This is a genomic window from Phaeodactylibacter sp., assembly GCF_040219495.1.
GTDB lineage: Bacteria > Bacteroidota > Bacteroidia > Chitinophagales > Saprospiraceae > Phaeodactylibacter.
This window is the reverse complement of sequence record NZ_JAVJSK010000071.1, coordinates 1-53,915: the sequence shown is the minus strand read 5'-3', so window position 1 is coordinate 53,915 and position 53,915 is coordinate 1. Positions and strand designations below refer to the sequence as shown.

The 53,915-nt window shown below is 51.5% G+C and carries 44 protein-coding genes; 19 read left to right on the top strand and 25 right to left on the bottom strand.

What is annotated here, in order from left to right:
* The first annotated feature begins 292 nt into the window (after positions 1 to 292).
* The gene (locus RIC19_RS10620; protein WP_350178294.1) at positions 293 to 2,455 is read left to right on the top strand and encodes a sigma 54-interacting transcriptional regulator; all 2,163 of its coding nucleotides are present in this window, start codon (positions 293 to 295) and stop codon (positions 2,453 to 2,455) included.
* Between the two features lie 270 nt (positions 2,456 to 2,725).
* Here the strand turns inward: RIC19_RS10620 and RIC19_RS10615 are convergent, their stop codons facing one another.
* The 3 genes from RIC19_RS10615 to RIC19_RS10605 all read right to left on the bottom strand — a co-directional run bounded on the left by RIC19_RS10615 (position 2,726) and on the right by RIC19_RS10605 (position 7,248).
* Entirely contained in the window at positions 2,726 to 5,584 is a 2,859-nt protein-coding gene (locus RIC19_RS10615; RefSeq protein WP_350178293.1) for a chemotaxis protein CheB, read from the bottom strand.
* Between the two features lie 117 nt (positions 5,585 to 5,701).
* Positions 5,702 to 6,079: a hypothetical protein gene (locus RIC19_RS10610; protein WP_350178292.1), complete on the bottom strand. Its 378-nt coding sequence runs from the start codon at positions 6,077 to 6,079 to the stop codon at positions 5,702 to 5,704.
* A gap of 653 nt (positions 6,080 to 6,732) precedes the next feature.
* Positions 6,733 to 7,248 (bottom strand): DUF2141 domain-containing protein, encoded by a 516-nt coding sequence (locus RIC19_RS10605; protein ID WP_350178291.1) that lies wholly within the window; start codon positions 7,246 to 7,248, stop codon positions 6,733 to 6,735.
* Positions 7,249 to 7,341: 93 nt separating this feature from the next.
* Here RIC19_RS10605 and RIC19_RS10600 point away from each other — a divergent pair, with 93 nt between their 5' ends.
* Positions 7,342 to 7,644 (top strand): TIGR03643 family protein, encoded by a 303-nt coding sequence (locus tag RIC19_RS10600; RefSeq protein WP_350178290.1) that lies wholly within the window; start codon positions 7,342 to 7,344, stop codon positions 7,642 to 7,644.
* Between the two features lie 22 nt (positions 7,645 to 7,666).
* Here RIC19_RS10600 and RIC19_RS10595 read toward each other — a convergent pair whose 3' ends face one another.
* Positions 7,667 to 8,902: a Pycsar system effector family protein gene (locus RIC19_RS10595; RefSeq protein WP_350178289.1), complete on the bottom strand. Its 1,236-nt coding sequence runs from the start codon at positions 8,900 to 8,902 to the stop codon at positions 7,667 to 7,669.
* A gap of 195 nt (positions 8,903 to 9,097) precedes the next feature.
* Here RIC19_RS10595 and RIC19_RS10590 point away from each other — a divergent pair, with 195 nt between their 5' ends.
* The gene (locus RIC19_RS10590; protein ID WP_350178288.1) at positions 9,098 to 9,907 is read left to right on the top strand and encodes a glucosaminidase domain-containing protein; all 810 of its coding nucleotides are present in this window, start codon (positions 9,098 to 9,100) and stop codon (positions 9,905 to 9,907) included.
* A 165-nt stretch (positions 9,908 to 10,072) separates the two neighbouring features.
* Complete coding sequence (locus tag RIC19_RS10585; RefSeq protein WP_350178287.1) at positions 10,073 to 10,453, top strand: DUF4783 domain-containing protein; 381 nt, start codon at positions 10,073 to 10,075, stop codon at positions 10,451 to 10,453.
* 14 nt (positions 10,454 to 10,467) lie between these two features.
* Here the strand turns inward: RIC19_RS10585 and RIC19_RS10580 are convergent, their stop codons facing one another.
* Both RIC19_RS10580 and RIC19_RS10575 read right to left on the bottom strand, forming a co-directional pair.
* Positions 10,468 to 11,241: a TIGR02757 family protein gene (locus RIC19_RS10580; RefSeq protein WP_350178286.1), complete on the bottom strand. Its 774-nt coding sequence runs from the start codon at positions 11,239 to 11,241 to the stop codon at positions 10,468 to 10,470.
* On the bottom strand, positions 11,222 to 11,992 hold the full coding sequence (locus RIC19_RS10575; protein WP_350178285.1) for a glycosyltransferase family 2 protein: 771 nt from the start codon (positions 11,990 to 11,992) through the stop codon (positions 11,222 to 11,224). The genes RIC19_RS10580 and RIC19_RS10575 overlap by 20 nt, the downstream gene beginning before the upstream one ends.
* A 178-nt stretch (positions 11,993 to 12,170) precedes the next feature.
* On the opposite strand from RIC19_RS10575, the gene RIC19_RS10570 reads away from it, so the two are divergent.
* Positions 12,171 to 13,502 (top strand): DASH family cryptochrome, encoded by a 1,332-nt coding sequence (locus RIC19_RS10570; RefSeq protein WP_350178284.1) that lies wholly within the window; start codon positions 12,171 to 12,173, stop codon positions 13,500 to 13,502.
* Between the two features lie 85 nt (positions 13,503 to 13,587).
* Positions 13,588 to 14,097 (top strand): Dps family protein, encoded by a 510-nt coding sequence (locus RIC19_RS10565; RefSeq protein ID WP_350178283.1) that lies wholly within the window; start codon positions 13,588 to 13,590, stop codon positions 14,095 to 14,097.
* A gap of 200 nt (positions 14,098 to 14,297) precedes the next feature.
* Here RIC19_RS10565 and RIC19_RS10560 read toward each other — a convergent pair whose 3' ends face one another.
* On the bottom strand, positions 14,298 to 15,236 hold the full coding sequence (locus RIC19_RS10560) for an energy transducer TonB (RefSeq protein WP_350178282.1): 939 nt from the start codon (positions 15,234 to 15,236) through the stop codon (positions 14,298 to 14,300).
* A gap of 371 nt (positions 15,237 to 15,607) precedes the next feature.
* Positions 15,608 to 18,451, bottom strand: coding sequence for a DEAD/DEAH box helicase family protein (locus RIC19_RS10555; protein WP_350178281.1), 2,844 nt, complete (start codon positions 18,449 to 18,451; stop codon positions 15,608 to 15,610).
* An 82-nt stretch (positions 18,452 to 18,533) separates the two neighbouring features.
* Here RIC19_RS10555 and RIC19_RS10550 point away from each other — a divergent pair, with 82 nt between their 5' ends.
* Entirely contained in the window at positions 18,534 to 20,186 is a 1,653-nt protein-coding gene (locus RIC19_RS10550; protein WP_350178280.1) for a glycosyltransferase family protein, read from the top strand.
* A gap of 182 nt (positions 20,187 to 20,368) precedes the next feature.
* Here the strand turns inward: RIC19_RS10550 and RIC19_RS10545 are convergent, their stop codons facing one another.
* Positions 20,369 to 22,231 carry a PQQ-dependent sugar dehydrogenase gene (locus tag RIC19_RS10545; protein WP_350178279.1) on the bottom strand — a complete coding sequence of 621 codons (1,863 nt, stop codon included), beginning with the start codon at positions 22,229 to 22,231 and terminating at the stop codon, positions 20,369 to 20,371.
* Positions 22,232 to 22,403: 172 nt separating this feature from the next.
* On the opposite strand from RIC19_RS10545, the gene RIC19_RS10540 reads away from it, so the two are divergent.
* From RIC19_RS10540 to RIC19_RS10525, 4 genes are read left to right on the top strand one after another with little or no spacing between them, the layout of a single operon-like run.
* The gene (locus RIC19_RS10540) at positions 22,404 to 23,303 is read left to right on the top strand and encodes a hypothetical protein (RefSeq protein WP_350178278.1); all 900 of its coding nucleotides are present in this window, start codon (positions 22,404 to 22,406) and stop codon (positions 23,301 to 23,303) included.
* Positions 23,304 to 23,311: 8 nt separating this feature from the next.
* Positions 23,312 to 24,226 (top strand): glutaminase, encoded by a 915-nt coding sequence (locus RIC19_RS10535; protein WP_350178277.1) that lies wholly within the window; start codon positions 23,312 to 23,314, stop codon positions 24,224 to 24,226.
* 12 nt (positions 24,227 to 24,238) lie between these two features.
* Positions 24,239 to 25,075: an SDR family oxidoreductase gene (locus RIC19_RS10530; RefSeq protein ID WP_350178276.1), complete on the top strand. Its 837-nt coding sequence runs from the start codon at positions 24,239 to 24,241 to the stop codon at positions 25,073 to 25,075.
* Entirely contained in the window at positions 25,068 to 26,057 is a 990-nt protein-coding gene (locus tag RIC19_RS10525) for a Gfo/Idh/MocA family protein (protein ID WP_350178275.1), read from the top strand. The genes RIC19_RS10530 and RIC19_RS10525 overlap by 8 nt, the downstream gene beginning before the upstream one ends.
* 325 nt (positions 26,058 to 26,382) lie before the next feature.
* On the opposite strand, the gene RIC19_RS10520 is transcribed toward RIC19_RS10525, so the two are convergent.
* The 3 genes from RIC19_RS10520 to RIC19_RS10510 form a co-directional block, all read right to left on the bottom strand.
* Complete coding sequence (locus RIC19_RS10520; protein ID WP_350178274.1) at positions 26,383 to 27,690, bottom strand: DUF2268 domain-containing putative Zn-dependent protease; 1,308 nt, start codon at positions 27,688 to 27,690, stop codon at positions 26,383 to 26,385.
* 16 nt (positions 27,691 to 27,706) lie between these two features.
* The gene (locus tag RIC19_RS10515; protein ID WP_350178273.1) at positions 27,707 to 28,111 is read right to left on the bottom strand and encodes a hypothetical protein; all 405 of its coding nucleotides are present in this window, start codon (positions 28,109 to 28,111) and stop codon (positions 27,707 to 27,709) included.
* A gap of 75 nt (positions 28,112 to 28,186) precedes the next feature.
* Positions 28,187 to 28,708, bottom strand: a complete 522-nt coding sequence (locus RIC19_RS10510) for a HEAT-like fold family protein (RefSeq protein WP_350178272.1) — start codon at positions 28,706 to 28,708, stop codon at positions 28,187 to 28,189.
* Between the two features lie 137 nt (positions 28,709 to 28,845).
* Between RIC19_RS10510 and RIC19_RS10505 the strand changes: the two genes are divergently transcribed.
* Both RIC19_RS10505 and RIC19_RS10500 read left to right on the top strand, forming a co-directional pair.
* Entirely contained in the window at positions 28,846 to 29,433 is a 588-nt protein-coding gene (locus tag RIC19_RS10505; protein ID WP_350178271.1) for a hypothetical protein, read from the top strand.
* Positions 29,430 to 29,789: a hypothetical protein gene (locus RIC19_RS10500; RefSeq protein ID WP_350178270.1), complete on the top strand. Its 360-nt coding sequence runs from the start codon at positions 29,430 to 29,432 to the stop codon at positions 29,787 to 29,789. The genes RIC19_RS10505 and RIC19_RS10500 overlap by 4 nt, the downstream gene beginning before the upstream one ends.
* A gap of 3 nt (positions 29,790 to 29,792) precedes the next feature.
* On the opposite strand, the gene RIC19_RS10495 is transcribed toward RIC19_RS10500, so the two are convergent.
* Positions 29,793 to 30,248: a hypothetical protein gene (locus RIC19_RS10495; protein ID WP_350178269.1), complete on the bottom strand. Its 456-nt coding sequence runs from the start codon at positions 30,246 to 30,248 to the stop codon at positions 29,793 to 29,795.
* A 186-nt stretch (positions 30,249 to 30,434) separates the two neighbouring features.
* Between RIC19_RS10495 and RIC19_RS10490 the strand changes: the two genes are divergently transcribed.
* Together RIC19_RS10490 and RIC19_RS10485 are read left to right on the top strand one after the other, a co-directional pair.
* Positions 30,435 to 31,604, top strand: a complete 1,170-nt coding sequence (locus RIC19_RS10490) for a transglutaminase domain-containing protein (RefSeq protein ID WP_350178268.1) — start codon at positions 30,435 to 30,437, stop codon at positions 31,602 to 31,604.
* Between the two features lie 44 nt (positions 31,605 to 31,648).
* The gene (locus tag RIC19_RS10485) at positions 31,649 to 32,404 is read left to right on the top strand and encodes an SDR family NAD(P)-dependent oxidoreductase (RefSeq protein ID WP_350178267.1); all 756 of its coding nucleotides are present in this window, start codon (positions 31,649 to 31,651) and stop codon (positions 32,402 to 32,404) included.
* Here the strand turns inward: RIC19_RS10485 and RIC19_RS10480 are convergent.
* The 6 genes from RIC19_RS10480 to RIC19_RS10455 all read right to left on the bottom strand — a co-directional run bounded on the left by RIC19_RS10480 (position 32,401) and on the right by RIC19_RS10455 (position 38,767).
* A complete protein-coding gene (locus RIC19_RS10480; protein WP_350178266.1) occupies positions 32,401 to 33,477 on the bottom strand; it encodes a DUF6563 family protein in 1,077 nt (358 codons plus the stop codon). The genes RIC19_RS10485 and RIC19_RS10480 overlap by 4 nt on opposite strands.
* 134 nt (positions 33,478 to 33,611) lie before the next feature.
* Positions 33,612 to 35,267 (bottom strand): DNA polymerase/3'-5' exonuclease PolX, encoded by a 1,656-nt coding sequence (locus RIC19_RS10475; RefSeq protein ID WP_350178265.1) that lies wholly within the window; start codon positions 35,265 to 35,267, stop codon positions 33,612 to 33,614.
* Positions 35,268 to 35,278: 11 nt separating this feature from the next.
* Entirely contained in the window at positions 35,279 to 36,523 is a 1,245-nt protein-coding gene (locus tag RIC19_RS10470; RefSeq protein WP_350178264.1) for a M28 family peptidase, read from the bottom strand.
* 50 nt (positions 36,524 to 36,573) lie between these two features.
* On the bottom strand, positions 36,574 to 37,455 hold the full coding sequence (locus tag RIC19_RS10465; RefSeq protein WP_350178263.1) for an MBL fold metallo-hydrolase: 882 nt from the start codon (positions 37,453 to 37,455) through the stop codon (positions 36,574 to 36,576).
* Between the two features lie 18 nt (positions 37,456 to 37,473).
* On the bottom strand, positions 37,474 to 37,992 hold the full coding sequence (gene ribH, locus RIC19_RS10460; RefSeq protein WP_350178262.1) for a 6,7-dimethyl-8-ribityllumazine synthase: 519 nt from the start codon (positions 37,990 to 37,992) through the stop codon (positions 37,474 to 37,476).
* A gap of 82 nt (positions 37,993 to 38,074) precedes the next feature.
* Positions 38,075 to 38,767, bottom strand: a complete 693-nt coding sequence (locus RIC19_RS10455) for a tetratricopeptide repeat protein (protein WP_350178261.1) — start codon at positions 38,765 to 38,767, stop codon at positions 38,075 to 38,077.
* Between the two features lie 101 nt (positions 38,768 to 38,868).
* Between RIC19_RS10455 and RIC19_RS10450 the strand changes: the two genes are divergently transcribed.
* From RIC19_RS10450 to RIC19_RS10435, 4 genes are all read left to right on the top strand, one after another.
* The gene (locus RIC19_RS10450) at positions 38,869 to 39,585 is read left to right on the top strand and encodes an NUDIX hydrolase (RefSeq protein WP_350178260.1); all 717 of its coding nucleotides are present in this window, start codon (positions 38,869 to 38,871) and stop codon (positions 39,583 to 39,585) included.
* Between the two features lie 24 nt (positions 39,586 to 39,609).
* Positions 39,610 to 40,794, top strand: coding sequence for a WG repeat-containing protein (locus tag RIC19_RS10445; RefSeq protein WP_350178259.1), 1,185 nt, complete (start codon positions 39,610 to 39,612; stop codon positions 40,792 to 40,794).
* Between the two features lie 29 nt (positions 40,795 to 40,823).
* Positions 40,824 to 41,327: a 5-(carboxyamino)imidazole ribonucleotide mutase gene (purE, locus tag RIC19_RS10440; RefSeq protein WP_350178258.1), complete on the top strand. Its 504-nt coding sequence runs from the start codon at positions 40,824 to 40,826 to the stop codon at positions 41,325 to 41,327.
* A gap of 290 nt (positions 41,328 to 41,617) precedes the next feature.
* The gene (locus tag RIC19_RS10435) at positions 41,618 to 44,734 is read left to right on the top strand and encodes an efflux RND transporter permease subunit (protein ID WP_350178257.1); all 3,117 of its coding nucleotides are present in this window, start codon (positions 41,618 to 41,620) and stop codon (positions 44,732 to 44,734) included.
* Between the two features lie 79 nt (positions 44,735 to 44,813).
* Here RIC19_RS10435 and RIC19_RS10430 read toward each other — a convergent pair whose 3' ends face one another.
* The 6 genes from RIC19_RS10430 to RIC19_RS10405 form a co-directional block, all read right to left on the bottom strand.
* Positions 44,814 to 47,840, bottom strand: coding sequence for an efflux RND transporter permease subunit (locus RIC19_RS10430; protein WP_350178256.1), 3,027 nt, complete (start codon positions 47,838 to 47,840; stop codon positions 44,814 to 44,816).
* Between the two features lie 33 nt (positions 47,841 to 47,873).
* A complete protein-coding gene (locus RIC19_RS10425; protein ID WP_350178255.1) occupies positions 47,874 to 48,980 on the bottom strand; it encodes an efflux RND transporter periplasmic adaptor subunit in 1,107 nt (368 codons plus the stop codon).
* A gap of 99 nt (positions 48,981 to 49,079) precedes the next feature.
* Positions 49,080 to 50,222, bottom strand: a complete 1,143-nt coding sequence (locus RIC19_RS10420; RefSeq protein WP_350178254.1) for a DUF4221 family protein — start codon at positions 50,220 to 50,222, stop codon at positions 49,080 to 49,082.
* Between the two features lie 77 nt (positions 50,223 to 50,299).
* Positions 50,300 to 51,448 (bottom strand): DUF4221 family protein, encoded by a 1,149-nt coding sequence (locus tag RIC19_RS10415; RefSeq protein WP_350178253.1) that lies wholly within the window; start codon positions 51,446 to 51,448, stop codon positions 50,300 to 50,302.
* Between the two features lie 1,007 nt (positions 51,449 to 52,455).
* Positions 52,456 to 53,394, bottom strand: coding sequence for a T9SS type A sorting domain-containing protein (locus tag RIC19_RS10410; protein ID WP_350178252.1), 939 nt, complete (start codon positions 53,392 to 53,394; stop codon positions 52,456 to 52,458).
* A 268-nt stretch (positions 53,395 to 53,662) separates the two neighbouring features.
* Positions 53,663 to 53,915: T9SS type A sorting domain-containing protein (locus RIC19_RS10405; RefSeq protein ID WP_350178251.1), on the bottom strand; the 253-nt coding region annotated here is incomplete at its 5' end.

Here is a 53,915-nt window from a genome sequence, read left to right as displayed (position 1 = left end):
TCTAGTCGAAAACTAACAATTTTTTGGTTAGACGAGGCACGAAAACCGGAGTTTAGCCTTAGCTAAATGAGGATTTTCGGGACGAAGTATAAGCGAAAAAGTGTAGTTTGCAGGCCGATTACTAAAGTCCCAACACGCTCTTAGAGCGGGAAGAGCGGTGTCAGCACAGCCCGGCTTCCATTTTTTATCGTTGCCCGCAAGGGCTCATAAACGAGAACACTCCTGCCAACTGCAGGCTGTCCCCATAAAAAAGATTGATCCTTTCCAATTGCAGACTTGTTAGGTTGCCGATATGAAAGAGAAACCGGCTTTTGACGCTGTGGATTTTTCTGCACTGTTCCAGCTGATCATGGACAGGGGAGATGATGCTATATTGTTGTTGGACAAGCAAGGGCATGTTCGTTACGCCAACCGGCCGGCAAGCCAGGTACTGGGCTACAAAGCACACGAGCTGCAGTCCTTACAGATTTTCGATTTGGAAGAAGATCTGAATTTGGCCAGTTACCTGCAGCGTTGGGAATCTGCCAACGGAACAAAGGAGACCCACTGGCGGGTCAAGTGGAAGCTAAGGTCCGGTGAGCAGCAATACTTCCGGGTCCATGCCTTATTATTCAAGTCCTCCACCCCACCGCTATTCTGCTGTTTCATTCCGCCCGCCGGCTCCATTCAGAACCTTAAGGAGCCCACTTACCGCTATTTAAAACGCTTCGAGGTTGCGATTTGGGAGTGGAATATCATCAATGGAGATTTTCAGACTACCGATAACTTCCCGGATATCCTTCAACTTAAAAAAGATGGCCTTCCTCCAGCCCGACAGTTGAATATTGTTTCTGCATTGAAAGAACGGCTATCCGCGAAGCAGTTCTCGGAGCTCATCCAAAAGGTCAAAGCTGCGCAAAAGAACAGAGCTGCTTTTGAGCTACAGCTTCAATTAATCGATGACCGGAAAGAGCCGGCACAGGAGGTCCGCCTTTTTGGCTACCCGGTGGAGAAAGATAATATAGCAGGCAAGCTGCAAGGCAGCCTTACCGTGATTTCCTCCTCGCCCAAAGAAAAAAGCATGGCCAGCGCAGTGCTGGAAAGGTCTGAAGCGATGGTCTGCTGGATCAACCCCGACTGTACCCTCAGGTATGTCAATCAGGCTATGGGAAAAAGGCTTGGTTATGAAAAATCAGAGATGACCGGGGGGCAACTGGAAATCACGGATATTGATGCGGAGAATACAGCGACGCAATGGCAGGAAATCTGGGATCAGGCTTCTGCCGGAGGCACCATGAAGATCGAGAGCACCCTTAAGACCAAAAGCGAGCGGGTCTTTCCGGCTGAGTTCCACCTCGACTTTCTGGACATCGGTGGCGTCAAACTGATCAGCCTTAGTGCGCATGATATCACTGATCGCCGGCAAAAGGAAGCTGAACTCCGAAAAGCGCTGCTGGAAGTCCAAACCCTTTCCGGTCAACTGGAGGAGGAAAACATCTATTTGAAAGAGGAAATTTCGGAAGGCAATAAGTTCGAAAACATCCTTACGCAAAGCCCGAACTACCAAAAAGTACTGCAGCAAGTGGAGCAGGTAGCCCCAACTGAGGCTACCGTTTTAATTGAAGGCGAAACCGGCACGGGGAAGGAGCTACTGGCGAGGGCTGTTCATAGTCTGAGCAAGCGCAGTGAGCGTTCACTGGTCCGGGTCAATTGTGCCGCACTCTCTGAGGAGTTGATTTTGTCAGAGCTCTTCGGGCATGAAAAAGGAGCCTTTACCGGCGCCTCTTCTGCCAAAACTGGCCGGTTTGAACTGGCAGACAAGGGTACTATTTTTCTGGACGAGATCGGGGAGGTTTCACTCCGGATACAGTCCCAGTTGCTTCGGATTTTGCAGGAAGGCGAATTTGAACGGGTGGGCGGCGTTGAAACCCTGAGTGTGGATGTCAGGATTATTGCCGCAACTAACCGCGATTTGCGGAAGATGGTTACTGAAAAGAAATTCCGGGAAGATTTGTACTACCGGCTGAGCGTATTCCCGCTGTACAACCCTCCACTCCGGGAACGGCGCGAAGATATACCATTGCTTGTCCGCCACTTCATGAAGCAGTTTGCCCGTAAGAACGGTAAGCACATTGACAACATCAGGGCTAAAGACCTAAAGCGTTTGAAGCAGTACGACTTCCCTGGGAACATCCGCGAGCTTATGAATATTGTAGAACAAGCGGTAGTCCTCAGCAGCAACAACACCCTTGACTTATCTTACTGGAGCCCCGTTGCTACTGCACAACAAGCTATACCGTACAGTGCAGAGGAAGGCTTTCCGACTCTTGAAGAAGTGCAGCGGCAGCACATTTTGCATGCCTTAGAGAAAACCAACTGGCGGGTTACCGGCCCTCAGGGTGCCGCCAAACTACTGGGTATGAAAGGGCAGACACTGTTCTCTAAAATGAAAAAGCTGGGCATTCAGCGGGACTAAGCCACTAGTGCGATTAGGGATTGCGCAACAATAACTTACCCGTTTCTGAGCAACTTAGAGTGTGTTGGGACTTTTGTCTTCTAGTCGAAAACTAACAATTTTTTGGTTAGACGAGGCACGAAAACCGGAGTTTAGCCTTAGCTAAATGAGGATTTTCGGGACGAAGTATAAACAAAAAGTGTAGTTTGCAGACCGATTACTAAAGTCCCAACACGCTCTTATTATTGCGCGACCCCTTAGTGTATGTTTAGTCCCTTCCGAAACAATCCACTAGCTCAAATCCTCAATTAAAGCTGCGTATTTAATATGCCCTTCCAGCACGATAGGCACAATGATCAAGGATGCACCGCCCTTGCCGCCTTCCTCATAATCGTAATTAAACTGCAGGCGCTCGAAAGGTTTGCCTTCAAATACTTTTTCCAGCAAAGCTTTGGCTTCGGTACGCAATGCTTCAGGCAAAAAGGGATAAATGGAATGCCCAATCAGCTCCCGGGGAGCCTTGCCCGTAAACCGTGCCCGGTTGATAAAGCGGATTTCCCCCTTCCGATCGGTGATCGCCACCTGCTGTTCGGCATTGCTGACAAACTGCTTGAAGATACGCTCTGCATTTTGAGACTGGCTCCGGGAGAGCGCCAATTCATTGATATTCACAAAGGTAAGCACCAAGCCATCAATATAGTCCTCTTCGGTACGGTAGGGCAGGACACGCAGCAGATAATGGTCTCCCTCCTTATCCACAATTTCTTTCTCAAATGGTGACAGGGAGTCAAAGACCTCATGGCACACTGCTTCTATATTCAATCCTTTAAAGGTACTCGAGAAATTGGTGATGGACCGCCCGGCGTCTGAGTCGATCAAGTTAAACTGCCGGCGAACAGCCGGGGTAAAACGTCGGATTTTCAGCTCCTTGTCCAGAAATATCGTACCAATATCGGTACTCTTCAGCAAGTTGGAGATATCGTTGTTGGCCATTGTCAGCTCCTCATTTTTCATTTGGAGCTCACTATTGACTGTGTACAACTCTTCATTCACGGACTGCAACTCCTCGTTGGTACTTTGCAACTCCTCGTTGGAAGCCATTAGCTCCCGGTTAGAAGTCTGCAGTTCTTCATTAGTTGCTTCCAACTCATTGACAAGCTCCCGGGAACGCCGTTCGGAAGCTTTCAGCTGTTTTTGCAAAGTCGAGACTTTACCCTCGGTAAGGTTTTGGGGTGCTGGCTGAGCGCTATCGGCTTCTCTTTCCCTTTGCAGGTAGACCTCAACAAGGACGATTTTCTGAGGTGCGTCCTGATCTTCGGCTTCCACCAACTCCGGTAAATGAGGGATATCAAAACGCAGCTCTGCCAACAATTGCTTTTCTTTTGTATTCAGCGCTACTTCCTTAAAGGAGATAAGACCGCCTTCGGACAAAACCTGCCGCACCCCTGATTTGAAGGTTAGTACATCTTCTTTGCTGAGCATCTTATTCAGGTTCATACGAGCCAAAGCCCGGGGCATATTCAGAATTTGCTCAGTTTCCCCACTGAGGTAAAGAATATCCAAATCAGCCGTTACAAATAAGGCAATTGGAGCAAACCGCTCCACCAGTAACCGGGTGAAAGGATCTGTATCTGTAAACTGTTGATTGACCTCTGGCTGGGCACTACTCATATTCGGCGTAGATTTTGCAGGATTAGCAGGTTGAGAATGCAGAGAGAAAGAAGACTGAAGGCGCGGGGCTTTATCTGAACGTTTGGTGAAAATATTCCAGGTACGGGTATGTTTTTCAAAAGCATATTTCAGGCTGCCCAATGACTCACTGGGCCCGAGGAATAAAAAGCCTCCCGGGCGGAGCGCGAAGTGCAGGGTGGACAGGGCTTTTTGCTGTACTTTGGGCTGAAGGTAAATCAATAAATTCCGGCAGGAAATGAGGTCCATATTTATGAACGGAGGGTCGCCGAGGAGGTTCTGAACGGCAAACATGATCCGTTTTTTCAGGTAAGGTTTAATTACGGCATGATCACCTTCGCGGATAAAATATTTGGACTTGTAATCCTCCGGGGCGTCCGTGATCATATTCAACGTATACGTAGCCTTAATCGCAAACTGTATAGCGTGCTCATCAATGTCTGAGGCAAAAACTTTATAGGTTACATCTGTCCGGCCTTGTTCCTGAAGATAGTCATCAATCAGCATAGCCAGCGAGTAGGCTTCTTCGCCAGTGGAACAAGCCGACACCCAGAAGCGGTAGGTGCCCTCTCGTTCTTTTTCGGGAGCGAAGATTTTGGGCAGCACCTCTGTTTTGAGGATGTCATAAGCCTCGGGATCCCGGAAAAAATTGGTGACTCCGATAAGGAAATTGCTAAAAAGTGCTGCCACTTCGGTTGCATCCTCTTTAATCAATTCCCAGTAGGCTTGCAGGTTATCGCATTTACGGATCAGCATCCGGTTTTCTAACCGGCGGATGAGCGTGGGCTCCCGGTACTCACTGAAGTCAACGTTGGTGCGCTGAGAAACGAGTTGTATGATTTTACCAAAGAAGGTCTCATGCTGGTTTTTATGCAGCAATTTCACCTCCCCGGTTTTAAAATTCCGGTTGGTCAGGATGTACTCGATATCGTGGGCCAGTTCTTCGGGTGGGCTTACGCGGTCAGCGATTTGCAAATCAATAGCAGCCCTTGGCATCCCGTCGAATTTTGCAGTTTCGGGCGACTGTACCAATACAAAACCTCCTTTTTCCTTAATTGTCCGTAGCCCTCTTGTGCCATCTGTACCTGTGCCTGACAACAACACCCCAACAGCATAGCTGCCGAGTGCAGTGCCCAACGAATGAAAAAACTGGTCGATCGGCAGATTGATTTCTGATTCAGGAGGGCGGTCTTTGGTCAGGAGCATACCATTGGCGAAGACGATGTTTTTGTTTTCTGCCATGATATAAATGTGATTAGCCTGCACGGGCTGATCTTCATACACCATTTCAATCGGCATGCGGGTATGCTTCTGCAAAAGCTCCCCAATCATCGATTTGTTTTTGGGAGACAAATGCTGCACAAAAACATAGGCAGCACCGTTGCCATCGGAAAGTTTCGATAAAAGCTTTGTAATGGCTTCCAATCCACCCGCTGATGCGCCAATACCAATTACTTTCATGTGGTCCTTTTTTCCTTTTTAGGACAGCGGGCAGGCTACAGATGTTCTTTGATCTCGCAAAAACCTGTTGCATGCACGATCAAAAACCTGTTTCGACGGTCCTATCCAAATGACAAGCTACCATATTCTAGGCTTCACGGGGTGCTGATAAAGTATATCAAAAACTTCGTACTTGAGCGCCATGATTTGGGAGCGGACAGTATGAAGCTGATCCAGAAAGTAACTCATATGACTCTGCCCGTTATCCGCAGTCGTCACATTGGCATTTTGCCCCTCGTAAAAACGCAGCGCCTTTTGTAATTGGGGTAGTGTTTCTTTAGAGGTCTGACGAAGATGAACTTGCAGTGTTTCCACACGCTGTGGGGGTACCTCAATGACACGGAGCAGTTGCTGATACAACTTGCATTCCTGCTGATACAGCTGCAGTTCCTTTTGGATATTCCTGAGCGGCATAGCGTTACCACTTGTTTTTGAAATTTTCCTGACAGGCATCATAATCTACGGTTTTGATTAGGAGTAGAGGCAACATCAATAAGGGTTCGTTTTACAGGAGTACTTCCCTGTTCCTGATCAGGCACCTAACTGACGTACCGCTTAGACAAGCTCTAAGGACAAGCTAAAAGCTACCTGCAATGCCCGAAACCAGGGATATGAGACCATAACTATTGACCTACCCCTAGAAGAAAGCCCGGCTGAGCATATTTGAAGGCTAAGAAACACAGCCTTTACTATAGCTATCGGGAAGCACTTCTAATCAAGTTCTGTGAAAATACTCAAGACTTAAATGTGGTCGCCTAATTACCTGTATTTACTACAAAATGCGTTTTTGTCAGTCCGATATCAATGATAAATATCAATACCCCACCTAGTCAGAGCAATAATCTTCAAAATCCAGAACACGTTGGGGCTTTGGTCTTCTAGTCGAAAACTAGTGGCTCAAGTCAAAAATCACTTAGAGCTTGTTGTGCCCGAGGGGAGTATACAAGCAAACCTGCCTGCGTGTCGAACACTTCGGTCTCCGGTGGCCAAAGCCCACAGGCGACGAGACACAGGCAGGAAAGTATCCCGTTTCAGGGTAAAAAAAAGGCATAATGTGGGCAGGGGCAGCACCATTTTAACCCTGCAATATCCCCGACGTATCAAGTCGATTATTGATCTCTCCAATATCTGAGTTGCACCCTGATCGTCTGTTCTTCCGCTCTAATATCCACAGCGGCCTCCTCAAAAGTGGGCGGGCTCCACTTCACTTTGGGGTTATTGGCAAAAGCGTAGGGCTCGGTCGGTATACCCAGCGTATTTTTATCCAGGCGGCTATTCCCGTTCATATCCTGGTAAACGGCCACGGCGTAGGTATCGTAAGGGAGTGCCTGCAGGCGCCCGTTGAGGACTTTTTTTCCAAGGGGAGGCAGAATAAGCCCCGTCACCGCCCGGTTATTTTGCATAAAATCGGATGCTTTGTGCACCGCGATATGGACGTTGCCACCACCGGGTGCAACTTGCTCCACCACTACCCGGAGCCGGCCTGAGTTATTAAGAGCTTGTTGGGCTTTCACACTTCTGGCTACGCTCGCTCCAAAAGCAAAATCCCAACAAGGTCTGACCGCCTCCTTCTCTGTGAAGGTGATAAGATTAACAACAAACAGTATTCCAAGCATTGTATTCATTCCTAACCGTTTTAGAGCTTGTTTGATGCCAAAGCATTTTTGCAGAACCTCAGCGCTCACTCCTTGTTTAAACTTAGAATCTTAAAAATCATTATGAGCAGCGTTAAAAAAATTTACCAAAAGCACGAACTCACCGACCGGGATATAGATCGGATTATCGAAATGGCCTGGGAAGACCGCACGCCCTTTGATGCGATTGAGGACCAATTTGGCGTAAAGGAATCCGAGGTCATTCAAATCATGAAGAAAGAAATGAAACTGAGCAGTTGGAAAATGTGGCGGAAGCGGGTACAGGGCAGAGCCACCAAGCACAGGAGGCTGCGTGCCAATAAAACCGGGCGCTTCAAAGCAACGCGGCAAAAGCACATTTCGCACAACAACATCTCAAAACGATAAATTTCTCACCGGCAACAGGTGCTTAGGACGCGGTGACAAACGCGATCGCAAATACAAGGACCGATAAGATCAGGCCATACATAAAGACGCCGTAGCAAATACGCAGGTATTTGTACTTTTTAGCCAGCACTACGCCCAGGTAGTACAAATCGCGGGTCATAGAGCTGTACAAAAAGTCGCTGTCCCGGATCATCTCCATCATGCCCCAGTGGAAGTCCTCCATTTCCATGTTATAAAAATTGCCAAAGAATAACAGGTTGGAGTTTTTCTGTTCGATGTTTTCGCGGGTCACCCGTCCCTCTGTTACCTTTGGCCGGGTGGATAGGATGGCAAAAACCAGTGCCGTCAGGCAAACCGCAAGCAGCAGGATTGTCGGTAGGATCAGCCTCGGGTTATCCGAAAAACGGGGCACCAGGCTGGAAACTACGATAGAAATAATAATGGCATTGATCGACAACATGATGTTGGCCTTGTTGTCAGCAATAGAGCTCAGGTTGACGTGTGTGCGATAGGTAGTGCGGTACATGGTCTCCACCCCTCTACCAAGATTGAGCTCTTTGAGTTGATCTCCATCCTTGCCTTTTTTCTTCTTCTTTTTCTTCTTTTTCTTTTTGGACTGCTCTTCTTCCTGTATAGCCTTCAGGGTATCCGGATTGAGGCGCAACTGTTGCTTATTCAGCTGCTTGATGTGCTTGAGCTTTTGCTCACTGAAGAGATCGCGGGCCACATCCGTATGGTAACGGTGGCGCATCAAAAAGTCGATTTCGAATTCCACCCACTCCGGGTCAGACATGACGATGCCCCTCGCGATAGCCATTTCCTGCCGGAGCCGCCCGCAGCGGTCCCAGTAATGGGCATTGCCCAGGTGGCTCAAGTCCGCATCACAAAGAATTTTTTCCAGCAGAGTATTAGGCGATTGAGGCAGTTGGGTAGCTAAAATGCAGGACTTCACCTTTTCCCGTTGTGCTTCCGGATAGCCACGCTCTTCCAGGTAGGCCTCCGCCAAAACCGCACTCCGCCCCTCGTGGCCTTCGGGAGATTCAAAGTACCCTAAATCATGGAACCAGGCGGCGAGCTTGAGTACCTCCAGTTCGCCAGCGTCCAGTTCGTAAGCTTCACCAATAAGTTGTACGGCGTTTGCGACATTTACGAAGTGCTCGTAATCGTGGAAAGGTAAATTATTCTGAAAATGCTCCTCATAAAAACGCTTCACATATTGCTCGGCTTCAGCAATAATAGGGGTTTCCGTTTTTGTCATAGTATTATCCAAGTTGGCGATGGCGGTTTGAGGGGGTTAAAGATAGTAAACTCCGTGGTCCGTGAGTGTATGTTTGGAGGTGATTCCCAACGTAAAGGTGGATCCGAACCTACGCTGAGGCCATTTGGCTCCTGATAACGATGCCCCTATCCTAAATAGTATAAAAACGACAGGTTCCTTACCTTTACAAAAAAAATGCGCCCCTACTCCTATTTTGTATTAACCACAGCCTTACTGATGCAGGTTGGCCTTTGGGCTGCACCGTACCCACAGCCGGTGGAGGAGGACCATGTACAGCAGGCACTGGCAGCACTCGAAACCGCCGCGCCAAATCTGGTCGGCTATATTCCGGAAACCCAACGCCGCTACATCAAGGTGCCCCGCAGCAGCGCACTGCCGGACCAATGGCAGGAACGCCTCCAAAACGCTTTCTATCAGGATGCCGCGGCGGCCTGCCAGCTGTATGGCCATCTTTACCTGGCCGATTGGCGGGCCTTGCTGGCCAAAGCCGCGCGGGAGTCCTTCTGGGGCACTTCCTTTCTGGCCAACCGGACCTTCAACTACTTTGGCATCCGCCACCACGGCAAGCCCTGGATCTGCCAGCAGCTCGGGTTTTGCGCTCATCATGTCCGTGATGACCCCACCCCTGCTGCGTTTGTGGTCTTCCCCAACTTTGAGGCTTCAGCCTGGGCGTTTATGCACACCATCTATAGCGGCCACTTCCTGGTACGCCTGCCAGACGGTGGCATACAGGTGGCAGATGCGATTCAGTTTGAGCGTGAACACGGTATCCATTATTGGGACTATACCGCCAGAGGGCAAACCTACGCAGCGATTCTCAACGGCGTGCCTTACAGCGCCCAGTCATTGATTTACAGCTGGAGCGGGCACCCCATCAATAACCTGTGCATCAACTGTGACAGAGCCAGCGATTGGGAGTGGGTCCAAAAAATAATTCGGATAGAGGAACGAACGCTTACTACCCCTGCGGCCTTCAACAATTAATACGGTTGCATACAATTTCTCAAACCCGGGCATCGTTTACTATCCGTTTTGGGTGCCGCCGGTATTGTGCAATGTGTGTGACTTTAACATGAAGTCGTGTCTAAATACAGACAAAAGTTGTAACTTACGTATTGGAGGCAACCCATGAACAAAAAACAAAGCGATATGAAAAGCTTACTCTTATTTGCCTTTTTGCTACCTACTGCAATCCAGTCCTCTGCTAATCTGTCTGCGATCACGCAGGCGATAAGTCAGGGCGATGCGGCAACGCTGGGCACCTACTTCGACGAGTCCGTTGAGATCTCCATTCTCGACAAAGATGACATCTACGCCAAAGCGGATGCAATTGGGGTGGTGAAGCAATTCTTCAGCCAATACCAGCCTTCGGGATGGAGCACCGTGCACAAAGGTGCAGCCCGCAACAACGACTCACAGTACTGCATTGGCAACCTGAATGCCAACGGCAAAACCTTCCGGGTGTACATCTACATGAAAGAAAAAGCCGGCCGGCAACTTATACAGGAGCTCCGCTTTGACCGCGAATAGGCTCCTGCCCGTTTCTACTTTCCTTCCAATACCCCCATCCCAAACAATGCAAAGTCATACTTTACAGGGTCTGTTGCGTCATAGCGCCGCAGGGCTTCGGTAAGCTCTAATACAGCCTGCCAGTCCACCTGCTTGCGCGTCAATAGCCCCAGTCTGCGGGTCACCCGCTCCACGTGTACGTCCAATGGCATGAGCAGTTGTGCCGGGCGGATGGTATGCCAAAGTCCGAAGTCTACACCCCGCTCATCCGAGCGGACCATCCACCGCAGAAACATATTGAGCCGTTTGCAGGTCGACTTCCGTACGGGAGTGGCTACGTGCTTGCGGGTGCGCTGTGGCGCAAAGGGGTGATTGAAAAACGCTTCATGAAAGCCCGTCAGCGCAGGGCCTACGTGCTCCGCCTCCGGGCTGAGATGGCGGGAGAAAGCCATTTCCAGGGAATCATTCGACTGGTAGTACCGCTGAAAAAAATCCAGGAAATACAAGGTATCCGTTGGTTGAAAAGTACGGTGCTTGAAAGTAAGAAACCGGGCCCGGTCTTCTTCGGTATGCTGTGTGATAAACTCATAGGGCGCTCCATCCATCAGGTCCACCAGTTCCTGTGCTTTATTGATGATGGTTTTGCGCTGCCCCCAGGCCAGCATAGCAGCCCAAAAGCCCATGATTTCAATATCCTGTTTCCTGGAAAACTGATGTGGGATACAGATCGGGTCCTCTTCAATAAAGTCAGGACGGTTGTAGTGATCGGCCAACTCGTCCAGCTGTTGTTTAAGATTTCGCTTTGGCATGTTTTGGGGGCTGTTCGTAAATAGAAAAGCGGCCCAATCCTAACCGTTGCAACAGGTGGCTAAAGGAAACCCGAAGTACGCCCAGCCCATACTTACTGCTCCGGGCAAAGTTGATGGAAGAGGCTTCTTCGAAGTACTTGGTCGGGCAGGTCACCTCGGCAATGTGAAACCCAGCGTAAATGATCTGGGAGAGCATCTCATTGTCAAAGACAAAATCATCAGAATTGGCATTGAAGTTGATCGACTCCAGTACTTCCCGGCTGAAAGCCCGGTAACCGGTATGGTACTCCGAAAGCTTGTAATTGATCAGCAGGTTCTGGGTGAGGGTCAGGGCCCGGTTGGCGATGTATTTGTACAGGGGCATGCCGCCCTGTAAAGCGCCCTTACCCAGAATCCGGGAGCCCAGCACCACCGGGTAAAGCTCATCCCCAATGATATTGACCATAGCCGGGATCAGCTTTGGAGTGTACTGATAATCCGGGTGGAGCATAATCACGATGTCTCCTCCTTCTTCCAGCGCTTTGTTGTAAAGCGACTTCTGATTCCCCCCGTAGCCCCGGTTGTCTGAATGAACGATAACATGATCAACACCAATGGACCGAGCCAGTTCGGAAGTATTATCCTTGCTGGCATCATCGCAAAGAATGACTTCGTCTACTAAATCAAAAGGGATTTCCTGATATGTTTTTTCCAGCGTCAGTGCAGCATTATAAGCAGGCAGCACTGCGATGACCTTCTTGCCTTTATACATGATTGTGGTTTATTGGGCGCAAAGATAGGAAAAGTGGGTGGAACAAAGAGGCAAGAGTGGTACAGGAAATAGGTAAAGCAGCACATGGGTATTAGCAATAGAGACATTGCATTATTGAAGTTGAGATGGCCAACCAATCGATTCGGGTTTTGTTACACCCACCAAAAAAAGATCATTTATGTCCAAAGCCATTATGTGGTTCCGCAACGACCTGCGGCTTACCGATAATCCCGCCCTGAATGCCGCCCTGCGGCAGCACGATACATTGCTACCGGTATACATCCTGGACGAACGACTGCTACAGCCTGATCGCTGGGGCTTCACCCGCATGGGGCCTTACCGGCTACAGTTTTTGCTGGAAAGCCTGGACGACCTTAGGGATCACCTGCAGGAAAAAGGCAGTGACCTGCTTGTTCAAATTGGGAAACCCGAAGTGTCTATTCCACAGATCGCACAGACTTACGGCTGCACGGCGGTCTTTGCTTCCAAAGAATACACCCACGAAGAGCTGCAAATAGAAGCCCGCATTGAAGCCCACCTGCCGCTGCACCTTCAGCACAGCCTGCTGCTGCTGGAACCGGAGGATTTGCCCTTTGCCGTTGAACAAACGCCGGACGTCTTCACCCAGTTCCGGAAGCGTGTGGAAAAGTACGCCAAAGTACCCTTCCCACTCGACCCACCGGAGCGAATACCAACAGTACCGTTTGAACAGCAAGCCCTCCCCAGCCTGGAAAGTTTGGGGCACAAGGCTCCGCACCGGGATGATCGTGGAGCCCTGGCGTTCAAAGGTGGAGCATTAGCTGCCTACGAACGCCTGAACCACTACCTCTGGGATACCGACGCTCTAGCCTCTTACAAGCAGACCCGCAACGGTATGATCGGGGCTGATTATTCCTCCAAATTTTCCTTCTGGCTCGCCAACGGCAGCATCTCTGCCCGGGCCATCTGGCACGAAGTCGAAGCCTACGAAGCCGAGCGGACTCAAAACAAAGACACCTACTGGATGAAGTTTGAGCTCCTGTGGCGGGAGTACTTCAAGTTTGTAGCCATGCGCTACGGGCGCAAAATCTTCTTCAAAGGCGGCATTCAGGACAAAAGTGTGCGCTGGAAAGACAGCCCCAAAGCCTTACACAAGTGGATGACCGGCACCACCGGCGATGATTTTGTGGATGCCAATATGCGGGAGCTGCTGTACACCGGCTTCATGAGTAACCGCGGCCGGCAGAATGTCGCTTCTTACCTCGTGCATCAGCTCAAACAAGACTGGCGCAAAGGCGCCGCCTGGTTCGAATCCTTGTTGGCAGACTACGACGTGGCCAGCAACTATGGCAACTGGATGTACGCAGGCGGCGTGGGCAACGATCCCCGCGACCGCATATTCAACACAAAGAAACAGGCCCATAATTACGATGGCGACGGTGCATTCCGGCGGCGGTGGCTGCACGAAGACACACGTGACCCTAAAGAGGTTATCGCTCAACTCGGTGTCCTTCAGACAGAACTTTTCTAAATAAGGTAACAGAGCTGTTGCCGGTCAACTTTGGCTTTCAGTCTACGTTGTATATTTTTATTTGTCCGTAAAATCCAAAATTGTTATGAGTACCGAAACGAAAGCACTAACCCACGAAAAAGTGGATGTAAATATTGGCATTGAAACTTCTGATCGTAAGCACGTAGCTGATGCCCTCAAGCAGCTCCTTTCAGACGAGCATGTTCTTTATATTAAGTTGCGCAACTACCACTGGAACGTTACAGGCATCCACTTCCAGCAGTTACATGCCTTCTTTGAAGAGCAGTATGATGCACTGGAAGACCACATCGACGATATTGCCGAGCGTATCCGCAGCCTGGGCTACTTTGCTCCCGGCTCCCTGAATGAGTTCAAAAAAGAGGCGCGCCTGGAAGAAACCGGCCACCTCAACGGCAATGCCGAGCAGATGCTGAAAAACCTGCTGGCGGATCACGAAGCCATCATTCAGTTTTTGCGCCATGACCAGGATATGGTGATGGAACAGTACAATGATGCCGGCACACAAGACTTCCTCATTGCACTGATGGAGGAACATGAAAAAATGGCCTGGATGGTGCGCGCACACCTTGGCTAGACGCACTTTGCCCTGTAACGCCCCTGCATTGAAATGGGGAACAAAAAAATAACCGGAGCAGGAAATTCATCCTGACTCCGGTTATTTTTTGTGCTATTTGTTTAAATAATGGGGCTATTGCGTTGTCTCAGAATCGCTTAAGTATAAATCTTCAGCAAACCCAAGGCTTCGGAGCGTGAAACACGCCGCGTTGTTTCGCACTAGTTCTGTTCCAATTTAAACTTCACTGGCAGGTTGAAGAGGACTTTCACTTCCCGGCCACGTTGGCGGCCCGGCGTCCATTTTTCGGACATACTGTTCATCATTTCAACTACCCGCAGTGATTCTGCACCACAACCGCCGCCGATTTCCCTAACCACCTGTGCATCATCAATGGTGCCATCGGTGTCAACAACGAAGCTGACTACTACTGTACCTTCGATGTTGTTATCCCGGGCTACGGACGGGTACCGGATATTCTCGTAGATAAACTGGAGCATCTTTTTGTTGGCGCACATCCGCTTTTCGGAAGCACTGGCTGTCATTTCTTCACAGCCCGGGAAGCGAGGCATTTCCTCTACCACCTTGAAGATTTCCGCAACTTCTTCCTTGGGAGGAGGAGGTGGGGGCGGTGGCGGGGGAGGTGCTGCTTCTGTTTTTGCTTCAAAAACCGGTGCATCAATAGATGTATTGGCATCAATAGACTGGTCTTCGAACTCAATGTCATCCTCTTCATCGATATCGATAGACGCTACAACCTCAATTTTGGGAGGTGGAGGTGGAGGTGGAGGTGGAGGAGGCTCCGCAGTACGGGGTTTTTCGACCTCTATATCCACGTCCATAGCCAGTGCATCCTCAGGGATGTAGACCTCTTTTTCGTAGATAGTCCAGTTGAAGGCTGCGATTACTAACGCCAGTACAGCGATAGCAGCGACGCGCAAGAATGTTGGTGAATAATTAAACACGTTGACTTCAGGGTACTTATTTCGTGCAGCGAGGCGGGAGCTCCTCTTCTCATCGCGGTACCGTTCTGCTAAGTTAGAACGGGACTGTTTGCTGAAATAGAAGCGCCCCACGAATATAATGGCAAGAAGAACAAGTACTCCAATGCCCACGCCTGTCAGTAATGCTGATCCTGTGATTGCGAAATTAGGGTTCATGAGTGAGGAGTTTTTGCCCAAGGGCGTTTAACAATTAGTTTCTCTTTTCATTCACAAGATGCTGGCTTTCACACCTTTTCAGAATGACGAACCGCAGGGCTGCTTTATGACTTTTATCAATTCCAGCTAATTTAGAGGCCGCTCTTGCCAAATTTTGTCCTGCTCTTCGTTGCTCTCCCGCCTGCCATAGTCTTGTACGGTCTCCGGTGGCCAAAGCCCACAGGCGACGGGGCACGGGCAGGTCGGTCACGTAGCTAAGACTGTATGATTCAAGAATGGGGGCCCCTTTACTCCCATTCTTAAAGGTATCACGCCTTGATCAGAACAAAAATTGGCTGCGTTCGCTCCAAAAGCAAAATCCCAACAAGGTCTTATCGCCAGGCGGTCTGCCGGCGTACTTCCGGATCGGTGAGGGTTTTAGCCCGGGCGGCAAGTAGTATCCGCCGCCCTTCGAAAGTGCGGGTATACAGTAATTCCAGAGGTTCTGGTAGCTGCCGCTGCAAAGCATCGAGGTAGGCATCCGCATCAGCCCGGCGCTGACCGAATACCGTAGGTACGGCGTAGTGTTGTACGCTGAGGAGTTCCGCTCCGGCAAAGTGCTTGCGCAAAATAAGATAGCGTGGATTGTTAATTGGGCCAAGGGCTTCTCCCAGGAGTTCAAGGAAGATCTGCTCCTCCTGTAGGGTTACCCCCTCCAGGTAACAGCCCTGTTGTTCTGTTGCGCCCTGCACTATATGCAGTTTGATATTGAAATAGGGGCTGCTCAGCAGGTTCAATTGCCGCAGGGCAAACAAAATACCTTGCCCGGTGCGCATAAGCAGCAAGCCCCCGTCCCCGGCTTCGTCTAACTGCCGCTGCGCCTTGGCCAACTGTGGGCCTTGTAAAACAGAAAGAGCCAGCCCGGTGGCAGCGCTGCTCAGCAAGACCACAGCCAGACCGGTTATCCATCCACTCAGTGCGCCGGCTGTAAGGGCAGTCAGACCGGTTGCAAAGCCTACCCTGCCCCACCGTACCTTCAGCTGCTGCTCCGCCTCAAACTGCCGGATCAGCCGCATCAAACGCCCCAGGTAGCCATTGCGCCCAAAGCTGAGCAGGCTGTACCCCAACAGGGCCAGCATACTGCCTGCCAGCAACAACTGCGGGGGCATCATGCCTGACAGGACCAGGGCAACGCTGCCCGCCGCTACCAGAGGCAGGGCCAAAATGCCCATCTGTTCCATCTCATTTAATTGTGCATCCACCATAGCCTTACTACGGATCCAGAACACCTCATAGACTTGCTGTTGACGCTTGGTACGAAGAACCGGCAGGGTAATCTCTTCGGCCATGTGCACCCCTTTTTGAATGCTTTGGTCCCACTCCCGTCTCAGCCGGTCCCGCATACAGGCATGCTCAGCCATGAGGTGGTTTGTGCGGGCGACAGACACCTCGTTTACCGGTAAGTTCACTAAACGGAACCGCCCAACGCCATTCTCGATGCGAGGCTCAGGCTCGAAGGAAGGGCCTGCGAAAGCCCGGAAGCGCTGGGCCAGCTTTTTCCAATCCAGCCCGCCTGCATGATGATAAGGGTCCATACAAGCCAGGTGCCAGATATTAGCAGCCTTGTCCGGTTGCCGGGGATCTGTCCGTATGACCCGCCCCCGGGCCTGATTGGAAGACACAAAAGACTTGACCACCGTAGCCAGAATCAAAGTATTGGCAGAGGGAGCGTCCCAGCCTTCTCCCAGTAAGGCATTCGTACCAACCACTACCTGCAACTGCCCGCTGTTGAATAACTGTGTGACCAGATACGTCATCTGCTTCCGGAGGTGCTCCTGAGGTTGCAGCCTTACAAAGTGGGGATCGTGGGACAGGGCTGTGGCCATTAGGCTTGATTCACTCAGCCCCAAATATTGCATTTGCGCTTTTAGTGCAGGCAACAGCAGCTTAGGTAAAATCAACAGACTGCCGGTGAGTACACCGATTTCCACTTCTATGGGGAACGTGCGTCGGAGGGTCTCGAAAATCGGTGCTACACCAATCTTCTGCATTTCGGTTTCGTCCAGTTCACTGCGGGGCAGCACCTCCGAACGGATATAGTCGGTCAGTACAAGCAGGCGCAAATCCGCTCCCATACTGCTGTACTCCAACTCCGCAATGGCGCCGATGGCTTCCAGTTTGCTTCGGCTTTGCCGGATGCGCCGCTCCAAATGAGGCGGTTCTTCCAGATAAATGCGGCCGCGCTCGATAGCGTGGGCTTTTTTGAGCCGCCGGTAAATGGAAGCCATATAGGGCTCGCTCAGCGCAGGCTTGAAGTGGGCGTCTTTATAAAAGGCTTCGTTGAGAAAAACTTCCAGCCATTCCAGGCTCATCTCCGGAATAAGGCTGTCATCGGCTCCGATAATTCCGATAGCGGTGGCTGGTGCGACCCCGCCGATGCCTTCCAGCACAATCATAAGGGCGGAGAAATAGGTTGGGTTTTCATAAATGGCTTCCAGGCAACCCTCCGGCCAGACCAGCCAGGGATGAGCTTTGAGATGGTCCCGGAAGGTGTAATTGACTTTAAGGTGGTCCAGCAAATCGGTAATCGCTTCCTGAAAAGCCTTAAGCGGGGCCTGCTCCTCAGCGGCAGGCAAGGTAAACCAAATGTAGTCCTGATGCGGGCAAAGATTGCCTTCTGCGATCAGCTCCGGCATACTGATCTCGACATCAATCAGGCCACAAAGTTCCTGATAGCGCTGCCATTCGTAGCCAGACACGTCGTAGGGCGGTGTAGCAGTAAGGGCGATGAGCACAGGCGACAGCTGCTCATAGGTTTTCATCAGGCTTTGCCACCAGGCTTTCTGCAGGTGGTGGCATTCGTCAACAATAAGAGTCCCTGATACTAGGTAGCTGAGGGTTTCCCAGATTTCCTCCCCACGCTTGACGGCAGCATGAAGGGCCTGATAGGTCGTGATGGTCACTGTGCCGGGCTGCTGCAGATCGTAGGAAAGCCAGGTGGGTTGTTGCCCCTGTAAGAAGTCGAGGGCCAAGCGCTCGCCCCACTGCTGCCGGATGGCCAGGGTAGGGCAAAGGATGAGGCAAGGCTGATCGAGTTGCCGCATGATTTCCAACCCCAGTACCGTCTTGCCCGAGCCCGGTGGTGCTACCACATGCAGGCGATTGTCCCGGAGGTACTGCCCCATCTCAGACAGCAGCCGCTCCTGATAGGTACGCCAGGGAAAACTAAAATTCATATGGGACGGAAAAACCATACCGGTTAGGAATTAATTTAGCACTGCCTTAAAAGTAGGGATTAGGTAGGGAAATACGCTGCCTTTGTACGCTTCACTTCGGAATACCGTATCTTACCGGCAAAAAAGGATGCGGCGCTACCCTGCCCTACTGCAGTACCTACTCTTCTGGGCCACCACCCAGTTGTTTTACTTTACGACCCGGAAGGCGGGCTTTGTAACTGATTTCACGGGCCTGCTCTCCCGTTTTGAGGGCCAAACGGCGGCGGGCATTTGGGACTGCTTTGGCTTTCCGGCACTGCAGCAGGTGCTGAACGCCATTCTATACACCTGGCACTCGGTCTTTGGCATTCAGCCCGTGCCCTGGTACCTCTTGCAGAGCAGCCTTCACGCGCTCAATGCCTTGCTGCTCTTACAGTTGGGGAAAGCGCTAAGCGAACGGCTGAATCTGCCTAATGCGCACCTTATTGGCTGGATAGCTGCCTTTCTCTTTTTGCTTTCCCCTTATGCCTCAGAACCGGTCACCTGGCGGGTAGCCCAAAACTTCCTGCTCTCCACAGCGGTCATACTGGGGACCGCCCGGCTCACCTTAGACTGGATGGACACGCCCAACCGGCGACAGTGGATTCAAATCCAAGGCTTATTTATCCTGGGTTTATTTACCTTCGAATTGGTATTAATCATTCCGCTCCTTAGCAGTTTGCTCCTATTGATGCTGCCCAATGGCAGTGGATCTAAATGGAGGCGCCTGAGCCTTCCTCAATTTGGGGGTGTAGGGTTATACTTTCTGCTCAACCGCCTTATTCTGGGCTCGTGGGTGGGCCACTACGGAGCCGAAGTGCACCTGCGCTTTGAGATGCAGAGTATACTGGGCAATGGGCTCCGTTATGCAGCCAAGCATTTGCTCTTTGTACGCAACTGGCCGCACGCTGCCAAACAGTGGCTTTTTGAGGGGCTGGCGCAGCCTGCAGTTGCTCTGGGGCTGGGCGGCATAATAGTGGCTCTTTTAGCCGCAGGCCTCATATTTCGGCACAGGCTGAATAGCCGATGGCAGTTATCGGTCATTGCGTTTACAGGTTTTGGGCTGGCGTTGCTTCCTGTATTGAACTTGTACTTCAACTACACCCTGCATTTAGAAAACGACCGCTATGGCTACCTTCCCTCCGCCTTTTTGATGCTGGCAATCGCAGCAGGTCTGAGCGCACTGCCTCGCTGGGGCCGCCTTCCTCTGCTGTTGGCCTACCTGGGGTGCTCCAGCTTTTTCCTCTGGCAGCACAATCAGTATTGGTGGAAGTCCACGCAGGTCTATCAGCAAATGCTCAACGACTTTGACTATTACGAAGCCCCGGCCGCATACCTCCTTAACCTGCCGGACAATTTCCAGGGCGCGCCCATGTTCCGCGACTACAGTGGGGAGGACCTGGCGTTTAGGGATGCGCTGAAGTACATCAAACAACAGCCGTACAACGGGCAGCTCTATGAGGTGGCCCAGTACAATATGACCCGCCTGACCGATGGGGCTACAGCAACGGTTGACAGCTCCGGCACAATCCGGGTGGAATTTAATCAGTGGGGCAATTGGTGGTGGAGGCGGGGCGTTGGCATGGGCCCGGGCTATGATACGGAGGGCTACGAAGTGGATAGTAAAGGGCACCACTATTTCTTTTTGCTGAAAGCACCGGCACCGGGTGCGGTTTTTTTAATACAGGAGGGGTTGGAGTGGAAAGAAGTGGAATAATAGACTTGATGAGACTATAGCTTAGCCTTAGGGTGGGCTTTTACCTCATGAGTCGCTCCGCTCGTCTCCAGCACGCCCCAACTTATAAAGGCGTTGAAATCAGGCGGTTCTGGTACACGAGCGTAGCGACTGATGAAATAAACACCCGCCTAATGTTGTGATGGCATTAACGCTATGCCACCTTACTCTCCTTTTATCAGCTTTCGGGTATACTGCTGCTCATCCCGGCTAATTTGCAGTAGGTAAACGCCAGCGGCTTGACTACTCAGGTCCAGCTGTTGCTGCCATGCTGTTTGTACTCTTGCTGCCTGCTCCCAGACCAGCTTGCCATCAACGGTGAGTAGTCGGAGCTGATAGGTATCGGCTTCGATAGCTTCTAGGTAGAGATCGAGGGTGGAGCGGAATGGGTTTGGGGTAGCGCGGACCTCCGCCAGGCCTAAGTCGAGCGTGGTGCTGACGATGGCCAGCCCTTCTGACAAACGGGTGCAACCGTTGGCGGCAGTGACCTCGACTGTATAGGTGCCGCTGGACTGTGGGGTGTAGGTAGCGGTGGTAGCTCCTTCGATGGGCTCACCATTCAGAAACCATTGGTAGCTTTCAAAACCCGGGGCAGCGGACAAATCGTCGCCCTGAGTGGAAATAAGGTCCGTTGGAAAATCAGCAGCTTCCACTATGAAGGCAGTGGAAACCGGAGAGTTGCAATTACCGGCTTCAAACCCAGCCAGGACAACATGGTAGATGCCTGGTTCGCTGACTGACAGGGTGCCATTTAGCGTTTCCTGGAGTTCCACGCTATCCTGATACCAGCGGTAGATGTAACCATCCGTACCATCCCCGGCATTCAGGACCGCCGGCGCATCGGGCCCGCAGATGATTGCGTCCCCCGAAATGATAGGTGCAGCAGGAGACTGATTGCAAGTCGCTTCCACCCGGTGGAGGCGACCGTTGATTAGCTCGGCCAGATAGAGCTCACCCTCGCTATCCTGTCCGAAGGTCGCATATTCACCGCCCGGGCCATCAAAGATTTCCGTATTTACCCAGTTACCTGCAAAGTCTTTTTCCAGCATCCATACTTTACCAGAGCAAAAATCAGCATAGAGGTATTTGCCATACATGGCGGGAAATGCGCTGCCCCGGTAAACAAAGCCGCCGGTCACAGAGCACCCATCGCTACTGCCGGTGGCATAGGTATGAATGGGTGGGGTGTAAGCCCCTTCAGGCTCGCAACCACTCGTGTTGTAAGTCTCAAAGCCTTCGTAGCAACGCCAGCCGTAGTTTTCGCCTCCCTCGCTGCCAGCGGGCTGAAAGGTGATCTCCTCCCATGCATTCTGCCCCACGTCCCCGATCCAGATATCTCCGGTCTCCCGGTCGAAACTGAAACGCCAGGGGTTGCGCAGGCCGACTGCCCAGATTTCATCGAGGGTGGAATCATCATCTACAAAAGGGTTGTCGGCAGGAATGCTGTACGGGTCACCACTATCCACATCAATACGGAGCATCTTACCAAGCAGCGACTGCCGGTTTTGGCTGAAATTTTGAGGGTCGCCACCGGAGCCGCCATCGCCCATTGGGATATACAGGTAGCCATCGGGGCCAAAGGCCAGGTCGCCGGCATTGTGGTTGCTATAGGGCTGACTGATCTGAAATAAGACCACCTCACTGTCCGGATCGGCGGCATTGGGGTTAGCAGGGTCCACCTGAAATTTCACGATACGGGTAGCCCCGCTGTTAGCCGTATAATTTACGAAGAAGTAGCCGTTTTCCGCATAGTCAGGATGAAAAGCCAGGCCCAACAGCCCCCGTTCTCCGCTAGCAGGGCTCACCCGGTCATTGATATCCAGGAAAGGTTGCGGTAGCAATGCCCCGGTAGCGTCTAAAATACGGATACGCCCGTTGCGTTCAACGATGAACAGGCGGTCATCTTCGGCATGGGTGATATCCGCAGGCTGAGACAAGCCCTGTAATACCAGCTCAAGGTTAAAGGCTGGCTGTCCGAAAAGGTAAAAAGCCATTGTTATAAAGGCGAAGGTCAGAATGGTCCGCATGAGCGTTTTGTTTTCAAGTTACGAAATTACAACTGTAGGAAAGAGAGGTATGTTTTGAAAATTATGCCTTTGTCTTTAACACGGCAATTGAATTTGATGATGCTGCGCCCCACTAAACTTTGCCATACCATCGTTAAGCCCTAACTTTAGCCACCAATAATACCGATAAGCAATGCTCAAGCAATTTTCGATCATCCTATTTGTATTTTTCATGGCGACCTGCCTGCAGGCACAGCCAGAGTACCCTAAGTCTAACCTCTACCTGTTCAAGGTCAATCAGGAAGACGACGGCAGTATCAGCTTTACGAAGCCCCGCTACCTGACTGCCTTCAATGCCGAAGGCTACAACAACGATCCTTTTTTCTTCAGCAATACTGAGCTTTACGTGTCCGTAAAGGAGCGGGGTGCCGCGCAGTCCGACCTTTACAAACTGGATCTCCAAAACCTCACCCAACAACAGGTGACGGAAACACCGGAGTCCGAGTTTGTGCCTGCCCGCATGCCGGAGTACTATACGTTCTCTGCCATACGAGCTGAAAAAGACGGGCAGGAAGACGTCTACCGCCTGTGGCAATTCCCCATTGATCAGCTCACCAACGGGAAGCCCGTATTCAAGTACATCAGCGGCGTCAAGGACTACCTTTGGCTCAATAGCCGTGAAATTGCCATCTACAAAGAGGAAGACCCCACTACCCTCTCTATCGTCAACACCGCAAATGATGACATCCAAACCCTGGCTACCAACGTGGGCCCCTGCATGCTCCGACTGCCCAATGGCAATCTTGCCTACGTACAAAAGAGCCGTTATGAGGACTGGAAAATCATGGAGAAAAACCTTTACCGCCGCCGGGACCCCGCCCGTACCCTCATTGAGACGCTGCCCAATGCCGACCATTTTGCAGTCCTGCCCAATGGTGCACTGCTGATGGGCAAAGGCAGCAAACTCTACCAGTTCAACAAATTTACGGACGACAACTGGACGGAGGTAGCCGACCTGCGCTTTTACGAAATCCGGAACATCACCAAAGTGGTGGTGAGCCCCGACTTCCAGGTCGTTATTGTAGCGGATTAAAATTGCTTATGGACTATCAGGGGATCATTGAGGAGATTGCTGTACTCGTTGAGCCGGAATTTGGCAAAGGGAAGGTAGCCGATTATATCCCTGCCCTTGCAAAAGTGCCGGCTGACAAGTTTGGGATAGCCGTGCAAACGATGGATGGTGCCTGTTTTCAGGTGGGAGATGCAGAGGAGCCGTTTTCCATTCAGAGTATTGCAAAGGTATTTGCCCTGGCGCAGGCTTACCCGGTTTACGGAGAAGCCCTCTGGAAACGGGTAGGCATGGAGCCTTCAGGCAACCCCTTCAACTCACTGGTACAGCTGGAGTACGAAAAGGGCATCCCCCGCAATCCATTTATCAATGCTGGCGCGCTGGTCATTACGGATATGCTGATCGAGCACTTCCCCAAGCCCAAAACCCAGATGCTGGACTTTATCCGGGAGCTCTCCGGTTCAGATGATGTGTACTACGATTATGAAGTGGCGCGGTCAGAGCGGGAATTTGGGTTTACGAATGCGGCCCTGGTTAATTTTATGAAAAGCCATTACAACATCAAAGCGCCCGTAGAGCAGGTACTGGATGTCTATTTCCATCAGTGCGCTATCGCTATGAGTTGCCGGAAATTGGCCAGCGCCTTTTTAGTGCTTGCCAATCATGGCGTGCTCCCTCACAGTGGAAAACGTATGCTGACCCAAAGCCAGGCAAAGCGTATCAATGCCGTGATGCTCACTTGCGGGTTTTATGATGAAGCCGGGGAATTCGCTTTCTGTGTGGGATTGCCCGGAAAAAGCGGCGTAGGCGGAGGTATTGTGGCGGTCATCCCCAATGAACTGGCCATCGCCGTTTGGAGCCCGGAACTGAATGAGCATGGCAATTCACAAATCGGCATCAAAGTGCTGGAGCGCTTTACTACGATGACCGGGAAGTCTATTTTTTAACCCCTGATTCTTATGTCTGCAGCTCAAGTCAACGGAAGGTCCTTTATCATCACTGGTGCCGCGAGTGGCATTGGAAAGCAACTAGCAACAGGGCTGGCACAAAAAGGCGCCCGGCTGGTGCTGGCCGACCTGGACCTGGAGGCGCTGCAAACCGCTTTTCGCGAAAGCGAGAGCCTGATACTCCGGCAGATGGATGTCACCTCAGAGACCGCCTGGGCTGAACTCGTGGAAATGGCAGTGGAGGCGTTCGGGCAACTGGACTACTGTGTGAACAACGCCGGGGTCATCCGGCCAGGCTTTGTGCTGGACAGCACACCAGAACACATCCGCTACCACATGGAGGTCAATGCCCTGGGCGTGATGTACGGCACCCACTTTGCGGCAAAGGTGATGGCCGGACAAGGGTATGGGCACATTATCAACATAGCTTCCCTGGCGAGTATTGCGCCGGTACAAGGGCTAAGCTTGTATTCCGGGTCTAAATTTGCGGTACGCGGCTTCAGCCTGGCGGCCGGGTATGAGCTGGAAGAGCAAGGCATCCACGTCAGCCTGCTCTCTCCTGATCTGGTGCACACGCCTATGCTCGATGTGCAATTGCAATACCCGGAAGAAAGCGCCCTGAGCTTTTCGGGCGGTGCGCAACCACTTACAGTGGAGGATGTGGAACGCGCTTTCTACGAAGTCCTGCGCAAAAAGCCCCGCGAATACTGCCTGCCGGCAAGCCGGGGGTGGCTGGCGAAAATCGGCAGTGCCTTTCCGGGGCTCGGAGCTAAAATTGGCAGGATCGTCAAGCAGAAGGGACTGAAACGAATCAAAAAACGCTATCAAAAAAGAGAATACCATGCCTAAAACCTACAATTGGGGCATCATTGGCCCTGGCAATATTGCCCACAAGTTTGCAGAAGACCTTTCCAAACTCGATAATGCCCGCCTAAGCGCCGTGGCCAGCCGCTCTCAGGACCGGGCCGACCAATTTGCCCGGCAGTACGGGGCACCGCACGCTTACGACAGCTACGAAGCGCTGCTGCAATGCCCGGAACTCGATGTGGTCTATATCGCGACGCCCCATAGCGAGCACTACCGCAATACGATGGCGTGCCTGGAAGCCGGCATACCCGTACTTTGCGAAAAAGCCTTCGCTTTCAATGCACAGGAGACGAAAGCGATGATCGAATTGGCGCAAAGCAAGCAGGTTTTCCTCATGGAAGCCCTGTGGACCCGATTCCTTCCCACCACGCAAAAGGTCCTGGAACTCATACAATCCGATGCGATCGGCCGGGTGGCTTCCGTCAAGGCGGACTTCGGTTTCAAGGCCGGCTTCGACCCCGGTAGCCGGCTGTTCAATCCGGAGCTGGCCGGAGGTGCTCTGCTCGATATCGGTATTTACCCGGTCTTCATCGCTTACCTGATGATGGGCCGGCCGGAGCGCATCCAAGCCATTGCCCGCCTGGGCCAAACGGGCGTAGACGAAGAGCTGGGCGTGCTGTTCCAAATGACGGACGGGCGTATGGCCCACCTCCATGCCACCTTGCTGGCGAACACCAAAACGGAAGCTTTCATCTACGGAGAAAAAGGGACCATCCACATGCACACCCGCTGGCACGAGCCCACGCACTTCAGCCTGATCGGTGAAGACCGCCGGCCGCAGAATTTCCACTTTGACTACCACACTAATGGCTATTCCTACGAAGCGCAGGAAGTGATGCGTTGCCTGAACGAAGGCCTTACCGAGAGCCCACTCTGGCCCCTGAGCAGCACCCTGGAGCTGATGGAAATCCTGGATGAAATCCGGGCGGAGATTGGGCTGGTTTATCCGGGCGAACGTCGGTAGGTGATTAAGAGCGTTCGGTTTTATCAACTTTGACTGCCATGCGCAGCTCCGGGCTCAACTCGCCTCCCGTCAGATTGGCTTCTAATTGCCAGGTTTCCACGGTTTACTTTTTCAGGGAATTCGTTTCTCTAAAGATCATGATGACTCCGCTAATGGTATAAACAGCCATGACTCCTGCTAAAAAGAAGCCTAAATAGCGGTGTCACACTCTGAATTTCAAGCTTAATTCCCAGTTATTCATGCTGATTGATTTTTAAATATTTTCTCTTTTTGAATTATTTTTTTTTGCAATTCCCGGGGTTTCCAGCCTCCGTTCTTCAGGGCATTACTCCTCCTGAAGATTTGCTCCAACTGTGATCGTGTAGGGCTGTAGCTCTATCCCTTCCCGGCTACGGAACCGGTTAGCAATCATCAATTCCTGAACTTTCCCAGGTGTCAGCCCAGCCAGAAAGTGTACCGATTGCCCGTCTTTGCTAAAGCCCAGGTATTGGTCGATCCGCAGTACGTGCGCTTCACCCAAAGGTCCATAATCGAAGCCCCGGTACAGGGTATCCATGGGCTCTGAGAAATGAATGTAAAAGTGGTTGCCCACCTGTTCCACCCTAGTGACGGTTGGGCGTGCCGCCTCATAAGCCTCCTTAAGCTTCGCAAACGATGGTTTGAAGTACCCCATCTGGTCCACAAAAGACTCGACAGCAGCCGCATCGCTGTAATCCAGTTCAATCAGGTCGGCGATGGCTTTCTGTTTATCGGCGGTCTGATGGTAATAGTGCTCGGACAGGGCATAGCCGATATAGTAGCCCATATCCCGCAGTCCGAATGGATTAGGCGCACCCGACCACACCCACCACGCTGGGTGCTGATTGAAAAGCTCCTGCTCAAAGCGCCGCAAAACACTGTCATGATTAGCTTTGCCGTAGGCTATGGCCGGCACCACCGAGGGCGACTCCATGCAGAGCTCTGCAATAAACTCTGCGCTGCCCTCTCGCAGGACGACAGCAAGCAGGCTCGTATGGTAAGCCTCTGCTTGCTGCGTATGCACAAACTCATGAGCTGCCAGAAAGCGGACGTTGTGAATGGGGTCATAATCGCGGATGTAGTCTTTGAAGTATTGGTACTGCGGGGGGAATTCAGAAGTCTTGACAGTGGAGTCCGTGAAGGCCATTTCGGCACCAAACAACACCAAGGAGTCTACGGTGGTCCCGTTGGTACGGAAGTTGCCCATGCCCAGATAGATTTTCCCACTTTGCATGGGCGGGTACAGTTGCTGGAATTTCTCCAATGCGGTACGGATGTCTGCTTCGATGGGCGCACGATGTTCCAGCAGTGGGCGCAGGGAAGCGTAGAACCTGGGGTACGCCCGGATGTTGATCAGGTACTCTTCCGGCGTATAGTTGCGTATGGCAAACAGTTGTTGTTGCCCTTCGCTGGCCGGCTTGATAAATGCTTCTTTGAGGATTTGCAAGTGCCGGGCGGTATCGGGTTCTGCCTGAATTTGATCATAAGCGGCCCAAAAACGGTCGATGTCGCCGGATACCAGGCGTTGTTGCTCCTGATCTATTGGACCGGAAGAAGTACAGGCGTTTAAGAGCCCTATCAGAATTATTGCGAGAGCGAAAGGTTGTATTTTCATATCGTGAGGTTTTAGGTTATCGCTTTGCTTCCAACCATGCTCTGATCTGCTGCATCTTCCCTTCCCGCTCAAAGTCATACACCTGCTGTACCTGATTCAGGTGTTGGTATAGCGACAGGGCTTTGCTCAGCCGTGCCCGGGCTGTTTCCGCCCCGGTTTCAGTGGCGTTCATCAGGATTTCCCCCTCTGCCATGAGCAGGTCGGCAAGCAAGGTGAGTTGCCCTTCGTCGTAATGCTGAGCCAGAGCCTCCACAGGGTAGTTAACCAGTATTTCACTTTGCTCCTGAAGCTGCTTTTGGTACTGCTCGTCCAGCAATTCCAGTGCAGCTTTGGCGTCGCCGCCGTGCGATAATTGGAGCGCCCGGGCGATGACCTGCGTGAGTTGTTGCAGGACTTTGAGGAAGTAGTCTTTTCGGATCATAGGTTTAAGAGCGTATTTTTTTCTCGGTACGGCATTCATTTTTCGACGAACCCCGCTGCATTATCGGAAAAGGGCTCATGAGCGTTTACGAAACCGCTTCAGCACCTTTCCGCCCCGGTTGCAAAAGCCGGCAGAGCCATATTCCAGCTGGCTTTCAATGGCCAGGCAAACTTCTTCCTGCAATTCAGGAATATCTGCTGCTATTTTGGCGGCAAGCGAGATGGAGAACACACGTACAGCCACGCCAGCTTTGGGGTCGAGTATCCAGCGGATGGCCCGGTCGTAAAGCACGCCCTGATGGTCCTCCGGGATATCAGGCAGACGGTCGAAGCCCTTGAGCAACATGCGGTACACTGCATCGTGCTGTGGCTGCAGCAGCGCACCTACGGCATCATCCAGGATGGTATGCATCAGCTCCGGTTGGCGCTCCAGGGTGTGGTCCATTGCCCAGGCGGCCCGTTGGGGCAGGGGGCGGTCGCCGGTATTGATGATCGCCCACAGTTCCTGAAAAGGCCAGGCGCCGCTAATCACTTGCCCCGCAATATACTTCATTCCAGCCTTACTGTATTGCTCGTACAGGGCATCCGCCAGCTCCATGGTTACTAAGATTTGCTGACTCCAAAATACAGGATTGCATACAATTACTTGCACATTACTGCCTTTTTAGCAGCTGCAGGCTCTAAATATGCCTCTATTTTTGTATCTTTTCTTGCGAATTTCAACCGTAGGAACCTATGCGCCAATTCTATCTCGCTTTACTGTTTTGCAGCCCATTGCTATTGTACAGTATGCCCTGGCCGGGGTACATTGTGAGCAAAAACGGGAAGAAGCTCACCGGATATATCGGTATCATGCAGCATCAGTCGCGGACAAGCACTGTGGTGTTCATCAATGATTTTGGAGATGTGTATAAAATCGAAGCGGAACGCATCAAAGGCTTTGCATTTGAGGCTGATGGTGCCCTGTTTGCCTTTGAGAGCAAAGCCCTTCAACAAGCCCACCGGTTTCTTCGGATTTTGCATAAAAACGGCCCAATGGAACTCTTTGTCCTAACCTATGACTCAGAAGCAAGCTGGGCTTATAATATGCAAACTTTACCGAGTATTCAGCGCTCCTATTGGGTCCGGCTTCAGGGGCAGGAAGAAATGATCAAAATTTCAAGATGGGGCTTTCGCCGCAAACTCCGGCGGTTGCTGCAGCGCTCTACGCCCGGTCTGGCAGAAAAAATCGGCCGGAAGGGCTACCGGTTTGATGATATGCCGGTGATTGCAGAAATTTATAATCAGCTATTGATTCCAAAGCCAAAGCCTGTTGAGATATGAAAAAGCAATGTACGGAGTGTGGAGAGGCCTTTCATGGGCGAGCCGATAAGAAATTCTGCTCGGCGCATTGCCGCAGCAGCTACAATAACCGCAACAACCGGGATTTCACTAACTTCATGCGCAACATCAATAACACCTTGCGCAAAAACCGCCGGATTATGGCAGACTTGAACCCGAAAGGGAAAGCGCATATCCACCGGGACAAACTGCTCGAACAGGGTTTTAAGTTTAGCTACTTCACGAATGAGTACGTCACAAAAGCGGGCAAAGTCTACCGTTTTTGCTACGATCAGGGGTACATTGAAAAAGACAACGGGTTCCTGACACTTGTGGTCCGTCAGGAGTATGTGGAATAGGCATTACCACACATCAAGCCCTTCGGTGAAAGACAGCTGTTTCACATCCAACAGCGCACCCTCAGGGCTAATCTCTTCTATGTGCACCGCTTCGTAGGTCTCCCATTCGATACGATAGCTCTCATTGCCATCTGCATATTGCACACGCCCCATGAAGGAAACATCTTTTTCTTCGTGATTAGCTTCGTAGTACAACCGGACCGGGCGTGGCAAACCAGAAGGATAAAGGCGGATATGAGTTTCTTCCCATTCGCCTTCAGAGGAGAAAAACGCTTTGGCCAGGCGGTCGCGCGCATCGAGAAAGGTAGCCACAAAATCTTCTTCCTCAACCCCCCAGGTTACAGCGGCCTCCGGCACGTCAATATACTGACGGCTGAATGCGTCTTTAACCTTAGGAGGCACAGCATCTCCCGCTATAAAGAGCGAACAACTGAGCAGAAAGCTAAAAAGAATCACCATAGATTGAGTTGGCTTTGTTGCACCAATGACATTAATTACGCTAGAGGGTGACAAATGTTTTGCATTTGCTGAAAAAAAATCAGTAAGAAAGTACGGTTTCCAGCAGGCAGGAATAAAGACCTTTTCTCTTTTTCTGTTGTTTGCTTGGTTTAGAGCGTGTTGGTCATCCACCTGAAACCTGATTTCATGAACTACAGCTTCCCCATCCTGCAGCAGTCGATCCTGTTATCCGGCCTGATACTGGCTTTGAGCGCTCTGCCATCCATCCTGCCGGCACAGTATGCCACTGTTGACCGGTACGCCCGTCAGGCACCAGACAGCCTAAGCCAAAACCTCCCGGCTCTGGCGGCCTACCTTTCTGCCCCTGCTCAAAGCGAAACAGAGACCGCCCGGGCGATCTACACCTGGGTCACCGGCTATTTGCAATACGACCATCAGGCGGAGCGGCAAGATAAGCGCATCAATCAGAACCTGCGCGACATCCTCATCAGGCGGAAAGGCTTGTGCATGGATTATGCCTTGCTGTACCAGGCCATTTGCCGATATGCCGGGCTGCAATGCGAAAAAATTGATGGCTACGCCGCGCCCCGGCTTATGGAAGGCCGGCAAATGCCCGAAAAAGCAGACCATTCCTGGAACGCCGTCCGGATCAATGGGCAATGGCAGCTGCTGGACGCCACCTGGAATGAAGTGCAGGACGAAGCTCATCTGCTTTACGGCACCTCTTATTTTTTTACGCCTCCGGAGGTGTTCGTCCTCACCCACCTTCCGGAACAGCCGATGTGGCAACTCCTCCCCTGCCCGGTTTCCACGGAGGCTTTCGCCGGATCCCACACCCTGCTTTACCAGCAAGCTGCGCAGCAAGACTCCTGTTGGTCACCTACCGATTCGATTGCCGCAACGCTGCGCCTGCCACCCGCCGACCGCCGTGTGGCAATGGCCCGGCAGAGCCATCACTTCCATCCCACCCCTTACACCCAACGGCAGTGGTCCGCCGCCCTGTTTGACCGTGCGGTGGCACTGGACGAACAGACAGAGAGCCTCCCCTACCCCGACAGCGCGGGCAGCATCGTTCAGCTCAGGCAGCAAGCACTTGCGGATTGCCAGCAGGCCCTGCCGCTTACCGAACCTCAAAACTGGCAGCGCGAGCTCTACGCTCAGCTTCTGATGAATCAGGCAATTGCCCGCTACCAACTGCCCGGCGGCCACCCGTTGTCCAACGATGCAGACGCCACCGTTGATTTGCTGCAGACTGCCCGCGAACAACTCCTCCTCCTCCCGGAAAACGGCTATTTCCGCAAGTACGCCATGCGGCAGTGCACGCAGCTCTTGGAGCAGCTATCCGATAGGGACTGACCCGGCGGATTCCTGATATTTTTCCTAAATTGAGCAGCAAAAACATGCCCATCCAAGACCAATTTCAACTGAATGGCAAAACGGCCATCATCACCGGTGCCAGCAAAGGCATTGGGGAAGCTATCGCCCATGCCCTGCACGAAGCAGGTGCCAACGTCGTCGTCTCCAGCCGCAAACAGGAAGCCGTGGACCAGGTAGCCCAGGCGCTGGGGGAACGAAGCCTGCCCGTTGCCGCCAATGCCGGTAAGCCCGACGAACTCCAAACCCTGATCGACCGTACCCTTGAGGCGTTTGGCGGTATCGACATCATCGTCAATAACGCTGCTGCCAATCCGGTATTCGGACCGGTAGAAAACACGGAGGCCTGGGCGTACGACAAGATTATGGACGTCAACGTCAAAGGCCCGTTCGAGCTTTGCCGGCTGGCACTACCGCACCTCAAAGCAGGCGGGGGCTCTATCATCAACATCAGTAGTGTGGGAGGCTTGCGGCCGGAGCATCAACTGGGCATCTATAGCGTTAGCAAAGCCGCTCTGATTTCCCTGACGAAGGTGATGGCCCGGGAATGGGGGCCACAGGGCGTACGTGCCAATGTGATCTGCCCCGGACTGATCAAGACCAAGTTCAGCGAAGCGCTGTGGAGCAACGAGAAAATCCTGAAATATACCCTGGCACAACTGCCTTTGCCCCGGGTGGGCACCGTAGAAGAAGTGGCCGGGCTGGCGCTGTTTCTGGCTGCGCCGGCAAGCGGCTATTGCACCGGTGGCGTGTATACGGCTGATGGAGGATATACCGTCTAACTCCGCCGATTCACCTCCGCAATCACCTTGCGTACCCGGTCAAGCTGCACGGGGTAGTCCAGAATATTCTGAAACAGGTACTGCTTTTTGAGGTCCGGGTAGGGCTTCAGTACTTCTGCGATCAGCTCATCGGTGACGATTTGGGGCATGCCTGTTTTCATGTCAATCAGAATGCCTACGATTTTTCCAGAGGGGATGCCTGCATCCACAAAAGTGGATTTCATGGGGAAGTGGACCCGGTCGATTAAGAAGAGGTAGCGCCCCTTTTCGAGTACACGGGTATAGTAGTCTGCACCTCCCGGATAGGCATTACCTCTGATGAATAATTCATTGCCTTCCTGCAAAGCATAGAAGTTATAGCGTTCACTTTGTTCGCGGTTACGCAAACGGTAGCGTTCCAGCCGGCCAATCACCTGCACCCGCTTCAGTTTTCCCGGGAACGTATTCATACGGCCTTGCCTGAGATCCAGGAAGTTACTGATGGTTTGCAGCCCGCGGCCAGACCAGGCATCAGCAAGGCTTTCCTCCTCTATTTCCCGAAAGTCACTGTTCTCCCAGCGTTCCTGATAGCGCTGCAGGCAATGGAAGAAAGCGTCTTCCATACGCGGAGAATGCCCTTTGGCTACCGTGAGCTGATCGCCGGAAAGGGTCACGGTAATATTCTGAGTAGGCTTGCCCGGGGCTTCAAACAACAAATCCAACCGGATAAAGCCCTCGCCATCGTCCAGCTCGCGGCGCAGATCCTCCCAGAGGTACAACTGCCTGATGTGCAGCACCACAGGCTCGGCTTCAGCATCGTGCATCAGCCAGCCATTCATGCGGGACTTGAGGTTGGAAAAAAAATCAGACTCTGCAATAAGCGGCCGCTTGATATCACAGTCCAAACCGCGGTTGACAATTCCCAGGTTAGCGGTAAAGTTGCGCTCATCCCGGATTTCAGCGATGTAGAAACCGCTCTCCATGATTTTATCAATGCGCTGAGCGGCGCCGATAACGCGGAATTGCACCTGCGCCTGCGGCACAGCGTACCCCGCCAGCAACAACAAAAGCGTGAGTAATCGTTTAGGCTTCATAAGTAGTCCTTTCAGATATCCATGGAATTGCCAACGAAAGACCAATGGCATCCGGTAATTTACGAAATAATCTACTTACAAATAGATACTCAGCGGCACTTGTTCAGCCTAATGTCCGGTATCTAACGGTGGAGTTAAGATTTAGCAATCGCAGCAGCAAAACCTTCGGCATCAAGCGTATTCAAACACTCAGCTGCTGATAAGCCGCCTTTCCGCCCCGCCAGTACCCCGTAACGGATATCGTGCATACCGCTGGTGCTGTGGGCATCGGGGTTGATGCTGAGCATAATGCCTTTTTCCAGTGCGTAAGGCACCCAGGTCCAGTCCAGGTCCAGCCGGTAGGGATGGGCATTAATTTCCACGCTTACGCCATTGGCCGCGCAGGCATCGAGGACTTTTTGGTGGTCGATGGGATAGCCGGGGCGGGATAGCAGCAGCCGTCCGGTGGGATGGCCCAACATCGTGGTGTAGGGGTTTTCAATGGCCGTGATGAGACGCTTTGTGGCTTTGTCTTCGTCCATGCGCAGGTTGCTGTGCACGGAGGCAATGATGAAATCGAAGGCTTTAAGCACCTCCTCCTCATAATCCAGGGAGCCATCGTTGAGGATATCACTTTCGATGCCTTTAAAAATGCGGAAGGGCGCTAATTCCTGATTCAGGGCATCCACTTCTTCCATCTGCTCGAAAACACGTTCCGGCTTCAGCCCGTTGGCATAAAAGGCGGACTTGGAATGATCGGTCAGCCCCAGGTAAGCAAAGCCCTGTGCTTTGGCGTACTCCGCCATTTCGCGAAGGGTATTCGCGCCATCGCTGTAGGTAGTGTGGGCATGCACAATACCTTTGATGTCTGCTTCGGTGATCAGGTCCGGCAGATTGTTGTTGTGGGCGAGGTCCACCGCCCAGGCTTGTTCGCGCAGCTCTGGCTCAATGTAGGGCAGTTTCAGGATGTTGAATACGGCCGGTTCTTCGGCTTCGCTGCCCCACGCTTCGGCCGGCACCTGCTCCGTTACCGCTTCCAGGAAGGCATCGCTTGCGGTCAATTCGAATAACCGGCTGCCGAAAGATTCGGGATCGCAGGTGTATATTTTGACGGGCACTTCCGCTTCTGTGGTGGTTTGGGCTGCACCGGTAGCCTTGAGACCCTTGAGCAGGTCTTTGTCCACCAAGGTTTCTGCCGCATCCGGCTGACCTACCAGAATTTCGATTTCGTCAATGACCACTGCCTTTCGGCGAATCGCACCACAAAAGTCTACGGGCACTTCAGGCAAGACTGTTTTTATCGCATCCAGCAAATTCTGAGCTTCGGCTTCTATGGCGGCGTAATGGTAGCGGTTCCTGGACTTCTGGTAATATTCCAGCTTTTTGCGCAGTTCTTCCTGCGTCTTGGCCCCGAAGCCTTTGAGTTCTACCAGGCGGTTTTCATTGACCGCGTAGAGGAGCTCGCCTACGGACTCCACGCCCAGGCCTTCCCAGACGGTCATGATTTTCTTGGGGCCGAAACCTTTGATGTTGAGCATCTCCTGAATGCCCGCCGGTGTCTTGTCCCGGTACTTCTCCAGCGTCGCCATCTGCCCCGCCTCCAGCAGCTCCTGAATCTTACCGCTGATGGCTTTACCGACCCCCTTGATGCTACTGATTTCCTCAGCGCTCAATTCAGCGAGGGGTTGCTCATAGGCGCGCAGGTTGCGGTAGGCGCTCTGGTAAGAACGGATTTTAAAGGGGTTTTCCCCGTGCAGTTCCATCAATTGGCCGAGCTGCCGGAAATGCTGTGCGATCTCTTTATTGGTCATTGAACCTCTTTTTAAAACTCCACTTCCATTTCCAGGGTTTCTTCCCCTCGCTTCACCTTCACCGTGGTCTTATCGCCTTTTTCATATTGGCCCAGGCCTTCCATGTAGCCATAAATATCCTTCACTTCGGTATCACCAATTTTAAGGATGACATCGCCTTTCTTCAGCCCGGCATTATCAGCCGTACGGCCCTCCATCACACCATCGATGCGCATGCCCTTGCCCTGAAAGACATAGTCCGGCATCACGCCGAGCGTAACCTTATATTCAGCAGCACGGCGGCCCTCCTGCTCATCCTTGGTTTTGGAGAAAGGCAATTTGCCTTCGTCGTCCAGTTCATCAATCAATGCGAGGATGTAGTCGGTAGTGAGCAAAAGGCCTTTATAATTCACCAGTTCGGCATCATCTTCCGGCTTGTGGTAGTCTTCGTGCTGCCCGGTGAAGAAATGCAGCACGGGTATATCCTCCAGGTAGAAGGAAGTGTGGTCGCTCGGCCCAATACCCGATTCGGAAGTAACGGTTGAAATGCCCCCAAAGGATAGCTCAGACAGCAGCCCGCCCCAGGCAGCGGAAGTCCCCGCACCATTGACCGAAAGCGTCTTTTCTTCATTCAACCGCCCAACCATGTCCAGGTTAAGCATGTAGTTGACCTTTTTCAAATTGACTGTAGGGTTCTGAACGTAGTACTTCGACCCAAACAGCCCCATTTCTTCGCCCGAGAAAGCGATGAAGAGGTAGTTATTATTAGTGGCTTTGCCTTCAGAGAGCGCTTCTGCTAATCGGAAAAGCCCCGCCACGCCGCTTGCGTTATCATCTGCCCCGTTGTGGATGGCCGGATCCCCCGTATGACGGGAGCCCATGATACCGTGCCCAAGGTGGTCGTAGTGGGCACCGATGACCACGGTCTGCTCCGCTCCGTTGTCAAGGTATCCGATGACATTCCGGGCAGTACGCTCTTCAGCCTCCTTGGCGTGCGGGTGCGCTTTGTACTGCACTTCAAAATCCTGATACCACTCTCCACCGTAGCCTTTGGGCTGCAGCCCGATCTCTGCGAAACGGTACGCAATGTAATCGGCGGCCATGCGCTCGCCCTTTTTGCCAGTCTCGCGCCCTTGCAGCAGGTCTGAGGCCAGATAGACCACATCCACTTGCAGTTGCAGCGCAGGATCGTGCTGTGCTATTGAAAATTTGGGCGAAAGCCCCAAAACAAGCGCTACAGCAAAAGCGCACCATGTCCGTGAAGTACCTCTATTCATTGGTTTATGTGATTTTTGTTTGATTAACACCCCAGGCGCCTCATCGGCTGTCACCCGGATGTCAGGAAATCATTGTTATTGGAAAACAGGGCTTCCACATCTACGCTTTGCCCCTGAGCGATGCGGCTGCGATCGTTGCGCACCACCTCAACACAGGCAGTTGACGGATCGTGCTCAAAAAACAGGTAGTGCCCGCGATCGACACCGTCTTCCAGTATACGCCCTTTTTCACGCATGGTATCGAGGGGGCGCAAGTCATAGCTCATCACGTAAGGCATCCCGATATGAAAAGACGAAGGGATGACATCCGCACAGTATACCAGGGTGTGGTCGCCCTGATAGAAAATAGGCACCATCATAGCCTCTGTATGCCCGTAGACGAAGCGGATATTGATGCCCGGCAACCACTCAAGGTCGTCTTTCTGCACATCAATGAATTTGAGCACTCCGGCATTTTTGAGCGGCACGAAATTTTCCTGCAGGAACGAAGCCCGCTCTCGCGGATTGGGGTAATACGCCCAATTGTAATGCACTTCATTTGACCAATAGGTGGCCTCTGGAAAAGTGGGGACGAGCTTGCCATCGGTATCGTACTTTACGGCTCCCCCCACGTGGTCGAAGTGCAGGTGGGTCAGCAGTACATCTGTGATCGACTCCGGTTCGAAACCCGCCTGCCGGAGGCTGCCCAGCAGTGTAGCTTCTCCGTGGGGCTCAAAGTGGGAGCGAAACTTTTCGTCTTGCTTATCGCCAATACCAGTGTCGATCAGAATGCGGTGCTCCCCGTGCTCGATGAGCAGGCAGCGCATCGACCAGGTGCACAGGTTGTGCTCGTCCGGTTGTGTCTTCCTTTGCCAGACGGTCTTAGGCACCACGCCGAACATAGCGCCACCATCTAACTTGAAGTATCCGGTTTCGATGATGTGAATTTTCATGATGCAGTATTGTGGGTTCTAGGAAAAGCCGATACGGGGCTGCGCAGCCTTCAGGGAGACTTTCAGTGCCGCCATGCGGATAGCCGTGACGGCTGCTTCCACGCCTTTGTTGCCGTGTTTGCCGCCCGCACGGTCGCGGGCCTGCTCCTCCGTGTTAGGTGTCAGCACACCAAAAATAAAAGGCTTGCCATACACCATGCTCAGATTGGTGAGCCCACTGGCTACCGCCTGATTGATGTATTCGTTGTGGGACGTTTCGCCCTTAATCACGCAACCCAGGCAGATGACTGCATCGAGCTTGTGCTTATCGATCATCATTTTGGCACCAGCAGGGAGCTCAAAGGAGCCCGGCACCTGAGCAGTGTGGATATTGGCTTCCTTTGCGCCATGCTTGACCAAAGTATCGTAACAGCCTTCGTAAAGGGCGTGGGTAATCTCGGGGTTCCAGTCAGCAACGACGATGCCAAAGGTAAATTCTTCTGCCGAAGGCAGCTGTCCCTCATCGTAGGAGGAAAGGTTTTTTAATGCGCTTGCCATAGGTATTATCAATTAGAAAAGGTAAGGCTCTCAACAAAGAAGAACCTTACCTTTCCAATACAAGTTTAAAAAAAGCGGGCATTTATCCCTGTGAAGCGCGGACGATATACTTTTCGATATCGCGGCTCACCGGAGAAGAAGGGTATTCTTCCTTGATACGCTCGTAGGAAGCCTTGGCATCTGCCATGTTCCCGTTGCGTTCGTGCAGCATGCCGATTTTCTTAAGGTAGTAAGGGGTCAGCACTTCGTTGTCGCCGGCACTGATCGCTTTTTTGTACTGCTTCATAGCAGCATCAAAATCGCCCAGTTCTGACTGTGCGTCACCCAGCGCACCGTGCTTCATGACCGGCGTTACTTCACCCGCCGGGCTGTAATCCTTGAGGTAGTCGAGTGCAGCCTCGTACTTGCCCAGGTGCAGGTAAGCCACACCAGCGTAGTACTTCGCCATGTTGGCCGCATCCGTGCCTCCATAGTTATCGATTACGTCCAGGAGGCCCATATAGCCGCCGCCCGGGTTGGTCAGGGCCAGTGCAAAGGAGTCCTGCTCAAAGCGCTGCTGCGCGCGGAACATCTGCTCCACCGCCTCCTGCTGCTTTGGCTTCTGGTAAAAATTCTTATAAGCCAGGAAGCCGCCCACAAGGAGGACTAAAGCCACCAGGCCACCAAAGATATAATTCTGATTGGCGTCCATGAAGCCCTGCGCCTGATCGCGCACCTCCACAATATCCACCAACGTCTCGTCCGATTGCTTCTGATTTCTTTTTCTTCTTGCCATTATAACTTACAGTTTTTGAAAAGCTGGGCAAAAATAAGGTAAAGTTTGATAGCGGCAAATTAATTTCCTTAATTTCACCCAACGTAATACAACCCGTTGGCATGGCTTATACTTATGAGTACCCGCGGCCGGCCCTGACCGTGGACTGTGTGATTTTCGGACTGGATGAGAGCCATCAGCTGAAAGTGCTGCTGATACAGCGCAAGAACGACCCGTTTGCCGGGCGCTGGGCCCTGCCGGGCGGCTTTGTGGATATGGATGAGAGCCTCGAGGCGGCTGCCCTCCGGGAGCTGGAAGAAGAAACTGGCGTCCGGGATGTATTCATTGAGCAGCTTTTTACCTTTGGTGCGCCGGAGCGCGACCCCCGGGGCCGGGTGGTCAGCGTGGCTTACTACGCGCTGGTCAACCTGAGCGAGCACCCCGTTGAGGCCGCATCTGATGCCCGCAGCGTGGAATGGTTTGCAGTAGACGAGCTGCCGCCTCTGGCATTTGACCACGATAAGATCCTGCAGGCTGCTATCGCACGGCTGCGGGCCAAGGTACGTTATCAGCCAATTGGCTTCGAGCTGCTGCCCGAGCAGTTTACCCTTTCTCAGCTACAACAATTGTATGAGACGGTACTGGGCGTGGACGAGCTCAACAAGCGCAACTTCCGCACCCGCATTCTCAAAATGGGCGTGCTGCGCGAGGTGGGCAAACAGGAAAACGTGGCCCACCGCCCCGCCAAATTGTATAGCTTTGACAAGGAAGCCTACGAGCAACTCTTCCGGGAGCGGTACGACGACCTGCTGCGCCGGGGAGTAGACTTCGAAATATAAATTGATTCAGCCGAACTGCCTGCTATGCCTGCCGCACGTTTCTTCACCGGTACTTCTACCATGATTTTGCTCAGCAGCCTTTTGCTTTTGCCAGGTTGCAAGGAGGACCCGCCACCTGCGGAAAAGCCCGCTCAGGATTCGACGGCAACCTTGCCCGGCCGGGCGGAGGACTTTGATAAAGCAGAACAGCCCTGGGGCTTTATCGGCCGCAACGGGCGGTTTCGAATCCCACCCCGCTTCGACGAAGTACGGACTTTTTCAGAAGGGCTGGCGGCGGTGCGCCTGGGCGGATACTGGGGCTATATTGATCCGGAAGGGCGAATGGCCATTGAGCCGCAGTTTCAGGCTGCATTCCCTTTTCGGGAAGGGCTGGCACGGGTGCTGACCTACCCCGACAGCAAAATGGGCTTCATCAACCGGAGTGGCGAATGGGTCATCGATCCGGCCTACGATCAGCTAAATGACTTTGAAGCAGGGCGGGCTAGAGTACGCGTTGGGGCACAATATGGTTATCTTGATGATCATGGTGCCCTCATCATTGAACCGGCCTTTGAGCGGGCTTCTGATTTTCAGAATGGCACGGCCGCAGTGAGGTCGGGAGGCAAATATGGCCTTATTGACACCCTTGGGCAATGGATAATACCCGCCGCTTACGCGAAAACGGACCCCATGTCAAACCGGCGTATCCGGGCACGGCAGGAGGGGTATTATGGTTTTCTGCGCCCGGATGGCAGCATAGCTGTCCCCTTTGAATGGCTGGACGCCCGGGACTTTTCGAATGACCGGGCGGTAGTCAGCCGGGATAGCCTGTACCAACTCATTGGCCCAAACGGGCAGCTCATCACGGGCAACGCTTACCAGCAACTCTGGTACGTGGGTGAAAACTTCTGGGCCTTTGAGCAGGAAGGGCGTTACGGCTTCATCGACCAGAACGGCGAGGAGATCGTACCGGCACAGTTTGACCAGCTGATGTCCTTTAGCGAAGGGCTCATCCCCTACCGGATGGGGCGGCGCTGGGGGTACCTGCATCAGGACGGGCGGGTCATTACCCCTCCTGAGTTCTTTCTGGCCTGGGGCTTTGCAGAAGGGCTGGCACGGGTGGCTACCCGCAACGGCATGGCCTTCATCGACACGACCGGAGCGATTGCGATCCCCACCAACTTTCAGGATGTCAGGGATTTCTCCGAGGGGCTGGCACCGGGACGATAATTTTGACAGTAAAAAACAAAACCAAAGATATGATTAGCATTATTATGGGATCAGACTCCGACTTGCCCGTCATGCGTCAGGCCGCCGATGTACTAAAGGAACTGGACATCCCCTTTGAGGTCACCATCGTTTCGGCTCACCGGACGCCAGAGCGGATGTTTGAGTTTGCCAAACAGGCCCACGGCAGAGGCATCAAAGCCATTATTGCCGGAGCTGGCGGGGCTGCTCACTTGCCCGGTATGGTCGCTTCCCTGTCACCACTGCCCGTGATTGGCGTACCGGTGAAATCCTCCAACTCTATCGACGGCTGGGACTCGGTCCTGTCCATCCTCCAAATGCCCAATGGCGTGCCGGTGGCCACAGTGGCCCTCAATGCCGCTAAGAATGCGGGCATCCTCGCCGCTCAGATCATCGGAGCGCAGGATGAGGCGGTGCTGGGCCGAATCCTTGCCTACAAGCAGGACCTGGCGGAAGGGGTCAAGGTGAAGTATACCCGCCTTGAAGCGGAAGGGTATGAGGATTACCGGAAATGAGTTGGGCTGGAATGAGGGTTTGTTCTTTGGAGGGTGGTGGCGATTGTGGGGTTGCGGCCGGACTAGATATTCGGACATCAATTCCACAATCGCTTCATGAAGCGGCACTGAAAAGTGTAGCCTGGCAAAGCCAAGCATTATGATTTCTGCCTTGCCAGCCTAAAAAAGCTTTGTCCTATCCTTACAAATCTTAAGCTGTTAGACTGTAAAAGTTGAAGGCAGCACGGAAAAGTGGATTAGGTTTGCAAAATCTTGCGTAAATTCCTGCTGACAGCTTAACAGAGCAATCAATGCGCACCTTCACTACCTTCATACTATTTGCCTGCCTGACTCTAATTGGGTTTGCATTGCTGCCTTTACTATCGGTACAATTGCTGCCCTCAGGCCAGCAATCGCAAATGAGTGTTGAGTACAGTTGGCCGGGTGCCTCACCAAAAGTGCTGGAAGGAGAAGTGACCAGTGTTTTGGAAGGCGCATTTGGTTTGGTAAGAGGCGTTGAGAACCTGTACTCCATTTCCCGAAAGGGCACAGCCAGTATCACTCTGGACCTAAAGCCTGGAGTGGACATAGATGGCCTCAGATTTGAAATCGCCTCCAAAATCAGGCAAATTTATCCATCCTTACCAGCTGGTGTCAGTTACCCGCAAATCAATACGCACAATGCCGAACAGAACCCCTTGGACCGGCCGGTGCTGCTCTACTCGCTGAGCGGGGCAGACAGTCCGGAAGCCCTGTTCCGGTTCGCGTCTGACAAGCTCAAACCACGCTTGTCGCTCATAGATGGCGTAGAGGAAATACAAGTGAAAGGCGGTAACGCCTCAGCTTGGAAAATCACTTTGAACGAAACGTTATTGTTGCAACTGGGGCTGGGGAAGGCTGATGTTTTAAAAGCTTTTCAAACTGCATTCGAACGGCAAAGCCTTGGCCAAATATTCGGAGCGCTGCATTCAGGATGGGTGGTGCTTGACAATACTCCGGAATGGATGGAGCAACAAACTATAGCGGAGCAAAAGGCAGTACTCTCAGGGCTTCCAATCCTAAACGTTTCAGGGCAGATCATCCGCCTGGGGGAACTGGCGCAACTACAGTGGGAAGCGCTCCCGCCCACTCAATTTTACCGGGTCAATGGACAAAACAGCATTCGGCTGGCTTTTTATGCCCAAAGCGGGGTCAATCAGTTGCAGCTTGTGCCCCGTGTCAGGGAAGCGCTATCTGAACAAGTTTCAGGCTTTCCGCCCACCTATCAACTTATCGCAGACTATGATGCTACCGCCTACCTGAAGTTGGAATTAGAGAAAATTGCACAACGCTCCCTGCTTTCATTGGGTGTACTGCTGCTGCTGATGACGCTCACCTATCGCAACTGGCGCTCCCCGCTTATTGTACTCCTCAGCCTGATGGTTAACCTGGGCATTGCCTTCATTTTTTATTATTTCCTGAGCATTGAAATCCATTTGTACGCACTGGCTGGCATTACGGTTTCCTTTGGCATGGTTATCGACAACGCTATTGTGATGATGCACCACTGGAAAAATCAGGGCAACCGAAAGGTCTTCCCGGCTATTTTAGCCAGCACCCTTACCACCCTTTCCGCGCTGTTTATTGTCTGGTTCCTTCCGGAAAACTGGCAGGCTGATCTCATGAGTTTCGCAAAGGTCATTGGCATCAACCTTTTGGTCTCCACTGTGGTGGCAGCATGGCTGATCCCTGCTCTTATGGAACGGTTTTACCCAAGGCCCACTGTGAGTTCCAAAGCAGTCTTCTCCTTTGGGCCCCGCAGAAAAATCGTGCGTTTGTATGCCGCCTACGCAGCGCTGCTGACGCTGCTGCTGAGGCACAAAAAACTGCTCATTGGGCTGATTGTCCTTTGTTTTGGGCTGCCCGTTTTTTTGCTGCCCAACCGGATCCCCGGCAAAGACTGGTACAATGAAACCCTTGGCGATAAATGGTATGTGGAAAACATGAAGCCCCATGTAAACAAATGGCTGGGCGGTACGCTGAGGCTCTTCAGCCTGTATGTGTATGAAGGCTCAGGCTTCAGGGATGCCGGCCAAACGGTGCTGTATATCCATGCCGATTTGCCTAATGGCGCGGCGTTGGAGCAAATGAATGAAGTAATTCAGAGGATGGAAGCCTATCTGAGCCAGTTTCCGCAGGAGATCCAAAAGTACGTAGCCCAAATTGATAACGGCCAGCACGCCGCAATAGAAGTCTACTTCAACCGCGCTTACGAACACAACTTCCCGGTCCAGCTAAAATCCAGGGTAACGGCTTTTAGTTTCAATATGGGAGGCGTGACCTGGAATATCTTTGGTGTAGGCAGAGGGTTTAGCAACGACCGTGCAGCCTCACCTCCTACTTTCCGGGTTTCTATGTATGGGTACCAAAAGGCTGAATTAGAGAAACAAGCCCGGAATTTTGCCGATAAGCTATTGCTAAATTCCCGCATTCAGGAAGTGAATACATCAGCCAACTACTCCCGGTCTGAAAAAGATTTGTACGCCTTGTATGTGGAGCTGGACCGCCGCAAAATGGTGCAGCAAGGTTTGACAATACCTATGGTTCAGCGTACCCTCGCGCAAGCTGGCCAAAACCGAAGCCCTGATTTCTACCTCCCTGGTTTGATCCCGGTGCGGTTGGTATCGGATCTGCTGCCAGCAAAGGACCGCTGGCACCTGGAGCATGTCCCTCAGCCTGCCGATAGCCTGCTTGTTGCCTTTTCTGATTTCGCCCGGCTGGAAAGGCGGCAAGTGCCTGCCTCTATACGCAAGGAAAATCAACAGTACGTTCAATCCATTACGTTTGAGTACCTGGGCTCTGCCCGTTTTGGCAGTAAATTCCTCAATGAAAAAATCGAAGAGATGAGAAAGGAATTGCTCCTGGGCTACTCCATAGAGAGGCGGCGATTCGGATGGAACAGCAACCTTGGGGAACAATCTGCCCTCCTTGGGCTGGTCATCGTGCTCATTTTCTTTGTTTGTGCCCTCACCTTTGAATCTTTAAGGCAGGCCCTGGCCATCATTTTAATTATCCCCACCTCTTTTATCGGTATTTTTCTGACATTCTACTGGTTCAAATTCCCGTTCGATCAGGGTGGGTACACCTCTTTTTTACTGACGAGCGGACTTGTCGTAAACGGTTTGATTTTTTTGATCAACGATTTCAACGGCTTTCGCAAAAAATATCCGAGTAGCCCCCCCTTGAGGCCTTACCTAAAGGCACTGCAGCACAAAATCGCCCCCATTTTGCTTACTATTTTCTCCACCTCTTTGGGGTTGACCCCCTTTCTGATCCACGGGCAGCAGGAAGTATTCTGGTTTTCGCTGGCGATCGGTGCCATAGGCGGTCTATTATTTTCGGTGATGGTATTGCTCTTTTTCACACCTTTGTTTGTGCTGCGGCGTTGAGCATTGGGTTTAAGAAACCGATCAATCAAATACTGCCCAAAGCATTTTTCAACCGAACTTAAATATACAATCCGAGGCATTAGTGCAGATGCCGTTTTTCCTGCCAATTTCCCAGCACACTATACAGCAACGGTATTACATAAAGACTGGCCAGGGTACCCACAATAAGCCCACCGATAACAGATACGGCTAGTGGCCGCTGCAGCTCAGCGCCCAGCCCTCCTGAAAACAGGATAGGGGTGAGTGCCAGGATGCTCGTCAGGGAAGTCATCAGTATGGGTCTCAGCCTACGAACCCCAGCCTGATGAATAGCTTCCCGGATGGGCAGTCGATTTGACAGATGGTTCATAATATCGACTTTCAGAATGGCATCGTTGACCACAATACCGCTCATGACGATCATGCCAATCACGGAGACCAGGTTTAAGCTTTGCCCCAGCATATACAACGACAAAACCGCTCCTGCCAGGCCGAAGGGCACCGTAAGCAAGACAATAAGCGGCTGTAGCAAGGACTCAAATTGCGCTGCCAAAATCAGGTACAGCAAAAGAAGGGAGATACCAAATACCATCAGTAATTCTGCTATGAGCGCCTGATTGGCAAAAGCCTGCCCGGAATAGGAGACCGCTAAATTGGTGTTTTTGGGGAAATTGCTTTTTAGCCCTTCAAAGGATTGCCCGGCTGAAAGGAACAAGGGGACGGTTACCATTTCCCCCGATTTCTGGGCAGTTATTTTTTTATAATCCATGTGTTTATGCATGCGGACAAACAAGCTCAGGGGGAACGGCTGGCCAGACTGGTTTTGCACAAACACAGCGTCAAAGTTGGCTTGAAAAGCCGTATCTGCTGCTGATAAGCGGATCGGGATTTGGCGCTCATCGCCTTTCAATACCCCGATCTGATTGGCGCTAAAGGCCGATTGCAATTTAGCGTACAGCGCCTGATAGCCTACATCATAAGCCAAGACCTGATCACGGAGTATCTCTACGATCAATTCTTCCTTTTGCGGCGGCATGGATGCCTGAAGGCCGTTTGCCCGGAGCCAGCTGATCACCGGAATTAGCTCCTCAGGGGAGGGCGTACCGAGCGCAGCATTGGACTGCAAATGCAGGAGATAAGGCGCCTCCTCCTGTCCGAAAATCTCATCAAATAAATTGTCAATTAATTTGATGTCTACTTTTGCTCCGGGGTATTCGTTTTCTATAAATTTGGCAACGGCTCCTCTGGCGGTATTGTCGCCTCGATCAATGGCCCCAAAGAAAAAAGCCTGGGCTTCATTGGAGTTCAGTTGCTGTATACTTAGTAAAAACTGTTGGTCGCCAACAAAAATGCCTGAGCTTGGGAAGCGCTCCTGGAAATGTTGCCAGCATGCGGTCATCCGGGCTTGGTTTTCGGTGTAGCGAATGGGCTCGTTCCAGTCAATATTGATTTCCAGGCCGGCCCGTGTGATTTCAGGAAAAGATGCCCGCGGAAGCCGGTCTGACACCAGAAGGCCTGCGGCGGCAAAAAGGGTAAAAGAAGCGCCAAAAACTATCCGGTGGTGCAGCACAGTATCTACCGTTTGAGTAAACAGCTGGTTTCCTCCGTTGGGTACAGGTCGTGCCTGAGCGCTAAATGACGAGAGTGCAGTTTTTTTCCAGGATTGATTTAGGATGGTGGGCAGCAGGATGTAAGCAATTAGCAGAGAACTGCCAAGGGCCAGGACTATTGAAATAGCCTGGTCATAAAAAAGCACCCCGGCCATGCCGCTCAGGAAAATCAATGGCACGAAAACCGAGCAAGTGGTCAGTGCAGAGCTAATCAGCGGCCGGATCACTTCATTGGCCCCCTGCACGGCTGCATCAATTCTGGAAAAGCCCTGCTCTCTAAATTGTCTTATGTTTTCTATGACGATGATGGAGTTGTCTACCATCAGCCCCAGGCCAAGTATCAGGCCTGAGAGGGAAATGATATTGATGGACAAACCTGCGAGGAAAAACCCTAACAAGGTAACAGTCAGGGCTGCAGGTATGGCTACGCCAATCAATAGTGGAGACTGCCACTGACGAAAGAACAGGAACAAGACCAGGAACGCCCCGATGCCGCCGTAGAGCAAACTGCTTCGAAGGCTGTCGATTGATACTTCAAGGAGGGCAGACTGATCATTGGAGATATAAAAATCGAGTTCCGGATACTCCTGCTGCAGCTCCTCCAGCAAACGGGCGAAAGCGGTTTTCAGCTCCAATATTTGGGCTTCGGATTGTTTGCGTATGGCAAAAACAATGCCCTGCCGCCCGTTGTGGAGATAACGGCCCACATCATTTTGCGGACTTACTTTGATGTCTACAATTTCTTTCAGGGCCAACACCTGATCATCGTGCTTGAAGTATATTTCTGCCAAATCTTCGGGAGACTGCAATTGGGAAGAAAACTCCACGTTGTATTGATAATGCCCGTCTTGCAACAGCACACTGCCCAGGTCATAGTTGTTTTGCTGCAACAGCCGTTCAATGTCCGTTTCCTGAAGCCCCAGACTCGAGAGCATATCTGGCTTGGGCACTAGTATGATCTCAGCTTCCACCCATCCGCTTAAGTCGACAAAAGCGACCGGCGGCAGTTGTTCCATACGGCGCTTTAGGGTAGTCTTCGCCCATTCGGAAAGCGCTATAAAATCAGGCTTGACACCTCCGTTTTCACGAGGCACTACACTGACATAGAAAATCGGGATATCCCCAGCATTGGCTTTGATGACTTTGGGCCGTTGCAGATCGCGGGGCAGGCGCGACATGACCTGATCTATCTTCTCATTGACCTCTATAAAGCTCAGATGGGTATTGGTGCCAAACTCAAACGCCAGCTGAATGGTAGCCGCTCCATCCTGTGATTCACTTTTGATGTCCTTAAGGTGGTTGGTTTGAAGCAGTTGATTGCGCAGAGGCCTGGTGATGGTACTTTCGATCGTCCGGGCAGCAACATTAGGGTATTCCACCTGCACGGTAATTTCGGGTATATCCGTATCCGGAAGCAGGGAAACGGGAAGCCGGGCTGCCATGATGATACCGATAATAAAAAGCCCCAGGAAAGAGAGAAAAACTCCGACGGGGCGTTGTACCAAAAATTGAAGCATCCTTTTCGTTTATCCCTTTTACCTCATCCAGGCTTATTCAATATCTGCCAGCACCACCTCTGCATCATGGTCAAGGTTCAGGTTCCCTTCTGTTATGACCAGCTCTCCGGGCTGCAGGCCCTCTGTGATGGCAACCTCTGACTCATTCTCATAGGCGAAGCTTACATACTTCCACTTAGCACGCTTTTCGGCTTCGTCATATACAAACACCACTTCTCTCCCAGAGCGCAAGACCAATGCTGACTTTGGCACCACCAGCTGGCCGGGTATGCGCTTTTCAATGACCACGTTCATTTTCATCCCTTCCCACAGTATATCTGCGTGGGTTTGTATATCCCGAGCGGATATTTTGGCTTGAATGCGGACTAAACCACTGCTGCTAACCACCGGGTTGATCCGTGAAATTTGCGCCTTCAACTGTAGGCCAGGATTGGCAACAGGGCTCAAGCTTACCCCCTGCCCGATAGAAATATCCATCGCATCCCTTTCCAGAAGTTGAAAGGCGGCCACAAAGCTTTCCGGATCTATCAAACGGCAAATCGTAGTCTGACCAGTGAGTTGCTTAAAAGGTTTTACTGCCACGTCAGCTACGATACCGTCGAAAGGAGCTCTGATGACCATCTGGGACCATTTGTACTTCAATTTTTTGATGGTATGCCGGGCATTGCTTAGCCCACTGCGGATCAGAATGTTATCAAGGGTTTCGGCATTGACCGAGGTATCTACCCCCCAGGTGCCGCCCTGCATTACCAATTGATCATCTTTGTTGTAAACGGCTTCTTTCAGCTGCAGGTTAGCTTTTTCCAGTTCCAGCACCAAAGCCGTGGAATCCAACACCGCCAATGCCGCTCCTTTTTTAAACCGTTGCCCTTCCCGGGCGAACAACTCCTGAAGGCTGCCGGAGACTTGGGCCTGGATATCTGCCTGCCGGGTTGCCGTCAATGTTCCACTGGAAAAAACCTGGATAGCGAAATCTTTGCGCACTACGGATACCGTGCGTACAACTGCTCCCGCTACCGGTTCGCGAGTGATAGAAGCAGGCATAGTAGTGCCATCTGACTCCGAAGAATTACCGGAGGAAGGCGCGCATTGGCACAGCATGAACCCTACTGCAAGAAAAACGAACCATTTTTTGATCACACAAAATCGGTTTCATGTAAGAAAAACGCGGTAGAAAAGCGCTGAACTGAGCTTCACCTAATTCATTGCGCTACACTCAAGTAAGTAAATATAAGAAAATCAATCACATTGCGTACGGAATACTCTGAATGCAGTGGCCTGCTCAGGCACGTTCGTAGCGTAACACATTAGCCCGTGTTTTGAAGGCAAAGCCCCTATTGGAAAATGATACGGAGGTAACTCAAAATCAGTCAGCACATTAAATTGCTCGTCCATCACGGTAAAATAAGAAGCCTTTTTTGGAGCTTCAGTTGGATGGGTATTGATTACCGCCCGGTAATATTGACGTCGCTCCGGGATGTATTTCAACTCCCGGTATTCCGGGTTGTTTGTAACATGGTGAATCTGTTCATCACCAGCTCCTGTACTGCCATAGTAGGCTTCCGCTTCCTCAGGTGCATAGGCAGATGGGGATTCTTTGACCGCTGTTCTTCCGGACGCTATATCGTAAACATATATTTTGCTGCTCGTTTTAAAGTTGTAAACAATCTTGTCTTCCAGAAAAAGAAAGTTTGGGGTGCTCAGTAAGCCAAAGCTCTTTTCCCGGAAAATATCCGGGTAATGAATATCCAGTTTTTCGAACTTCAAAGTATTGATATTCAGTCTACCGCAAAGGCTGTTCTCGCGGGCATAATGCTCAGGTATGGTGTTTTGATCATACCGGTAATACCTCAAGGGAAAATAGAGGAAATTTGTGTTGCGGTCAAAATACACGGGTCTTCCTCTTTTCTGACTTACATCATGGAGATACTCTGAAAAGTCAATCCCATTGATCTTAGATCGTTCTGAGTTCACCTCAATCACCTGTTTAAAGTCTCCTTCCATATCGATGAGGAATATTTTGAAGTCAGTGAAAATAAATACTGAATCTTTATTGATATAGTAGAAGCCTCTGACTTTGGCAATTTTCTCAGGCCCTTCTTTCTTTAGCCGAACAAAATCACTCATTGCTTTTTGTTCCAGGTCAATCACGTCAATACCATGCATGACATCATTATAGGCTACCATTTTTTCACGCCCATCTTGTTTGATCAATTGGGTCGCCTTATAGGAATTAATCATTTCACTGCTCATCGGTATTTTTACCAATTGGGTGGAGTCAATTGTGCAGGTGTTTGTTTTTACTCCGGAAGCGTCTGGAGCACAAGCGCTGAGCAAAATTAGTAGCAGCAGGCTTAAAAATATACAACAGCAGTTTTTCATCTATTCATCATTATTTTCAAGGCCAATCTTAAAATTAGCTCCATAAGAATATGAAGATTGAACCTTTGGCATTGCGCTCAGGAACAAGTGAGTTTCAAGTGCCTGTACAGCTTAATATCCTCGTCATCATTCAGCACTGGTAGCAATACGCCTTGTTCTGTAAAAATCTTATTCTTAGATGAGGTGGTACCGTTCGGTAAGATCATTTCCTGTAAAATTTTAAAATCTGTGGAAAGAATTGTCACGGACATCTTTTTAGGACGCTCCTTCCCAATAGCAGAATCATCGGGGATCAGTAAGCTCCTGTAATATTCATTGCGATAAGGATTGAAAGTAACCACTCCGTAGTCGGGGTTATTCCTCACATGATTCAATAAAGCTTCCACGTCTCTCGATACAGCCCCCCTAACTAGAAAAGGCTCCGCATCGTCGGCAAGCTGGCTTGGGCACTTGTGCGTTATAACCTTTTGGGCCTTCAAATCATAAACATAGATATCTGAATCGACTTTGAAGTTGTACACGATTTTGTCTTCGGTATAGGAAATATTAGGCCGGTTGAGTAATCCGTACGATTGTTCCCTGAATTTATCCGGGTATTTAAGGTCAAGTATCGTTACGGAGTCGTTTGAAATGTTCCACTTTGCCAAAATGGGCACTTCATAGTGGTCTGGAATGGTAAATTGGTCATATCGGCTAGCCTTGCAAGGGATGTACAATGACTTTTCTTTGGGAGAATAATGAATGCCCGTCCCATTCTTTTTGTGAGCATACAAAAATACACTTGAAAAATCGATACCCTTCAAAGGGCTTGACGACTGATTAATGGGGATTTTGCGGATGATCGCCCCTTCGGCATCAATAATAAAAAGATGGTATGCACAAGCTACAAAAATAGTATCAGCGTTATGGAAGTGAACATCCTTTACATTGTCGATACCTTTTGGCCCTTCATGCAACAATTGTAGCCGCTTGGTGAGCGGCGAATTACTATTGGACAAATCTACCCAGTCAATGGAATGAATAATAGGGGTATAAGCAATAAACTGGCTTGGTTCAAGCTGCTGGGTAATTCCGTAAATCGGTGCGATGGCGGGAGTGTTTATCTGCAGGATACTTGTTGTATCTACTGCACAATCTACTATATCTAAGTACTCCTGCCCACTGTCATTAGTGCACATAGAGCATAAACACAACAAGGAAAATAGCCCTAAATATCTGCTGTACAACTTGGTCCTGATTTATCGGTTATCGTATGATCGTAGCCCATTATACCTGGCGTTTATGGATAGTATTCGCTGTCTTTTTGGGTGCCCTGAAGCTGCCAAGGTTGCAACTTCAGGGCTTATAAAGCTAAGGAAAACAGGAATAAAAGCGCATAAACCCCACGCATAATGGGCTGTAGATGATTAATAATCGCAGTGGCAAACTTGTTCTGTACACTCCCCACCTGCCTCGTCGCAATTGTATGTCGTCCATCCACCTACCTCACAATACGTTAATTCCCATGTATCCTGAGAGCGTATTGGGACTTTAGTAACCGGTCTGCTTATACTTCGTCCCGGAAACTGCGGGACGGGCTATCTAGCTAAGGCTAAGTGTATGTTTGGAGGTGCACTTCGGCTGATAACCAAAGCCTTGTGAATCCCGGTCATACCGGGACGTCATGGAAAAATACTTATTTGACCCCGCAATTCTGCGGGGCAGGCTCCGCCAAACGCGCATTTTTCCATTTAGCCATAACCACACCTCTTTGATTATCAACTCTCGTTTGCTCTAAACATACACTAAACTCCGGTTTTCGCGCCTCGTCTAACCAAAAAATGGTTAGTTTTCGACTAGAAGACAAAAGTCCCAACACGCTCTTAAAAAACCTGGTGCAATTAATCAAAATGAACGGAGCGCCCGAACGGCACAGCATGCTGCAAGCAACACAAATACTGCAAAAAATCCAATTCCCGTTTTATTATGTGCTTTTATATTTGAGCGATGATCAAATTTACCCCCCCCACCGCGATATTTCCAAATTTTTGGGCTTCTTTTTCAAAAAAAACATTGTAGGTAGTACGAAGCTTGGTGATTCAGGGACGCGGGTTACAATGGGTTTGCTGTGACCGTGCAGCAAATTGCCTTCAGTCCGGTAGCGGCTTTTGGAGCCTTCCCCCGATTGCTATCGAAGTCATAATCGCCGCCTGAGTGTGTAGCGCACAGCCTGGCACTTTCCCCTTTCTGTACACTACTGTTTCACAAACCTTGCCCGTCCAGTAGACCCATCTTCAAAAATAATGGCGACGACATATATCCCCTTTGAAAGTCCCCGCACAGCTATTGACTGCCTGCCCTGTAGCACAGTCTCCGCAATATGCCGTCCATCCAGGCTGAAGAGGGTTACCCGATCTACCGTGTGGTTGCCATTATTTGAAAAATAGATCTTATCGGTTGCAGGATTGGGATAAACGGTACTGCGGTGCTCTTCGGAAGCCGTCAACTCCTCTGTGCCTGTCAGGATAGCATCACAGCTTTCCCCCTGCCCGGACCGGGAGTACAGCCCGATATTACTGCTCTCGAAGCATTGCAGCCCTCCGGTGGCTCCGGCAAGATATACCACTTCCCAGGGCAATACGTAATGGTTCAATGGGCCAATCCCCTCTACGATCGTGTCCTGTTCCGTATAGGTCATGTCAAAATAATCGAATTGGTATTCAACGTGCATCCATGGCAAGCTGGCCGCATTGATTTCTATATGTCCGGTATCGATTACAGTAGTGGACATGCTTTCTTCCCCGGCTGCGTCGTAATCTGTGGTAGTCCGCCAGGTATCGCCAGGCGCGGCACCGAATTGAATTAAGGTATCGAATATACTGAGCGCTTCGTTCCATAGGTAAAGGGTAGCGTCAGACTCCCGGAAAATCAAGGAAGTGCCTGTGGTCACATCCAATTCACCCATCCAGCCGTACTGGTGATAAGTCCTTTTGAAAACGGCTCCTGTTTCAGCACCGTTGAGCAGCGTATCGCCAGCGTATTCCATCTGGACATACCCGGAAGACAACTGGGACGATAAACCATGATACCACCGTGCATCTTCATTTATCCAGTTTTGGGCATTTAGCTCACTGATTAGAAGAAGAACGGATAGGGTAAGAAAGAGTACTTTTATTTTTGTTCTGTCTCGCATGAAGGAGTGTTTTAGGAATATTGCATCAATAGTTTTTCAAATGTAAATACGCTGCGCCAGCGGGCTCGGGGCTCCTGTCGGGCTCCGGTTTTTACCGGGATCCGGTAGGTTTGCCAAGATAAAGCTGGGGCAGAGCTCTTAGCATGGGTCCTGGATTAAGCTCTACACCAGCAAGGCTTTGAAGCGCTCGGGCAGCTCAACCTTGCTTAGCAGATTGCATTTGCCCGGCAAAAGTACCCCCGGCGAAAGTAGTGCGCCGGGGGATGCTTCACCGCACCACCACCCGCTCCGCTGCCAAAACCTGCCCGTCCGCCACATAGCGGAGGACGTAGGCACCGGCAGGCAGGCCCCGAACCGGCAGTATGCTGGTCACCTCATCAATGCGGCCGGCGGGGTGCGACTGCAAGATGCGCCCCTGCAGGTCCAGCAATTGCAGGACAGCGCCCCGGCGGTGGGCAATGCCTGCATCCCGGAGCAGCACATAGAGGTACTCCTGTGCCGGGTTGGGATAGAGGTGGAGC

Coding starts and splice junctions, on each gene's coding strand:
- RIC19_RS10620 (WP_350178294.1), top strand. CDS start 293: ATGAAAGAGAAACCGGCTTTTGACGCTGTGGATTTTTCTGCACTGTTC.
- RIC19_RS10615 (WP_350178293.1), bottom strand. CDS start 5,584: ATGAAAGTAATTGGTATTGGCGCATCAGCGGGTGGATTGGAAGCCATT.
- RIC19_RS10610 (WP_350178292.1), bottom strand. CDS start 6,079: ATGATGCCTGTCAGGAAAATTTCAAAAACAAGTGGTAACGCTATGCCG.
- RIC19_RS10605 (WP_350178291.1), bottom strand. CDS start 7,248: ATGAATACAATGCTTGGAATACTGTTTGTTGTTAATCTTATCACCTTC.
- RIC19_RS10600 (WP_350178290.1), top strand. CDS start 7,342: ATGAGCAGCGTTAAAAAAATTTACCAAAAGCACGAACTCACCGACCGG.
- RIC19_RS10595 (WP_350178289.1), bottom strand. CDS start 8,902: ATGACAAAAACGGAAACCCCTATTATTGCTGAAGCCGAGCAATATGTG.
- RIC19_RS10590 (WP_350178288.1), top strand. CDS start 9,098: ATGCGCCCCTACTCCTATTTTGTATTAACCACAGCCTTACTGATGCAG.
- RIC19_RS10585 (WP_350178287.1), top strand. CDS start 10,073: ATGAAAAGCTTACTCTTATTTGCCTTTTTGCTACCTACTGCAATCCAG.
- RIC19_RS10580 (WP_350178286.1), bottom strand. CDS start 11,241: ATGCCAAAGCGAAATCTTAAACAACAGCTGGACGAGTTGGCCGATCAC.
- RIC19_RS10575 (WP_350178285.1), bottom strand. CDS start 11,992: ATGTATAAAGGCAAGAAGGTCATCGCAGTGCTGCCTGCTTATAATGCT.
- RIC19_RS10570 (WP_350178284.1), top strand. CDS start 12,171: ATGTCCAAAGCCATTATGTGGTTCCGCAACGACCTGCGGCTTACCGAT.
- RIC19_RS10565 (WP_350178283.1), top strand. CDS start 13,588: ATGAGTACCGAAACGAAAGCACTAACCCACGAAAAAGTGGATGTAAAT.
- RIC19_RS10560 (WP_350178282.1), bottom strand. CDS start 15,236: ATGAACCCTAATTTCGCAATCACAGGATCAGCATTACTGACAGGCGTG.
- RIC19_RS10555 (WP_350178281.1), bottom strand. CDS start 18,451: ATGAATTTTAGTTTTCCCTGGCGTACCTATCAGGAGCGGCTGCTGTCT.
- RIC19_RS10545 (WP_350178279.1), bottom strand. CDS start 22,231: ATGCGGACCATTCTGACCTTCGCCTTTATAACAATGGCTTTTTACCTT.
- RIC19_RS10540 (WP_350178278.1), top strand. CDS start 22,404: ATGCTCAAGCAATTTTCGATCATCCTATTTGTATTTTTCATGGCGACC.
- RIC19_RS10535 (WP_350178277.1), top strand. CDS start 23,312: ATGGACTATCAGGGGATCATTGAGGAGATTGCTGTACTCGTTGAGCCG.
- RIC19_RS10530 (WP_350178276.1), top strand. CDS start 24,239: ATGTCTGCAGCTCAAGTCAACGGAAGGTCCTTTATCATCACTGGTGCC.
- RIC19_RS10525 (WP_350178275.1), top strand. CDS start 25,068: ATGCCTAAAACCTACAATTGGGGCATCATTGGCCCTGGCAATATTGCC.
- RIC19_RS10520 (WP_350178274.1), bottom strand. CDS start 27,690: ATGAAAATACAACCTTTCGCTCTCGCAATAATTCTGATAGGGCTCTTA.
- RIC19_RS10515 (WP_350178273.1), bottom strand. CDS start 28,111: ATGATCCGAAAAGACTACTTCCTCAAAGTCCTGCAACAACTCACGCAG.
- RIC19_RS10510 (WP_350178272.1), bottom strand. CDS start 28,708: ATGGAGCTGGCGGATGCCCTGTACGAGCAATACAGTAAGGCTGGAATG.
- RIC19_RS10505 (WP_350178271.1), top strand. CDS start 28,846: ATGCGCCAATTCTATCTCGCTTTACTGTTTTGCAGCCCATTGCTATTG.
- RIC19_RS10500 (WP_350178270.1), top strand. CDS start 29,430: ATGAAAAAGCAATGTACGGAGTGTGGAGAGGCCTTTCATGGGCGAGCC.
- RIC19_RS10495 (WP_350178269.1), bottom strand. CDS start 30,248: ATGGTGATTCTTTTTAGCTTTCTGCTCAGTTGTTCGCTCTTTATAGCG.
- RIC19_RS10490 (WP_350178268.1), top strand. CDS start 30,435: ATGAACTACAGCTTCCCCATCCTGCAGCAGTCGATCCTGTTATCCGGC.
- RIC19_RS10485 (WP_350178267.1), top strand. CDS start 31,649: ATGCCCATCCAAGACCAATTTCAACTGAATGGCAAAACGGCCATCATC.
- RIC19_RS10480 (WP_350178266.1), bottom strand. CDS start 33,477: ATGAAGCCTAAACGATTACTCACGCTTTTGTTGTTGCTGGCGGGGTAC.
- RIC19_RS10475 (WP_350178265.1), bottom strand. CDS start 35,267: ATGACCAATAAAGAGATCGCACAGCATTTCCGGCAGCTCGGCCAATTG.
- RIC19_RS10470 (WP_350178264.1), bottom strand. CDS start 36,523: ATGAATAGAGGTACTTCACGGACATGGTGCGCTTTTGCTGTAGCGCTT.
- RIC19_RS10465 (WP_350178263.1), bottom strand. CDS start 37,455: ATGAAAATTCACATCATCGAAACCGGATACTTCAAGTTAGATGGTGGC.
- ribH (WP_350178262.1), bottom strand. CDS start 37,992: ATGGCAAGCGCATTAAAAAACCTTTCCTCCTACGATGAGGGACAGCTG.
- RIC19_RS10455 (WP_350178261.1), bottom strand. CDS start 38,767: ATGGCAAGAAGAAAAAGAAATCAGAAGCAATCGGACGAGACGTTGGTG.
- RIC19_RS10450 (WP_350178260.1), top strand. CDS start 38,869: ATGGCTTATACTTATGAGTACCCGCGGCCGGCCCTGACCGTGGACTGT.
- RIC19_RS10445 (WP_350178259.1), top strand. CDS start 39,610: ATGCCTGCCGCACGTTTCTTCACCGGTACTTCTACCATGATTTTGCTC.
- purE (WP_350178258.1), top strand. CDS start 40,824: ATGATTAGCATTATTATGGGATCAGACTCCGACTTGCCCGTCATGCGT.
- RIC19_RS10435 (WP_350178257.1), top strand. CDS start 41,618: ATGCGCACCTTCACTACCTTCATACTATTTGCCTGCCTGACTCTAATT.
- RIC19_RS10430 (WP_350178256.1), bottom strand. CDS start 47,840: ATGCTTCAATTTTTGGTACAACGCCCCGTCGGAGTTTTTCTCTCTTTC.
- RIC19_RS10420 (WP_350178254.1), bottom strand. CDS start 50,222: ATGAAAAACTGCTGTTGTATATTTTTAAGCCTGCTGCTACTAATTTTG.
- RIC19_RS10410 (WP_350178252.1), bottom strand. CDS start 53,394: ATGCGAGACAGAACAAAAATAAAAGTACTCTTTCTTACCCTATCCGTT.